The sequence below is a fragment of the Endobacterium panacihumi genome, assembly GCF_050847465.1.
Lineage (GTDB): Bacteria > Pseudomonadota > Alphaproteobacteria > Rhizobiales > Rhizobiaceae > Neorhizobium > Neorhizobium panacihumi.
Window position 1 is genome coordinate 1 of the sequence record NZ_JBOZRA010000004.1, and the last position, 56,469, is coordinate 56,469.

The 56,469-nt window shown below is 59.2% G+C and carries 54 protein-coding genes and 5 pseudogenes (1 of these 59 only partly in view); 18 read left to right on the forward strand and 41 right to left on the reverse strand.

Annotated features, from left to right (window positions below; translation table 11 throughout):
* A partial coding sequence (locus ACRQ1B_RS18150) for a 4Fe-4S dicluster domain-containing protein (protein ID WP_432295780.1) occupies nt 1-129 on the forward strand: 129 nt, incomplete at its 5' end.
* A gap of 253 nt (nt 130-382) precedes the next feature.
* Here ACRQ1B_RS18150 and ACRQ1B_RS18155 read toward each other — a convergent pair.
* Entirely contained in the window at nt 383-1,306 is a 924-nt protein-coding gene (locus ACRQ1B_RS18155; protein WP_432295313.1) for a hypothetical protein, read from the reverse strand.
* A 160-nt stretch (nt 1,307-1,466) separates the two neighbouring features.
* On the opposite strand from ACRQ1B_RS18155, the gene ACRQ1B_RS18160 reads away from it, so the two are divergent.
* Entirely contained in the window at nt 1,467-1,619 is a 153-nt protein-coding gene (locus tag ACRQ1B_RS18160; RefSeq protein ID WP_432295315.1) for a hypothetical protein, read from the forward strand.
* A 368-nt stretch (nt 1,620-1,987) separates the two neighbouring features.
* Here the strand turns inward: ACRQ1B_RS18160 and ACRQ1B_RS18165 are convergent, their stop codons facing one another.
* From ACRQ1B_RS18165 to ACRQ1B_RS18185, 5 genes are read right to left on the reverse strand one after another with little or no spacing between them, the layout of a single operon-like run.
* The gene (locus ACRQ1B_RS18165; protein ID WP_432295316.1) at nt 1,988-2,743 is read right to left on the reverse strand and encodes an ABC transporter ATP-binding protein; all 756 of its coding nucleotides are present in this window, start codon (nt 2,741-2,743) and stop codon (nt 1,988-1,990) included.
* Nucleotides 2,743-3,597: an ABC transporter ATP-binding protein gene (locus ACRQ1B_RS18170; protein ID WP_432295318.1), complete on the reverse strand. Its 855-nt coding sequence runs from the start codon at nt 3,595-3,597 to the stop codon at nt 2,743-2,745. Before ACRQ1B_RS18170 ends, ACRQ1B_RS18165 begins: the two co-directional genes overlap by 1 nt.
* A gap of 2 nt (nt 3,598-3,599) precedes the next feature.
* Nucleotides 3,600-4,490 (reverse strand): ABC transporter permease, encoded by an 891-nt coding sequence (locus ACRQ1B_RS18175; RefSeq protein ID WP_432295319.1) that lies wholly within the window; start codon nt 4,488-4,490, stop codon nt 3,600-3,602.
* A 1-nt stretch (nt 4,491) separates the two neighbouring features.
* Nucleotides 4,492-5,511, reverse strand: a complete 1,020-nt coding sequence (locus tag ACRQ1B_RS18180; protein WP_432295320.1) for an ABC transporter permease — start codon at nt 5,509-5,511, stop codon at nt 4,492-4,494.
* A gap of 14 nt (nt 5,512-5,525) precedes the next feature.
* Nucleotides 5,526-7,091, reverse strand: a complete 1,566-nt coding sequence (locus ACRQ1B_RS18185; protein WP_432295781.1) for an ABC transporter substrate-binding protein — start codon at nt 7,089-7,091, stop codon at nt 5,526-5,528.
* Between the two features lie 139 nt (nt 7,092-7,230).
* Here ACRQ1B_RS18185 and ACRQ1B_RS18190 point away from each other — a divergent pair, with 139 nt between their 5' ends.
* The 8 genes and pseudogenes from ACRQ1B_RS18190 to ACRQ1B_RS18225 form a co-directional block, all read left to right on the forward strand.
* A complete protein-coding gene (locus ACRQ1B_RS18190; RefSeq protein WP_432295321.1) occupies nt 7,231-8,019 on the forward strand; it encodes a FadR/GntR family transcriptional regulator in 789 nt (262 codons plus the stop codon).
* Between the two features lie 31 nt (nt 8,020-8,050).
* Nucleotides 8,051-9,013 (forward strand): mannonate dehydratase, encoded by a 963-nt coding sequence (locus tag ACRQ1B_RS18195; protein WP_432295322.1) that lies wholly within the window; start codon nt 8,051-8,053, stop codon nt 9,011-9,013.
* Between the two features lie 68 nt (nt 9,014-9,081).
* Entirely contained in the window at nt 9,082-10,419 is a 1,338-nt protein-coding gene (pglB, locus tag ACRQ1B_RS18200) for a polygalacturonase PglB (protein WP_432295323.1), read from the forward strand.
* A gap of 47 nt (nt 10,420-10,466) precedes the next feature.
* Nucleotides 10,467-11,882 (forward strand): glucuronate isomerase, encoded by a 1,416-nt coding sequence (uxaC, locus tag ACRQ1B_RS18205; RefSeq protein WP_432295324.1) that lies wholly within the window; start codon nt 10,467-10,469, stop codon nt 11,880-11,882.
* Nucleotides 11,879-13,327 (forward strand): mannitol dehydrogenase family protein, encoded by a 1,449-nt coding sequence (locus ACRQ1B_RS18210; protein WP_432295326.1) that lies wholly within the window; start codon nt 11,879-11,881, stop codon nt 13,325-13,327. The genes uxaC and ACRQ1B_RS18210 overlap by 4 nt, the downstream gene beginning before the upstream one ends.
* Before the next feature lie 80 nt (nt 13,328-13,407).
* A complete protein-coding gene (gene uxuA, locus ACRQ1B_RS18215) occupies nt 13,408-14,595 on the forward strand; it encodes a mannonate dehydratase (protein WP_432295328.1) in 1,188 nt (395 codons plus the stop codon).
* Between the two features lie 319 nt (nt 14,596-14,914).
* Nucleotides 14,915-15,031: pseudogene (locus tag ACRQ1B_RS18220) on the forward strand (efflux RND transporter periplasmic adaptor subunit); the annotation flags it as partial.
* A gap of 153 nt (nt 15,032-15,184) precedes the next feature.
* Nucleotides 15,185-16,404 (forward strand): annotated as a pseudogene (locus tag ACRQ1B_RS18225) (IS1182 family transposase); the annotation flags it as partial.
* A 197-nt stretch (nt 16,405-16,601) separates the two neighbouring features.
* Here the strand turns inward: ACRQ1B_RS18225 and ACRQ1B_RS18230 are convergent.
* Together ACRQ1B_RS18230 and nikR are read right to left on the reverse strand one after the other, a co-directional pair.
* A complete protein-coding gene (locus ACRQ1B_RS18230; protein ID WP_432295329.1) occupies nt 16,602-16,961 on the reverse strand; it encodes a hypothetical protein in 360 nt (119 codons plus the stop codon).
* Between the two features lie 256 nt (nt 16,962-17,217).
* Nucleotides 17,218-17,616 (reverse strand): nickel-responsive transcriptional regulator NikR, encoded by a 399-nt coding sequence (gene nikR, locus ACRQ1B_RS18235; protein WP_432295331.1) that lies wholly within the window; start codon nt 17,614-17,616, stop codon nt 17,218-17,220.
* 168 nt (nt 17,617-17,784) lie between these two features.
* Between nikR and nikA the strand changes: the two genes are divergently transcribed.
* From nikA to nikE, 5 genes are read left to right on the forward strand one after another with little or no spacing between them, the layout of a single operon-like run.
* The gene (gene nikA, locus ACRQ1B_RS18240) at nt 17,785-19,365 is read left to right on the forward strand and encodes a nickel ABC transporter substrate-binding protein (RefSeq protein WP_432295332.1); all 1,581 of its coding nucleotides are present in this window, start codon (nt 17,785-17,787) and stop codon (nt 19,363-19,365) included.
* Nucleotide 19,366: 1 nt separating this feature from the next.
* Nucleotides 19,367-20,311 (forward strand): nickel ABC transporter permease subunit NikB, encoded by a 945-nt coding sequence (gene nikB, locus ACRQ1B_RS18245; RefSeq protein ID WP_432295334.1) that lies wholly within the window; start codon nt 19,367-19,369, stop codon nt 20,309-20,311.
* A complete protein-coding gene (nikC, locus tag ACRQ1B_RS18250) occupies nt 20,308-21,180 on the forward strand; it encodes a nickel ABC transporter permease subunit NikC (protein ID WP_432295335.1) in 873 nt (290 codons plus the stop codon). Before nikB ends, nikC begins: the two co-directional genes overlap by 4 nt.
* Nucleotides 21,177-21,965, forward strand: a complete 789-nt coding sequence (gene nikD, locus ACRQ1B_RS18255; RefSeq protein WP_432295336.1) for a nickel import ATP-binding protein NikD — start codon at nt 21,177-21,179, stop codon at nt 21,963-21,965. Before nikC ends, nikD begins: the two co-directional genes overlap by 4 nt.
* The gene (nikE, locus tag ACRQ1B_RS18260) at nt 21,962-22,780 is read left to right on the forward strand and encodes a nickel import ATP-binding protein NikE (protein WP_432295338.1); all 819 of its coding nucleotides are present in this window, start codon (nt 21,962-21,964) and stop codon (nt 22,778-22,780) included. Before nikD ends, nikE begins: the two co-directional genes overlap by 4 nt.
* Before the next feature lie 210 nt (nt 22,781-22,990).
* Here nikE and hypE read toward each other — a convergent pair whose 3' ends face one another.
* The 25 genes from hypE to ACRQ1B_RS18390 all read right to left on the reverse strand — a co-directional run bounded on the left by hypE (nt 22,991) and on the right by ACRQ1B_RS18390 (nt 48,593).
* Nucleotides 22,991-24,052 carry a hydrogenase expression/formation protein HypE gene (hypE, locus tag ACRQ1B_RS18265; RefSeq protein WP_432295339.1) on the reverse strand — a complete coding sequence of 354 codons (1,062 nt, stop codon included), beginning with the start codon at nt 24,050-24,052 and terminating at the stop codon, nt 22,991-22,993.
* Nucleotides 24,049-25,176, reverse strand: a complete 1,128-nt coding sequence (gene hypD / locus ACRQ1B_RS18270; RefSeq protein WP_432295340.1) for a hydrogenase formation protein HypD — start codon at nt 25,174-25,176, stop codon at nt 24,049-24,051. Before hypD ends, hypE begins: the two co-directional genes overlap by 4 nt.
* Nucleotides 25,173-25,421, reverse strand: coding sequence for a HypC/HybG/HupF family hydrogenase formation chaperone (locus ACRQ1B_RS18275; protein ID WP_432295342.1), 249 nt, complete (start codon nt 25,419-25,421; stop codon nt 25,173-25,175). Before ACRQ1B_RS18275 ends, hypD begins: the two co-directional genes overlap by 4 nt.
* Nucleotides 25,422-25,440: 19 nt before the next feature.
* Nucleotides 25,441-26,343, reverse strand: a complete 903-nt coding sequence (hypB, locus tag ACRQ1B_RS18280; RefSeq protein ID WP_489753109.1) for a hydrogenase nickel incorporation protein HypB — start codon at nt 26,341-26,343, stop codon at nt 25,441-25,443.
* Nucleotides 26,344-26,489: 146 nt separating this feature from the next.
* Nucleotides 26,490-27,155, reverse strand: a complete 666-nt coding sequence (locus ACRQ1B_RS18290) for a Crp/Fnr family transcriptional regulator (RefSeq protein WP_432295344.1) — start codon at nt 27,153-27,155, stop codon at nt 26,490-26,492.
* Nucleotides 27,156-27,244: 89 nt separating this feature from the next.
* On the reverse strand, nt 27,245-27,487 hold the full coding sequence (locus ACRQ1B_RS18295) for a DUF8180 domain-containing protein (protein ID WP_432295345.1): 243 nt from the start codon (nt 27,485-27,487) through the stop codon (nt 27,245-27,247).
* Nucleotides 27,484-27,687 (reverse strand): CooT family nickel-binding protein, encoded by a 204-nt coding sequence (locus tag ACRQ1B_RS18300; protein WP_432295347.1) that lies wholly within the window; start codon nt 27,685-27,687, stop codon nt 27,484-27,486. Before ACRQ1B_RS18300 ends, ACRQ1B_RS18295 begins: the two co-directional genes overlap by 4 nt.
* Nucleotides 27,678-28,475 carry a carbon monoxide dehydrogenase accessory protein CooC gene (locus ACRQ1B_RS18305; protein ID WP_432295348.1) on the reverse strand — a complete coding sequence of 266 codons (798 nt, stop codon included), beginning with the start codon at nt 28,473-28,475 and terminating at the stop codon, nt 27,678-27,680. Before ACRQ1B_RS18305 ends, ACRQ1B_RS18300 begins: the two co-directional genes overlap by 10 nt.
* A complete protein-coding gene (gene cooS, locus ACRQ1B_RS18310; protein ID WP_432295350.1) occupies nt 28,472-30,472 on the reverse strand; it encodes an anaerobic carbon-monoxide dehydrogenase catalytic subunit in 2,001 nt (666 codons plus the stop codon). Before cooS ends, ACRQ1B_RS18305 begins: the two co-directional genes overlap by 4 nt.
* Nucleotides 30,473-30,488: 16 nt before the next feature.
* The gene (locus ACRQ1B_RS18315) at nt 30,489-31,070 is read right to left on the reverse strand and encodes a 4Fe-4S dicluster domain-containing protein (protein ID WP_432295352.1); all 582 of its coding nucleotides are present in this window, start codon (nt 31,068-31,070) and stop codon (nt 30,489-30,491) included.
* A 34-nt stretch (nt 31,071-31,104) separates the two neighbouring features.
* Complete coding sequence (locus ACRQ1B_RS18320; protein ID WP_432295354.1) at nt 31,105-31,455, reverse strand: hydrogenase maturation nickel metallochaperone HypA/HybF; 351 nt, start codon at nt 31,453-31,455, stop codon at nt 31,105-31,107.
* A gap of 175 nt (nt 31,456-31,630) precedes the next feature.
* The gene (locus tag ACRQ1B_RS18325; protein WP_432295356.1) at nt 31,631-32,716 is read right to left on the reverse strand and encodes a hydrogenase large subunit; all 1,086 of its coding nucleotides are present in this window, start codon (nt 32,714-32,716) and stop codon (nt 31,631-31,633) included.
* Nucleotides 32,713-33,231, reverse strand: a complete 519-nt coding sequence (locus tag ACRQ1B_RS18330) for an NADH-quinone oxidoreductase subunit C (RefSeq protein WP_432295358.1) — start codon at nt 33,229-33,231, stop codon at nt 32,713-32,715. Before ACRQ1B_RS18330 ends, ACRQ1B_RS18325 begins: the two co-directional genes overlap by 4 nt.
* The gene (locus tag ACRQ1B_RS18335; protein WP_432295359.1) at nt 33,228-33,728 is read right to left on the reverse strand and encodes a 4Fe-4S binding protein; all 501 of its coding nucleotides are present in this window, start codon (nt 33,726-33,728) and stop codon (nt 33,228-33,230) included. The genes ACRQ1B_RS18330 and ACRQ1B_RS18335 overlap by 4 nt, the downstream gene beginning before the upstream one ends.
* 9 nt (nt 33,729-33,737) lie before the next feature.
* Nucleotides 33,738-34,166: an NADH-quinone oxidoreductase subunit B family protein gene (locus ACRQ1B_RS18340; RefSeq protein WP_112456143.1), complete on the reverse strand. Its 429-nt coding sequence runs from the start codon at nt 34,164-34,166 to the stop codon at nt 33,738-33,740.
* A gap of 11 nt (nt 34,167-34,177) precedes the next feature.
* Nucleotides 34,178-35,137: a respiratory chain complex I subunit 1 family protein gene (locus ACRQ1B_RS18345; RefSeq protein WP_432295360.1), complete on the reverse strand. Its 960-nt coding sequence runs from the start codon at nt 35,135-35,137 to the stop codon at nt 34,178-34,180.
* Entirely contained in the window at nt 35,127-38,948 is a 3,822-nt protein-coding gene (locus tag ACRQ1B_RS18350) for a proton-conducting transporter transmembrane domain-containing protein (RefSeq protein ID WP_432295362.1), read from the reverse strand. The genes ACRQ1B_RS18345 and ACRQ1B_RS18350 overlap by 11 nt, the downstream gene beginning before the upstream one ends.
* A gap of 107 nt (nt 38,949-39,055) precedes the next feature.
* Nucleotides 39,056-41,425 (reverse strand): carbamoyltransferase HypF, encoded by a 2,370-nt coding sequence (gene hypF, locus ACRQ1B_RS18355; RefSeq protein ID WP_432295364.1) that lies wholly within the window; start codon nt 41,423-41,425, stop codon nt 39,056-39,058.
* Between the two features lie 399 nt (nt 41,426-41,824).
* A complete protein-coding gene (pqqE, locus tag ACRQ1B_RS18360) occupies nt 41,825-42,988 on the reverse strand; it encodes a pyrroloquinoline quinone biosynthesis protein PqqE (protein ID WP_432295365.1) in 1,164 nt (387 codons plus the stop codon).
* Nucleotides 42,985-43,284, reverse strand: a complete 300-nt coding sequence (gene pqqD / locus ACRQ1B_RS18365; RefSeq protein WP_432295367.1) for a pyrroloquinoline quinone biosynthesis peptide chaperone PqqD — start codon at nt 43,282-43,284, stop codon at nt 42,985-42,987. The genes pqqE and pqqD overlap by 4 nt, the downstream gene beginning before the upstream one ends.
* Entirely contained in the window at nt 43,281-44,072 is a 792-nt protein-coding gene (pqqC, locus tag ACRQ1B_RS18370) for a pyrroloquinoline-quinone synthase PqqC (protein ID WP_432295369.1), read from the reverse strand. Before pqqC ends, pqqD begins: the two co-directional genes overlap by 4 nt.
* Nucleotides 44,069-44,971 carry a pyrroloquinoline quinone biosynthesis protein PqqB gene (pqqB, locus tag ACRQ1B_RS18375; RefSeq protein ID WP_432295370.1) on the reverse strand — a complete coding sequence of 301 codons (903 nt, stop codon included), beginning with the start codon at nt 44,969-44,971 and terminating at the stop codon, nt 44,069-44,071. The genes pqqC and pqqB overlap by 4 nt, the downstream gene beginning before the upstream one ends.
* Nucleotides 44,968-45,624: a YceI family protein gene (locus ACRQ1B_RS18380; protein ID WP_432295372.1), complete on the reverse strand. Its 657-nt coding sequence runs from the start codon at nt 45,622-45,624 to the stop codon at nt 44,968-44,970. Before ACRQ1B_RS18380 ends, pqqB begins: the two co-directional genes overlap by 4 nt.
* 223 nt (nt 45,625-45,847) lie before the next feature.
* Nucleotides 45,848-45,943, reverse strand: coding sequence for a pyrroloquinoline quinone precursor peptide PqqA (gene pqqA, locus ACRQ1B_RS18385; RefSeq protein ID WP_432295783.1), 96 nt, complete (start codon nt 45,941-45,943; stop codon nt 45,848-45,850).
* Between the two features lie 196 nt (nt 45,944-46,139).
* Nucleotides 46,140-48,593 carry a membrane-bound PQQ-dependent dehydrogenase, glucose/quinate/shikimate family gene (locus tag ACRQ1B_RS18390; protein WP_432295373.1) on the reverse strand — a complete coding sequence of 818 codons (2,454 nt, stop codon included), beginning with the start codon at nt 48,591-48,593 and terminating at the stop codon, nt 46,140-46,142.
* 173 nt (nt 48,594-48,766) lie between these two features.
* Between ACRQ1B_RS18390 and ACRQ1B_RS18395 the strand changes: the two genes are divergently transcribed.
* Nucleotides 48,767-49,666, forward strand: a complete 900-nt coding sequence (locus ACRQ1B_RS18395; protein WP_432295374.1) for a LysR substrate-binding domain-containing protein — start codon at nt 48,767-48,769, stop codon at nt 49,664-49,666.
* 281 nt (nt 49,667-49,947) lie between these two features.
* On the opposite strand, the gene ACRQ1B_RS18400 is transcribed toward ACRQ1B_RS18395, so the two are convergent.
* Together ACRQ1B_RS18400 and ACRQ1B_RS18405 are read right to left on the reverse strand one after the other, a co-directional pair.
* The gene (locus ACRQ1B_RS18400) at nt 49,948-50,367 is read right to left on the reverse strand and encodes a cupin domain-containing protein (protein WP_432295375.1); all 420 of its coding nucleotides are present in this window, start codon (nt 50,365-50,367) and stop codon (nt 49,948-49,950) included.
* A gap of 10 nt (nt 50,368-50,377) precedes the next feature.
* On the reverse strand, nt 50,378-50,665 hold the full coding sequence (locus tag ACRQ1B_RS18405) for a putative quinol monooxygenase (RefSeq protein ID WP_432295376.1): 288 nt from the start codon (nt 50,663-50,665) through the stop codon (nt 50,378-50,380).
* A 109-nt stretch (nt 50,666-50,774) separates the two neighbouring features.
* Here ACRQ1B_RS18405 and ACRQ1B_RS18410 point away from each other — a divergent pair, with 109 nt between their 5' ends.
* A complete protein-coding gene (locus ACRQ1B_RS18410) occupies nt 50,775-51,629 on the forward strand; it encodes a LysR family transcriptional regulator (RefSeq protein WP_432295377.1) in 855 nt (284 codons plus the stop codon).
* 7 nt (nt 51,630-51,636) lie between these two features.
* On the opposite strand, the pseudogene ACRQ1B_RS18415 reads toward ACRQ1B_RS18410, so the two are convergent.
* The 5 genes and pseudogenes from ACRQ1B_RS18415 to ACRQ1B_RS18435 form a co-directional block, all read right to left on the reverse strand.
* Nucleotides 51,637-51,756, reverse strand: a pseudogene (locus tag ACRQ1B_RS18415) (DUF1427 family protein); the annotation flags it as partial.
* Nucleotides 51,757-51,803: 47 nt separating this feature from the next.
* Nucleotides 51,804-52,332 (reverse strand): annotated as a pseudogene (locus tag ACRQ1B_RS18420) (isochorismatase family protein).
* A 427-nt stretch (nt 52,333-52,759) separates the two neighbouring features.
* Nucleotides 52,760-53,275, reverse strand: coding sequence for a nuclear transport factor 2 family protein (locus tag ACRQ1B_RS18425; protein ID WP_432295378.1), 516 nt, complete (start codon nt 53,273-53,275; stop codon nt 52,760-52,762).
* Nucleotides 53,276-53,313: 38 nt separating this feature from the next.
* Nucleotides 53,314-54,795, reverse strand: a pseudogene (locus ACRQ1B_RS18430) (aldehyde dehydrogenase family protein).
* Between the two features lie 48 nt (nt 54,796-54,843).
* Nucleotides 54,844-55,101 (reverse strand): putative antibiotic biosynthesis monooxygenase, encoded by a 258-nt coding sequence (locus tag ACRQ1B_RS18435; protein ID WP_432295379.1) that lies wholly within the window; start codon nt 55,099-55,101, stop codon nt 54,844-54,846.
* A gap of 199 nt (nt 55,102-55,300) precedes the next feature.
* Between ACRQ1B_RS18435 and ACRQ1B_RS18440 the strand changes: the two genes are divergently transcribed.
* On the forward strand, nt 55,301-56,212 hold the full coding sequence (locus tag ACRQ1B_RS18440; protein WP_432295380.1) for a LysR family transcriptional regulator: 912 nt from the start codon (nt 55,301-55,303) through the stop codon (nt 56,210-56,212).
* Nucleotides 56,213-56,371: 159 nt separating this feature from the next.
* Here ACRQ1B_RS18440 and araH read toward each other — a convergent pair whose 3' ends face one another.
* A protein-coding gene (araH, locus tag ACRQ1B_RS18445; RefSeq protein ID WP_432295381.1) for an L-arabinose ABC transporter permease AraH crosses the window boundary here: on the reverse strand, nt 56,372-56,469 show its final stretch. It continues 856 nt past the right edge of the window; only the last 98 of its 954 coding nucleotides appear in the window; its start codon lies beyond the right edge, outside the window; it ends in the stop codon at nt 56,372-56,374.

The following is a 56,469-nucleotide window of genomic DNA, read 5'->3' on the forward strand; positions in this document are numbered from 1 at the left end:
AGCCCGGTCTACGTCATCAACGCGCAGAACTGTGTTCATTGCAAGACCTGCGACATCAAGGACCCCAACCAGAACATCAACTGGGTGCCGCCGCAGGGTGCGGAAGGCCCGGTGTATCAGAACATGTGACGACGCGGATTGATGGGCTCTTAGTAGTGATGGGATTGCGAGAGAAACAATGCTAGCTGACCTTGAACTTGCCAAACGTGCGTGCCAAGAGGAGCGTTTTATTGATCCGGTGACCCGAGCGATGGGGTTAGCTGTGACCCTCTGGGACTGGTTTCGGAACCGTTTCAAAAAAACATTTACACCAAACGTGTGAAATAGCAGGTCGCCGGTTCGAACACTTTCAAGACCTGCATTATTCCACACTTCGGGTCGTTCAGCTCCCAAACGACTGGCGACAGATTCTATTGTTGCTTTGGCAGGTATGCGTATGCTCCTTTGGCGATATGTCTTCTTCGCTAATACACGAGCTTGCCGCTGTCTGACCCAAAAAACCGCCATACTGGCGCCAAGTATGATCGCGCGAGAAGGGCGTCGCCGCGATCTGTTCAAGAGTACGGCGCGCGTGGACGGATCGCTCGTGAGCCAGTTCGGCGGGAGGGCCGGGTCGGGCGTCGGTCAATGCCTGTGAGACGGCAACGATAGCAGCGCCAAGACCAATCGCCAGACCCTGCGATGACATGGCATCGCGACTTAATTCCGCATCGCCGATCAGAATGGCGCAGGCGCCGGCTTCCGCCCATTGCAGCGAAGTCGGGCCGCTTCTGCCCTTGGTCATCAAGAGATCGCCGGCGGTGAGGTCGGATACAATCCATGGCGCGAAGCTGGCAATCCGGTCGCGCGCATCGTCCCAGTTGCTCTTATGGCCGTGGCCCACCACGCCAAGGCATATGCCGTTACGATTGGCGACTCGATAGACATAGCCATTCGGACCGGCAGCAAGTGCAAGACCCTCGCGCGCTGGACCGACCCCTGCGAAATGAAACGAGCGCGCGACGATGGGTTGGGTGGGCCGCCAGCGTTTCCGCGCGCTGATCGCGCGCCGGCCGGTTGCATCGAAGACAATCGCGTCGCTGGCAATCGCCTCGATGCTTGCGGCCGAAACAGCCTGCGGCTCGATCCGGATTCGGGCGCGCTCGGTCAGCTTCGCCAGCGCCGCTTCGAGGTTCGGTCGGCTGATGGCGGCGTAGGGCGCTGCGGGTAAGATGATCGGGTGATCCTCCTCCCGTTGTAGGCATTTCGACGCGAACAACCGTTCGACGCCAAGCAGGGCGGGTGCCACGCCGAACTCGACCAGCAAGGCAATGACCTGAGACGGCACGCATTAGATATGAGGGCGAAGGCCATGGTTGCGACGGCCATCATTGGCCGGAGGCATCTGATTGGTGAAGACGCTCACGTCTCGACCTAAGCGCATGGCGTGAAGTGCGGCCAGCAACCCGACTGGCCCGGCACCCAGGATGACCACCGGTTTTGCCCGAGACATACGAAAATCCTTGCGAGACTGCTCAGGGAGGATCGATCGGCTTGAAGCGATCGTCTGCCAGATCATCGAAGACCACGAGGAATCTTTTGGCCGCGACGGCGTGGGCGAGGGGATCGATCTGCCCTGAAGCTGACATTGATGCCTGATGGCACAGGCACCATTCGCGGCCTCATGCCTTCCGTATCCGTGGCCTGGGCGATAAAGGTCGATCACATGTGCATCACAAGCATGATGGCCACGAGAAGCCTGCGGTTCACGGATGTGAATGGCAGTCTTCAGGCTTGGGGCGGCGAAAAAGCCGATCTGGTTTTTAGCCAGTAAATCGCAAGATCCCAAAACAGTTCGCGGATAGCTCCCTTCATGCCGCGGCAAAGTGGGGCCGCCGGTCCAGATCGGCGGCCCCACTTTTCTTTGTCACATGTTGATCAGGCAGCAGCAAAACACAGTCGTCGCATGAGAAATAGAGGCTAGGTTCAGGGGACTCGAATAGGACCGTCAGGCTTGGGAACCGTAGCCGTAACTGCTGGCTGCCATCAGGACCTGCGCATAAGGTGAGTGGGCCTTCTGTGCTCCGATATCGGCAGGTGTCAGTTCATCGACGAACTGACCATTCTGCATGACGAATGCGCGGTCACACATATGGGCGACAACCGAAAGATCGTGGCTGACAAGTAGGAATGTCAGGTCTCTCTCCTCGCGCCGATCGGACAGCAAATTGAGCACTTCTGCCTGAACACTCACGTCCAGTGCGGAAGTCGGCTCATCGAGAAGCAGGATCGGCGGCTCGACGATCAGAGCACGGGCAATTGCCACGCGCTGGCGCTGGCCGCCCGACAGTTCGTGCGGATAACGATCGGCGAAGCTGGCCGGTAGGCCAACCTCTTCCAGTGCCCGCTCGATGCGCGCGCGATCATGCGCAAGCCCCATGCAGCGGGCAGGTTCGGACAGGGCCCGTCCGACGCTGTGCCGCGGATGAAGTGACCCGTAGGGATCCTGAAACACCATCTGCGCCAAGCGCAGGTCATCCATGGTCCGGCTCTGTCGAACACTGCGACCATCCATGCCGAGTGATCCTGTCCAGCCGTTTTCAAGTCCGACGATGCAGCGCAGCAGCGTTGATTTTCCGCAGCCGGATTCGCCGACAATGCCGACACTCTGTCCCCGCTCGACGGTGAACGATACACCGCGCACGACGTGGTTGGCGTCTTTTCCGCTGCCATAGGTTACGTTGAAATCCTTGACCTCGAGCATCAGTGTCCTCCCTGCAGGCTGGCAAAGGTTGCGCGGTCCGGCACTTTCAGCCTGCGAACCGGATTGAGCGGGTCGGGCATGGCTTCCACCAGACCGCGCGTATAGGGGTGCCTGGCATCCGAAAGGCGCGACAGTTCCTCGACGATGCGCCCGCGATACATGACGGCGATCTGGTCGCAGAAGGCCGAAACCATGCGGATATCGTGGCTGATGAGGATGAGGCTCGAACCGTTTTCTCGCACCAGTCCGTCGAGAAGTTCCAGCACTTCGCCCCGCACGCTGACATCGAGCGCGGAGGTCGGTTCATCGGCGATCACCAGCCCCGGCTTTGCCAGCAGCATGGTGGCGATCATGACGCGCTGGCCCATGCCGCCGGATATCTGGTGAGGGTAGCTTTTCATCACCCGGTCGACATTGCGGATCTTCACACGGTCGAGCATGTCGCGCGCCGCGGCCCAGGCGGCCGCGCCTTTGAGCCCTTCGTGCAGGATTGCCGTTTCCGACACCTGCTGGCCGATGGTGAGGACAGGATTGAGCGAATAGCGCGGGTCCTGCATGATCAGCGCGATATTGCTGCCCCTGAGGCTGCGCAGTTCCTTCTGCGAGGCGGACAAGAGGTCCGTCTGTCCGAAAAGCAGTGTGTCTGCGGTCACGCGGGCAGTCGGCGGCAGAAGGCGCATGATGGCCCTGCCGACGGTGCTTTTGCCGGAGCCGCTTTCACCCACCAGGCCGAGCTTGCCGCCCTTCAGCGAAAAGCTCACATCACTGACCGCTGCAATAGAGCCGGAACCATAACGGATCGAAAGGTTCTGGACTTCAAGGGAATTGAGCTTCGTGTTGGTCGCATTGGCCATTCTCATGCCCTCCCGTGGCGCGGATCGAGGATGTCGCGCAGCGTGTCACCCACGACGTTGAGCGAAAGGCTGGTCAGAAGAATTGCGAAACCGGGCATCATCGGAACCCACCAGAAGTCCAGAATGAACCGGCGACCGGCCGAGATCATGGCGCCCCATTCCGGAAGCGGCGGCTGCGCGCCAAGGCCCAGGAAGCCGAGGGAGGCGGCCGTGAGGGTGATCGTCGCCATGTTAAGCGTCAGGCGCACGACCACGGAGGGAATGCACATGGGGGCGATATAGTAGGACATCATCCGCAATGGGCTGGCACCATAAAGACGAGCTGCGGCGACATAATCCATGTTGCGTACGACCAGCGCTTCCGCGCGGGCAAGGCGGGCGATGGGCGGCCACGAGGTCAGCGAGATGGCGATGATCGCGGTGTTGAGGCCCGGGCCGATGGCTGCGGCAAAGGCGAGCGCCAGAATGAGCGAAGGGAAGGACAGGACGATATCCGTCGCACGCATGAGAATGGCGTCGATCCGCCCGCCGAAATAACCGGCGACAACGCCGATGACGAGGCCGACAGGACCGACGATCGCGGTGATGGAAAACACCGTGCGCAGGGTAATACGCGTGCCCCAGATGAGGCGGCTCAGGATATCGCGGCCGAACTCGTCGGTGCCTAGCCAGTGCACGGCGGATGGCGGTTTCAGCGACATCGCTAGGTTTTGCTGCACTGGTGAATAGGGGGCGAGCAGGGGAGCGAAAATCGCAACCAGCAGCAGCAGGCCGAGAATGATGAAGCCGAACAGTCCGAGCGGCTCATGTCCGAGCTTGCGGACAAATGTGCCGACGGAGGCAAACCGGCTGCGGGGAGCCGAGGTTTCGGTCAGGGAAGAAGCGGCGCCCATGTCAGCGTGCCTCCCGTGTTCTGGGATCAAGAAGGGTGTAGGCCATATCCGCCACGAAGTTCAAAATCATGAAAATGCATCCGATGATGATGGTGGAAGCCAGAACGGCATTCATGTCACCGATGGTCAGGGCCGAGGTCATGTATTGTCCGAGGCCTGGCCAGGAAAATACGATCTCGGTGACAACCGCTCCCTCGAGCAGGCCGCCATAGGAAATGGCGAGGATCGTCACGAGCTGTACGGCGATGTTCGGAAGAATGTGCTTGAACAGGATACGGCTGCCGCTGGCGCCCTTGGCGAGCGCGGCGATGACGTAGTCCTGACCCAGCTGCTCCAGCGTGAAGGAGCGCGTCATGCGGGTAATGTAGGCCATGGCCGCATAGGCAAGCATCGCGGCCGGCAGGGCCATGTGCGAGATGGCGTTCCAGAAGATGTCGCTGTTGCCCGCCAGAAGGCTGTCGATCAGGATCATGCCTGTTCGCGTTGGGATGAGGTCTTCGTAATAGACGTCGAGGCGACCCGGGCCACCGGCCCAGCCGAGGATCGCATAAAACAGCATCAGTCCCAGAATGCCGAACCAGAAGACCGGTATCGAATGGCCGACCAACGATACCAGACGCGCAAGCTGGTCGATCCAGGTGTCGCGCTTGAGTGCCGCGGCAAGGCCGAGCGGCACGCCCAGTATGAAGGACAGGATAATGGCGAGCGTCGCCAGTTCCAGTGTCGCCGGAAATGCCAAGGCAATGTCGTCGACGACGCGATTTCCGGTCAGGATCGCGATGCCGAGGTCACCCTGTGCAAGGCTGACGAGATAACGCCAGAACTGGATCAGCAGGGGCTGGTCGAGGCCGAGACGTTCCCGCATGGCCGCATAGGCTTCAGGGCTGGCCATTTCCCCGACGATGGCGCTGACCGGATCTGTCGGCAGTACACGTCCAATGATGAAGGTGACCGCGATCAGCACGAAGAGGCTCAAGATCAGTTGCCCGACCTTCCTGCCCAGCGAGAGAGCAATATCCACGTTCCAACTCCCAATCAGTCTTTTTTGCTAACGTTTTCGAGGCGCGTGGCGTTGAGCGGGTGGCCGACATATCCCTGCACGCGATCGCTAACGGCCACCGGTGTTCTGCGTTCGAACATCGGGAACACAGCCGGAGTCAGGGATGCAAAGGTCTCCTGCATCTCCACATACATTTTTGAGCGTGCGGCCGGGTCGGTCTCTCGCATGGCGGTTGCCGTCAATTTCGTGAGTTCGGGAATATCCCAGGCCGAGCGCCAGACGAAATTGCCTGCATTGTTTGCCTTGGCCGAATTGTCCGGATTGGACGAAAACTGCTCCATGGCACCCAGAACATTGGTCATGTAGGCGCTGGTCTGCGGGATCAGCAGGTCGAAATCCCGTGCGCGGTGCATGGAAACGATATCGGCACCGGAACCCTGGATGACCTCTGCCCTGATGCCGACTTCCGACAGGGATGCCTGCACGGCAGTTGCCAAGTCGACGCGTGGCGGCTGTGCGATCGTCTTGATCGTCAGCGGCTTATCTGGCGAATATCCGGCATCCGCAAGCATCTGCTTTGCGACGGCAGGATCATAAGCCCATTCCTTCGGATCCGGTATGGCATCCTGAAAGCTCACTGGCACGGGAATGTGCCGGGCAGGGCCGTATGGTCCCATGATGCTTTTTTCGATGGCTGCAAAATCGATCGCCTTGAAGATCGCCTCACGCACTTTCGGATTGTCGAGCGGCTTGCGGCTGGCATTCATCGCCAGAACGAAGAAACCTCCGGTCGGAACCTGCTGGATGCCAGCCGTCGGCGATGACATGAAATAGTTGACGTCATTGGCCGAGAGTGCAGCGGCGATATCGGCGTCGTTGCGATCGAGCATCAGGCGCTGGACCTGACTTTCCGCCACATGGCGCATGATGACGCGCTTGAGGGGAGGGGCGCCACCCCAGTAATTCGGACGCGACGACATGATGACCATCTCGTTCGGCGTCCAGCGATCCAGCTTGAAAGGCCCGGATCCGGCAGAACGTGTTCTCAGCCATCCATTGCCCCAGTCGCCGGCATCGACATGCTGCTCAACGATCTCGCGGTCGACGATGCTTGCAGAAACCTCGGCGAGACGAAAGAGGAGGAGATCGCCGGCCATCTCGCCGGTGAGGTCGAGACGGACCGTATGGTCGTCCTCGGCGTGAACCATGCTTTCGATGTTGTCTGCACTGTAGCCGGCGGTCGTGTATTTGTTGGCGACGGCATAATTCAGCTTCATCAACCGTGTCATCGACCAGACGACATCCTTGGCGGTGATACTACGACCCGATGCAAAAGAGATGTCTTTTCGCAGTTTGAAGATGATGGCCTTGTCGGTCACCTGCCAGCTTTCGGCCAGCTGCGGCACAAGCTTGCCATCCGCCGTTGCCGCCAGCAGGCGGTCATAGAGGTTGGCCATGATCTCGGTGCTGGTGGAATCGCTGTTTTGATGCGGATCAAGCGAAATCACCAGCGAAAGCGAGGTCGCGTAGACAAGCGTGTCTTTCGGTGTTTCCGCCTTGGCGTGATCGGCGGGTGCCCCGAAAAAGGCTGTGGACGTCATGAAAATCGCGGCGACGCAACGGACAAATGATGTCGTCAAGGTCTCCTCCCTATTGACTCTACTCATATGATGTCTTCATATCGAAATAGTACACAAAGTATGATGTGTCTACTTCAATTCCTCATTTCGAAAGCGGTTCATGTCGACCGACAACACAATTCACCAGTCAGCAAGTTTGCGCAGGAAGCCTCGTCTGGCTGACACTGTGAAGGCCGCGCTTGCGGCGGATATTCGCGATGGTGTCTTTCCTGTCGGGTCTAAATTGCCTGCGGAGCCGATGCTGATAGAGCGGTTCGGTGTCAGTCGTACTGTGATCCGCGAGGCTGTGGCGGAAATGAGGGCGTCCGGCCTGGTTCGTCCGGTGCATGGTGCAGGCGTTTTCGTCGAAGGCCGAAAGGGTCTCGACGCGGAGGCGGTGCTGACGGTCCATGACCTTCAATCCGTCCCGCAAGTCATCGAGATGCTGGAATATCGCGCCGGGCTTGAATGTCAGGCTGCGATGCTGGCGGCCGCACGCGCAACGCCGGCGGAAATTTTTGCGCTTCTCGAGGCTCATGAGCGCATTGAGGCCCTGGTTCGCGACAGGAGAATGTCATTCGAGGCGGATCGGGACTTTCATATGGTCATCGCAAGAGCCACCCATAACCAGCTTTTCCCAAGAGCATTGCAGGCTGTCGGGGCAACAGAAATTCCCTGGTCGCAACTGGCAAACCGGTCGCTTGAGCGGGATGAAAACAATTTCGAACTCGTCGTTGAGGAACACCGGGCGATTGTCGAGGCAATCGTGAAACATTCACCGGATATGGCGCGCAAGGCCATGCAATTGCATCTGGTCAATTCCCAGCGTCGCTACGAGGCATTTGCTAGGGCAGCGATCTCGGGCCTGGGTCTGGCACCCCTGGCTGCCGGGGATGGCGGCAGCAGATGACATTCTAAAACATCAAGAAGGAGGATCATTCATGTACTTGGGCACGCAACTCAGGGCGCGAACGGACGCGGACTACAGCGTCATGAAACAGCTGGGCGTCGATCACGTCAGTGCCGATCCGGATGGCCCATGGCGCTCCTGGGACAGGCCAACGCTCGAACGTTTCCGCGAAAAGCTCGAGAGTTTCGGGCTGACATGGGACATGCTGCTTCTGCCGATGTCATCCTCCGGCGTGCTCAAGACCGGATGCCCGGACATCGTAACGGCCGGTCCCGATCGTGACGAGCAGATCGACGCCATCTGCAGGCTGATCGAAAACTGCGCTGCCGCGGGCGTTCCGGCGGTTCGCTACAATTTCAATTACATCGGCATTCCACGCACGCCGATGGAGCCGGGTCGCGGCGGTTACATGGCCGAGGCCTTTCGCTGGGATCTGGTCGATCAGAACGAACCGGGGCCTGTCGGCAACCTGTCGGAGGAAACGATCTGGGAGCGCATCGATTATTTCCTTGCCCGCGTTGTGCCTGTTGCGGAATCCGCGAATGTGCGTCTTGCCTGCCATCCGCATGATCCGGCGACGCCGGCCGGCTACAAGGGCGTGACACGTGTGCTGGGGTCGGTCGAGGGCATGAAGCGTTTCGTCGGCATGCATGAAAGCCCGGTCCATGGGCTGAATTTCTGCATCGGTACACTTGCAGAAATGCTGGAGGACGTGTCCGAAGCACCTGCGGTCACGCGCTGGTTCGGCGAGCGCGGCAAGCTCATGAACATCCACTACCGCAACATCGTCGGAAAACGGTATGGTTTTCGCGAGAGCTTCCCGGATGACGGCGATGTCGACATGCCGGCAATCATCGATGCACTGCGTGACACCGGCTACAAATACATGGTCATGCCGGATCATGCGCCAACGCTTGCCGGTGATAACCAGCAGCAGGTGGCCTTCGCATTCTGCTACGGTTACATCGCCGCATTGCTGCAGACCCGCACTTAAATCCAGTTTCATTTGGCGGGGAGGGCAGACTGATGCCCGACCCGCACCAATCTTATCAAAGGTGTGCTATGTCTTCCCTGCGTGAACTGCGCATTGCCGCGCAATCTGCCCCCATTACCGATATTCTGCTTTCCGCTTTCTCCGCCGATAGCGAACCGCTGCATGTCGTTCTTGAGCCCGGCGTGCACCATTGCGGTGGCCTGCGCCTGCGTTCCTTGGTGACACTTGAAGTCTCTGAAGGTGCTGAACTGCATTTCCTCTCGGATTGGGCGGCTTATGCCGACACCACGGTTTCGATCGTGGCCGAGGAAAGCAACCGTGCAATGATCGTGGCCACAGGCCAGAACGATATTGCCGTGGTCGGCAAGGGCCGCATCGTCTGCAACGGCTCCACCGCCTTCTCAAATGGTGACGATGGTGAGATGGGTACGCTTGTGGCGGTGAAGGACCGGCCGCGGCTGATGGTCATCGATGGTTGCCGCAATGTCCGGGTTGCCGGGCTGGAAATCGACGATTCGCCAATGTGGACCCTGCATTTTGCAGATTGCGAGAATGTCGAGGTGACCGATGTTTCTGTCGACAACAACCGCCGTATGCCCAACACGGATGCGGTCGTCATCGACGGCAGCCGTCATGTCCGTCTGGAGCGTTGCACACTGCGTACTGCAGACGATGGGGTCGTTCTGAAGACCACGCGCCGTGATAACGGTGTTCTCACCGGCGCCTGCGACGATATCGTCGTCAAGGATTGCGTGGTCGAGAGCCATTCCTGCGCATTGAAGCTTGGAACGGAAAGTTTTGCGCCCTTCCGCAACATCACGTTCGAAAACATCAGGCTCGAAGGTTCCAACCGTGGTCTCGGCATCTTTTCGCGCGATGGCGGTATCGTCGAGAATGTCCGCTTCTCCAACATTACCCTCGACTGCCATGAAACGCCGGCAGGTTACTGGGGCTCAGGCGAGGCCGTCACCATCAACACGATCGATCGGCGTCCCGAAGAGGGTCCGGCGGGTTACGTGCGCGGCGTGCTGATCGAAAACGTCAAGGGTTCGATGGAAGGTGCGATCAACATCGTTGCCCAGCGCGAAGGCGACATTTCCGACATCACCCTGCGCGACATCGCTCTGGCACAGGTGCCCGGCGCGCTCGGTACCGGCCTCAACTACGACATTCGCCCCACGCCCGCGGATCGTTTCGAAAACTTTCCCGATGACCGTTCGGTCGGTCGCGTCAATGCCTGGCGCTTCGGTGAGGATGGCAAGATCATCGGCCTCATCGAATATCCGGGTGGCATGCCCGGTGTCTTTGCGAAGGGCGTAGGCGATCTGACGCTCGAACGGGTGGAGATCACCCGGCCTGACCCTCTTCCGACAAAGTGGAACGAGAACCTGGTGGTGCAGAACTGAGGTTCTTCGCCGATCTGATCGTCGGTTTTAAATGGTGAGGAGACATTATGAGCGTTGGCAACGGCTACCTTCATCCGGACAGATTGTTCCCCGTCGATACCTCGACCAGGACGATTGCACGCGATCTCTACGAAACGGTCCGTGATCTTCCAATCGTCAGTCCACACGGACATACGGAACCGTCTTGGTTCGCGGAGGACAAGCCGTTCGAGGATGCGGCCTCCCTGCTGGTGATCCCCGATCATTACGTTTTTCGCATGCTCCACAGCACGGGCACAAAACTGGATGATCTGGGTGTTCCGCGGCTCGATGGCGGGCCGGTGGCAAGCGGTCGCTCCATCTGGCGGGAACTGGCGGCGAAATACCATCTTTTCGATGGCACGCCGTCCAGTCTCTGGGTCGATCACGCCATGTCGGCGGTTCTCGGGTGTGACGAGCCGCTGACGCCGGAAAACGCCGACAGGCTTTACGACCGGATCAATGAACAGCTGGCAAAGCCAGAATTTCGTCCCCGCGCATTGCACCAGCGGTTTGGCATCGAAACGATCGCCACGACGGAAGGTGCGCTGGATGATCTCGTGCATCATCAGAAGCTGGCGGATGACGGCTGGATCGGCAAGGTGCGCACCACCTATCGTCCCGATAGCGTGACCGACCCCGATGCTGCGGGCTTTCGCGACAATCTGATCAGGCTTGGCGAGTTGACGGGATGTGATGTCACCCGTTGGGACGGCATGATCGACGCACATCGCGTCCGGCGCGCCTTTTTCCGGCAGTTCGGTGCCACGGCGACCGATCACGGCGTGCCGAGCGCCTTTACTGCCGATCTGATTGGGGTCGAAAGGCAGGCGCTGCTGGACAAGGCGTTGAAGGGCGCTCTTTCCCCTTCCGACGCTGAATTGTTCCGTGGCCAGATGCTGACGGAAATGGCAGGCCTGTCTGCGGAAGATGGCATGACGATGCAGATCCATGCCGGTGCGCGCCGCAACACCGACAGGACATTGTTCGAGACACGCGGTGCCAATATGGGCGCAGACATCCCCGGCCGAACCGACTGGGTCGGCGGGCTCTCGGCGCTCCTGTCGAAACACGGCCATGCGCCAGGCCTGCGCATTCTCCTCTTTACGCTCGACGAGACGACCTATTCCCGCGAGCTTGCGCCGATGGCCGGTCATTGGGAATGCCTGATGATCGGGCCGCCATGGTGGTTCCACGACAGTCCCAACGGTATCCGCCGTTATCTGAACACGGTCGTGGAAACGGCGGGTTTTGCCAATCTGGCGGGCTTTAACGACGACACCCGAGCCCTGTTGTCCATCCCGGCACGTCACGACGTCTGGCGTCGCGAGGTTTGCCGCTTCATCGCCGAACTCGTTGTCGAGCATCGCATCTCGAAGGCGCGGGGCGAGATTGTCGCTCACGCGCTGTCCTATGGAAATGCAAAACAGGCCTACAAGCTGTGACTGAACGACTGACGAAGATCGATGGCGTCCACGCGATGGTGGAGCGCCCGGGTTATGATCGCAACCGATTGAAGACCGGTATTCTTCATCTCGGGCCGGGCGCCTTCTTTCGCGCCCATGTGGCGGCCCTGACGGAGGCCGCCATCCCCTTGTCGGAAGGGGATTGGGGCATCGAAGTCGCAAGCCTGCGCACGGCGCAGGTTTGCGACGACCTCAATGCCCAGAACGGCCTTTATACCGTTTTGACCCGCGACAGCGTCGGCACGACCGCGCGGGTTGTCGGCGGCGTGACGGGTGCCCATGTGGCGCTCCGCGATCCCGAAATGCTGCTTCGGCGCCTTGAAGATCCGAATATCCGCATCGTCAGCCTGACGGTGACGGAAAAGGCCTATGGTCTGGATCCGGCCACGGGTGGGCTGGACGAGCGGAACGAAGCCATTGCCGCCGATCTGGTTCAAAGGCACGCTCCGACCAGCGTGATTGGCTATCTCGTGGAGGGCCTCGATCGCCGTCGCAAGCAAGGTGTGGCGCCCTTCACGCCGTTGAGTTGCGACAACTTGCCGAGCAATGGCGTGGTGCTGAAGCGACTGGTGCTCGATTTTGCAAAGCGGGTCGATCCCGAACTTGCGACATGGATCGGCGACAACGTGTCTTTCCCGTCCACGATGGTCGATCGTATCACGCCGGCCAGCACCGAAGAGACCTACAATGATGCAGCGCGCCTGACCGGTTATGCGGATCACGCAGCGGTCGAAACGGAACCTTTTGCGCAATGGGTGATCGAGGATCGTTTCCCCGGCGGCAGACCTGCCTGGGAAAACGTGCCGGGCGTCCTGATGGTCGCCGATGTCGCGCCTTATGAAAAGATGAAGTTGCGCATGCTGAACGGTACACATTCGCTGCTGGCCTATCTCGGTTACCTGCGCGGGCATGAGTTTATCCGCGACGTGATGGAGGATCCCGAACTGGTCCTGATCGCGCGGCGTCACCTGCGCGTGGCGGCGACGACACTTGATGAGCTGCCGGGTTTCGATCTCGCCGCTTATGCCAAACAGCTGATCGAACGGTTTTCCAACAAGGCCATAGCGCATCGAACCTACCAGATCGCCATGGACGGAAGCCAGAAGTTGCCGCAGCGCCTACTGGAGCCGGCGATGAGCGTGCTGGACCATGGCCGTCAGGGTGAAACCTATGCCATCGGTGTCGCCGCGTGGATGCGTTACGCGCTGGGAACCGACCAGAACGGCAGGGCCTACGATATACGCGACCCGCGTTCCGACGAGATTGCCAGACAGCTTGAAGGTGTGGAGTTTTGTGCTGAAGCGATCGCGGCTCGTCTGTTCGAATTGCCCGGCCTCTTCTCCCGTTCGCTGCGTGAAAACCTTCCCTGGCGTCGCCTTGTCTGTGCGCATCTCGAACGGATCATGCCGCATGTCGACCATTAATCCGGTTTGACCGCTGCCTTTCGGTCGCCGCTTGTTTGCGGCGGCAACAACCTGAAAATTTCGAAAGACGAGGATTTTAGATGAAACAGGGATGGCGCTGGTTCGGCCCGCAGGGAACTGTCACACTGGATGAGGTTCGCCAGACGGGCGCCACGCAGATTGTTTCTTCGCTGCACGAGGTCCCCATTGGCCGCGCGTGGACACAGGCGGAAGTGCGTGCACGAAAATCGCTGATCGAAGATGCACCGGCCAACCGTTCGCGTCTGACCTGGTCGGTTGTAGAAAGCATTCCCATCCCCGATGCCGTCAAACGATTGGGTAGACGCGCAAAGGCGGAAATCGACGCATGGATTGCCAGCCTTGAAGCCGTCGCGGCCTGCGACATCCCGATCATCTGTTACAATTTCATGCCGGTCGTGGATTGGACCCGCACCGATCTCGATTACGAGATTGACACAGGTGCAACCGCGATGCGCTTCGATCAAGACCGTTTTGCCGCCTTCGACCTGTTCATTCTCGAACGGAAGGGAGCCGAGAACGAGTATAGCGCTGAAGACAGGGCGCGCGCGGCCAGGCTTTACGGCGACATGAGTGAATCCGATATCGCGGCACTGACCCAAAATATTGCCTCGGCTCTGCCGGGCTCGACAACCGAACCACTGACCATTCCTGCATTCCGTGACCGGCTGGAGGCCTATGCGGGGATCGATGCAGCGATGCTTCGCCAGCATCTGATCGAATTCCTTGAAATGGTCTGCCCGGTGGCGGAGGCGCGTGGCGTCAAGCTCACCTTGCATCCGGATGATCCGCCGCGCTCGCTGTTTGGCCTTCCGCGTATTGCGTCCACAGCCGACGACTATGCGGCACTCTTCGATGCCGTTCCTTCCGTCGCCAATGGCATGTGTTATTGCACCGGCAGTCTTGGGGTTCGAGCCGAGAATGATCTGCCGGCCATCGCCCGCCGTTTTGCATCACGCATCCATTTTGCCCATCTGCGTGCCACCAGGCGCGAAGGTGACGGGCGCAGTTTCCATGAAAGTGCGCATCTCGAGGGAGATGTCGACATGGTGGCCGTGCTGAACGAACTCGTTGCCGCCGATCGTGGTCGTGCCGACATTGACCGCATCGTCTTCCGTTCCGACCACGGACACCGGATGCTGGATGACTTGGACAAGACGGTGACACCCGGATATCCGGCGATTGGACGTATGCGCGGGCTTGCCGAGTTGCGCGGAATTCTCCATGCGCTCGAGGCGCCACCGCAATAAAACCGGTTTGGATTTGAAACCATGCCAAGCCCCGTCATTCGGGCTTGGCATGGATGAACGTTGTTGATTGTTTTTGGCCTACTGGTCACTCCCGCGCGGAGCAGAAGCGGGTCGGATACTGGCCTCATCAGGCCATTGCCTGCTTCAATCCGTTCACCAGAACGTCGATATGGGTCGAGAGCACTTCATCGCTGTCAAGTGACGGCGGTCGTCGAAGATCAGGCGAAAAACGACCGTGCCCACAATGTGCGCCATAATCACCTTGGGGAGGTCGGTGGATTTTTGCCGAAAGATCCCGCTTGCAACGCCTTCGTCGATAATCATCACCACAGTCAATGCCGAGCTCGGAAAGGTTGCCCAGACAGCTGAAGCCGTGTTCACGCTGGCCCATGACGGGCCGCGTGATGCCGTCTTTCATGTCTATGCGGCGCTTTTCCCAGCGGCCGGGGTCAATATGACAATGTGAAGGTCAGGTCGCTCGCCGCCAGGCATTCGCGCGTGACGTCATCGGCCACATGGAGGATGCGGAAGCGTCTGCCGCAGTCGAATTGATCGTGGACGAAATCCAGCGACCAGCGAGCATTCGCCTTTGCTACGACGAGGATCAAGTCGAAGGCTGGAACGTGAAGCCGGGCGTAGTGTTGAAGTGATGTGGCTGACCGGGCGGCTCGTTCCTGATCACAAAACCATAGCCGATTTCCGCAAAGACAATGGACCAGCAATCCGGAAAGCCTGCGCCAGATTTGTCGAACTGTGCCGCCAGATCGGTGTGTTGGGCGGCGGTAATGACGCGATTGACGGGCGCAAGTTCAAAGCCGTCAACAATCGGGATCGCAACTTCACCTCCAGCAAGATCGAATTGCGGATCAGCCACCTCGAAGCGAGCGCGCCGCGATATTTAGAGGAAATGGGCAGAGCTGATGCCCTGGAGCAATCCGAGGTAACGCTGCGCAAAGTCACCCGGCTGCAGGAGAAGCTCGTTCGTGTTCACCAAGAAGTCAGACGCCTCGAAGGTATCGCGGAAACGCTGAAGGATAAGCCAGCCGGCCAGATTTCGCTGACTGATCCAGACGCCCGATCCATGGCGACATATGGCAAAGGCACGGGCCTGGTGGGCTATAACGTGCAGACGGCGGTCGACGTCGAGACGCATCTTATCGTCACGCATGTAGTCACCAATATCGGCAACGATCGATCACAACTGACCCCTATGGCCAAGGCGGCAATGGAAGCACTGAAGGTCGATACGCTCGATGCCATCGCCGACCGCGGCTATTTCAACGGAGTTGAACTGCTGAGCTGTCATGAGGCCGGGATAACGGCAACAGTCCCGAGGCCTGAGACATCGAACAACCGTAAGAAGGGCATGTTCGTGAAGGCTGATTTCGTCTACGACGGCAGCGCCGATACATATGTTTGCCCTGCCGGGAAAGCGCTGGCATACAGATATACCACCGAGGAAAAGGGCCTGATGCTTCGGCGCTACTGGCGCACGGATTGTCCGTCATGCCCCCTCAAGACACGATGCACGACAGGAAAGGAACGGCGGATCACACGCTGGGAGCATGAGCATCTGATTGACGCTATGTATTCCTGAATGGAAGACAATCCGAGTCTCATGCGCACCCGGAGATGCACGGTCGAGCATCCATTCGGAACCATCAAAGCATGGATGCGCGCAACTCATTTCCAGATGCGCAGACTGAAAAACGTCAGGACGGAAATGGCGCTGCACGTGCTGCCTACAACATCAAACGGATGATCAACATGATTGGAGTAAGAGCGCTCATCAGAGCCATGGCCGCTTGAGGTAGGTGCTGAACCGCCATTTGGGGCCCGAAAGCCGCCAAACTAAACCATCACCACCATCTCCAACGCCTTCCAGCATCCGATAGGCGCAAAATCCAGCCAATTTCCGCTAGACCAAACTCGATGACGAAATACCATGGGATGCGACGGTGCTTTCACACAGCCTCGGCCCGAAGCCGCCATTCGTTGAAAAGCGCTCAAGCCAGCTTTTGGAGGAAGGTACGCATATATCTTTTGAAGGGCGGATTGAGTCCATATCGAGAATTCGCCGCGATGCCATCGGGATCGCTCTGAACGCCATCTCGATATCGGAGATACGATTCGTCGTTGGGAAAGGTGAAGCGAGCAATCGCAATTAATTCGGCTTCCTCATCTCCTTGGCCTGGGAAGCTGATAGTGGCTCCTGCAGGGGCTTGACGGGAAACCAGATATCCGTGGTGGAGGCCGCCGTGTCGCTCGATGAGCGCGATCCAGGTCCGCGCGTAAGCGGCAAACTCCTCCAAGCTGTTTTTATCGATGTGATAGCGGACTTCGCATGTCAACTCAGCTTCTGGCATTTGTTTTCCTCAGTAGCTTATCCATTTCGAAGGCAGCAATCTCACATACCTTGCTGTTGGCATGACCGCTTCTGGCGCGAAGCGGAGATGGCAGGTGACACTAAGCCGCCCTCTGCTGGCCTTGAGGCGGCTATGCAGTGTGCGTCCAAGTGTCCGAACGCTGCAGTCCTATTCGTTCAATGATATAGCTTGGCTATCCCGAGAGACGCCGGTCCGCTTCCCATCAAGAGCCTGTAGCTGTCCGGTAGTCGCCTGATCAAACAGGCAGAACTGCCAGCATTCCATGGGTAACGTGCCGTTCGGCCTTCACATGATCGGCAAAATGTCGGACCTCGTCAGTCCTTCCCCTGAGGATGCTGACTTCCAGGCATCGGTCATGATCCAGATGCACATGCATGCTGGCGACCGAAATGTCGTGGTGATGGTGATGGCTGGTGGTGAGCTTTCTGGCAAGATCGCGGGCGTTGTGGTCATAGGTGTAACTCAGCACACCAACGCAATTGTCCAGATGTCCGTCTTCCATCGAGGCCTGCTGAAGTCCTGCTCGGGCAAGGTCGCGCAGGGCCTCAGAACGGTTCTGATAACCCCTGACCGCGATCATCCGGTCCAGTTCTGCCATGAGGTCGTCGTCGATTGTGATGGTGATCCTCTGCATCGATATCTCCTTCCGGGCACAAAACTGTCCAAGCAAGCCTGTTCTGGCTTTCGAAGAAGACTTTGTCCAGACGACTGCGGCAATTCGCGTATGTTGCGGTCGCGACAGGGATAGTATGAGATATTTTGGGAAACATCATACTTTCACTTTTTCACCAAAGGCTCTTTTATGTCGAAGATCAGGTTTCGCAGGCTGGCGCTCGCGTTCGCACTTGCTTCTGCTGCTTTTGCCTCCAGCGCCCAAGCCGACCCAAGCCTGAACTTCTCCTGGCCGATGAATGTCGGGCCGCTCAATCCGCATCTCTATTCGCCGAACCAGATGTTCGCCCAGAACATGGTCTATGAGCCGCTGGTCCGCTACAGCGCCGACGGCACGGTCGGGCCGTGGCTGGCGCAGTCGTGGGAGGCCTCTGCTGACGGCAAGATCTACACCTTCAAGCTCCGCGAGGATGTAAAATTTTCCAACGGCGAGCTTTTTGACGCAGCTGCAGTCAAGGCGAATATCGATGCCGTCCTGAAAAACCGTGTCCGCCATAGCTGGCTGGAACTTGCCAATCAGATCGTCTCTGCCGATGTCGCTGGTCCGCTCATCGTACGGATCACATTGAAGGATGCCTATTACCCGCTGTTGCAGGAACTGGCTCTGCCGCGGCCGTTCCGTTTTGTCGCGCCATCGCAGTTCAGGAACGGTGGCACGATTGAAGGGATAGCCGCGCCAATCGGTACGGGTCCCTGGATGCTGACCGAGACGAAGCTTGGGGAGCGCGACGTCTTCACCCGCAATGACGGTTACTGGGGTGCAAAGCCCGCCTACGAACAGGTCATTGTCGAGGTGATCCCAGATCCGAACACACGGGCGATTGCCTTTGAGACCGGCGAGGTCGATCTGATCTACGGCACGGATGGCCCGATTTCTCCCGACACCTACAAGCGCTTCAAGCAGATGGGCATTTATACGGCCGAGCTTTCCGTCCCAGTGGAAACGCGTGTGCTGGCGATCAATACCAATCTCGGCGCAACGAAAGATTTGGCTGTCCGCAAGGCGATTAATCACGCCGTTGACAAGGATACGATGATTGCCACCGTGCTCTACGGCACGCAGAAGCGCGCCGATACTCTGTTCGCCGATAACGTGCCCTATGCCGATATCGGCTTGAAACCCTACACATTCGACCGGGCACTGGCCGCCCGGATTCTGGACGAGGCGGGTTGGACAGCCAAGGCGAGCGGCGGCGTTCGCGAGAAGAATGGTGAAACGCTGAGTGTTGAACTTTGCTTCATCGGCACCGATGCGATCAGCAAGTCCATGGCCGAGATCGTGCAGGCTGACCTGCGCAAGGTCGGGATCGACGTGAAGCTGACCGGTGAGGAAGAGAGCAGCGTTCTTGCGCGTCAGCATGATGGCCGTTTCGGCATGATCTTCAACCGCACCTGGGGGGCGCCCTACGACCCGCATGCTTTTGTCAGTTCGATGCGTGTGCCTTCCCACGCAGATTACCAGGCGCAGCTCGGGCTGGCCGACAAGGCCGAGATCGATGCCAAGATCGGACAGGTTCTGGTCTCCACCGACGAGACCGCTCGGCAAAACCTTTACAAGGATATCCTGACCCGTCTTCACGAGGAAGCCGTCTACCTGCCACTGACCTATGTGACAGCCATTGCCGTGGCCAAGCCCGAGGTCGGGAAGATCACCTTTGGCGCAATGTCGAGCGAGATCCCGTTCGAGAAATTGGCACCGGGGGCGAACTGAGGTGCTTTCCTTTATTATCCGCCGCATAATTCTGCTTATCCCGATGTTGTTTGGGGCATCGCTGGTCATCTTCCTGCTGCTGCGGCTTGGCCCTAGCGACCCGGCCATGGATTATCTGCGCCTGTCGAAGGTGCCGCCCACCGCGCAGGCACTGGAAGATGCTCGCCAGATGCTCGGCTTGGACAGGCCGATCGCCACGCAATATTTCGACTGGCTCGGAAAGGCGCTGAGCGGTGATTTCGGCATATCGTTTGCGACCCAGCGGCCCGTTCTGCCGGATCTGCTCTATTTCCTGCCCGCAACACTTCAGCTTGCGGGTGTCGCGCTCGTCCTGACGCTCGGCCTGTCCATCCCGCTTGGCATGTGGGCTGCCCGCCACCGGGAAGGCTGGCAGGATCAGGTGGTCCGGATCGTCGCCTTTCTCGGCGTGTCCATGCCGAACTTCTGGCTCGGCTTCCTGCTGGTTCTGGTCTTTTCCATTCATTTAGGCTGGCTGCCGCCGATGGGGCGTGGTGGTGTCGCCCATCTCGTCATGCCGGCGATCGCCATCGCTTTCATGTCGCTGTCCATCAATGCCCGCCTCTTGCGCGCCAGCATGCTGGAAGTGTCGGGACAACGGCATGTGCGTTATGCGCGCCTGCGCGGCCTGCCAGAGCGCACCGTCGAGCGTTCCCATGTGCTGCGAAACGCCTGGCTGCCGATCATCACGGCAACCGGCATGCATATCGGCGAACTGATCGGTGGCACGCTGGTGATCGAAAGCATTTTTGGCTGGCCGGGTGTCGGTCGCTATGCTGTGTCGGCGATCATGAACCGTGACTATCCTGTCATCCAATGCTTCACCCTGGCCATGGTGACGATTTTCGTCATCTGCAATCTGATCGTCGACATCGTTTATGCCTGGGCCGACCCGCGCATTCGCCTGTCTGCGGAGGGTGCGGAATGATGGATACGATTTCACCCGGTTCAGTTCAACAGGCGGGCATTTTTCAACTTCCGCGCCGATGGTCGGTGCGTCTGGCTTGCCTGATCGTTCTGCTGCTGCTGATCGCGGCAGTCGCCGGCTCATGGATTGCCCCCTATCACCCGGACGAGGTCGAACTGGTGCGACGGCTTCAGCCGCCAAGCTTTTCGCATTGGCTGGGCACTGATCATCTGGGCCGCGACATCCTCTCGCGGCTGATCGCCGGCGTTGAGGTCTCGCTCGGCTCCGTTGCGATCGCGCTGGCTCTTATTCTGGCTTTGGGCATCGTGATCGGCGGTGCAGCCGGCTTTGTCAGCGGCCGGGCAGATCAGATTATCATGCGTGTCACCGATGTCTTTCTGACGTTCCCGACGCTGGTGCTGGCGCTGTTCATGGTCGGCATGCTCGGGACCGGTCTCGTCAACGTCATTCTTGCCATCGCCTTGTCACACTGGGCCTGGTACGCCCGCATCGTGCGCGGCATCGTCATGTCGCTCAGACACAGGGAGTTCCTGCTGGCCGCCCGCATGAGCGGTGCGGGACCGATCCGCACTTTCGTGGAACATCTCCTGCCTGCAACCTTCTCGCAGCTCGTGGTTCTGGCCACGCTCGATATCGGCCATATCATGCTGCATGTGTCAGGCCTGTCCTTCCTCGGGCTGGGCGTCGCGCCGCCGACCGCCGAATGGGGCGTGATGATCAGCGATGCGCGCCAGTTCGTCTGGACGGCTCCGATGCTGATCCTGTGGCCGGGGCTGGCGCTGTTTTTGAGCGTCATGGCCTTCAATATTCTCGGCGATGCCCTGCGCGACAGGCTCGACCCGCATCTCAAGGCGGAGCACAGCCATTGACCAGCAAGACCCTCTCCATCGAAGGACTGACCGCGACCAGCGTGATCGACGGTCAGCGTCAAATCCTCGTCGATGATCTTTCTCTCACGGTTCAGCAGGGGCGTATCATGGCTCTGGTCGGGGCAAGCGGTTCCGGCAAATCCATGACCTGTTCGGCGGCCCTCGGCGTGCTCCCGCCCGGAGTAGCGAAGACGCACGGGCAAGTGACCATCGATGGCGTTGCATACGATGCCGCCACTCTGCGGGGGCGGCATGTGGCAACGATCATGCAGAACCCCAGAAGCGCGTTCAATCCCGTCCGGACGATGCGGGATCACGCCGATGAAACGTTGCGGGCTCTCGGAATTCCGGGTTCCGGCGCGGGAGATCGGATCGAGGACTGCATGCGCGCCGCAGGGCTGGAGGATGTGAAGGCCATTCTCGGCCTGCATGCCTTCGAGATGAGCGGTGGCATGCTGCAAAGGATGATGATCGCGCTGGCGCTTCTGAGCGAAGCACCATTCCTGTTCGCGGATGAACCGACAACCGATCTCGATCTCGTCGTGCAGCTTCGCGTTCTGGAACTGCTGGAAAAACTGGTCGAGGACCGTGGTCTCGGCGTCCTTCTGGTCACGCACGATATGGGCGTGGTGGCGAGGCTGGCGGACGATGTCGCGGTTCTCGATCACGGTCGCCTCGTCGAACAGGCTCCGGTGACGGATATTTTTCACAAGCCAGGGCACGCGATCACCCGGACATTGGTCAGCGCGCATCTGTCGCTCTACGGAATGGAGCTCAGCGCATGACCCTGCTCAGCGCCCGTCATCTCGGTAAAATCTACAGAACCCATTCGCTTGTCGGCGCCAGTGCTGCCAAGACGGTGCTGCAGGATATCTCGCTTAGCATCGGGGAGGGCGAAACGGTGGCGCTGCTGGGGCGAAGCGGCTGCGGCAAGAGCACGCTTGCGCGGTTGCTGGTCGGGCTGGAACGGCCGAGCTCGGGAGAGGTCCTGTTCCACGGCAAGCCGGTATCCGAACTTGACCGCGCAGAAACGAAGATTTTCCGACGCGAAGTCCAGCTCGTGTTTCAGGACTCTCCGAGCGCCGTCAATGCGCGCTTCACCATGCGTGAGATCATTGCCGAGCCGCTACGGCATTTGACCTCGATGGATGAGGTTGAGAGAGAGGGCCGCGTTCAGGAACTGTTGCGCCTTGTCGATCTGCCATCGGACATTGCCGGCCGCCTTCCTGCGCAGGTCAGCGGCGGACAGTTGCAGCGGGTCTGCATCGCCCGCGCGCTCGCCGTCGATCCGAAACTGATCATCCTGGATGAGGCTGTTTCCAACCTCGACATTCATCTGCAGGCTTCCGCTCTTGCTCTTCTGGCACGGCTTCAGCGGGAAAACGGCATTGCCTATCTCTTCGTGACCCATGATCTGAGATTGGTCAAACGTTTTGCAGCACGTTGCCTCGTCATGGATGAAAGCCGTATCGTGGAGGAGATCGCATCGGCTCATTTCGATGAGGCGAGACACCCGGCTTCACGACTTCTGCAGGGAGCAGTTCTGCCGCCTTTGCCGAGCGTTTCGGGAAAGCGATATCCGCTTCCGCCGGTGGCCTGAGCTTTACAGATTTGAGCTGACCTGTGACGCCGATCATGCCATCGACCGCTCAAGTTTTTCTGCGGCTTGGCATCACATTGGCTGCCGAGTATCCTCAAGCAATCTGCGGTCAACGCCAACAACGGCCGGATCAACTGATCTGGGACTCAAAGGGCGTGGGGGTTTTGAGCGTATCTCTTTCATCCGCGCCACAGGTCTAACTCCCCTGGATCAGCAGATCCTTGGAAGCTGTTCGCCATGGAACCATTCGACAACGCGCTGGCTGCCAAATGACGTTCTGAGCCAGACGAGCCGGCGAGGGTCCGGTTGCGCATGGCCGATGATCACGGCATTCTCGCCGAACGGCTGACGGCGCATGGCAGCGACCAGCGCCTCGGCCTTGTCCGCGGGGCAAAACGCGATAAGCTTTCCCTCGTTTGCCACACCGAGCGGGTCGATGCCTAGCAATTCGCAGGCGCCGCGTACCGCCGGCCTGATCGGCACGGCGTCCTCATCGACGATCATGCCGAGGCCCGACTGATGCGCCAATTCGTTGAGTGTGGCGGCAAGACCACCGCGGGTCGGGTCACGCAGGCAATGGATGTCGGGTTCGGCTTCGATCATCGCGCTGATCAGTCCGTGGAGCGGCGCACTGTCGCTTTCAATCGTGGTCTCGAACTCGAGATTTTCGCGTTTCGACAGGAGGGCGATACCGTGGTCGCCGATCGTACCCGAAACGATGATCGCATCGCCGGGCCTGATCCGCTCGCCCGAGATGTGCAGCCCGTCTTGCAGCGAGCCGACGCCGGTGGTGGTGATGAAGATACCATCTGCCTTGCCGCGTTCCACCACCTTGGTATCGCCGGTAACGATCAGGACGTCCGCTTGTTTCGCTGCCGCCGCCATGCTTTCGACGACCTGCTTGAGCTCCGCCAGTGGAAGGCCTTCCTCGAGAATGAAGCTTGCCGATAAATAGAGGGGTCGCGCACCGCTCATGGCGACGTCGTTGACCGTGCCATGCACCGCCAGTGACCCGATATCGCCGCCGGGAAAAAAGATCGGGGAGACGACATACCCATCCGTCGACATGACCAGCCGTCCCCCGGTCGGTGGCATCACTGCCATGTCATTGCCCTTCGCGAGATAGGGATTGTCGAACGCGCCGGCAAACAGCTCGGCGATGAGCTGCGCCATGGCCCGCCCGCCGCCGCCATGTGTGAGATCGACGCGCCCTGCGACCAGATCCAGCGGCCGCGGAAACAGATGTCGGTTTCGGTGAACATTCATATTCATGCAACGGCCTTTCTGCCTTCATTCGTCGTCCGGTGGCGGCCATAAAGCCAATGGGCGGCACACCCGCCTTCGCTCGACACCATGCAGGACCCGATCGGGTTGTCGGGCGTGCAGCTACGGCCGAACAGCGGACATTCCTCCGGTCGCTTGATGCCGCGTACGACCTCGGCGCAGGCACAGGATTTCGGGTCGGGGATGGTGCGATAGGGCAGCGCGAAACGCCGCTCGGCGTCGAACTTGGCATAGGCATGGGCAAGTCTGAGCGCACTATCGGGCAATGTTCCGAGCCCCCGCCATTCGAAACTGTCGCGCAGCGTCATCGTCTCGGCAATCGCTTGCTGCGCTTTCGGGTTTCCGATGGCTGGCAGTGCTCGTACATAAGCGTTTTCGACGCGAGGCTTACCCTCGTTGACCTGCCGCACCAACATTAAAATGGCCTGCAACAGATCGAGTGGCTCGAAGCCGGCGACCACGACCGGCATGCCGCGATCGGAGAATTCCCGGTAGGGATCGATGCCGATCACAGCCGATACATGCCCAGGCCCGATTACGCCTTCGAGCGGCAGGCTGCCGCCCTGAAGTACTGCCCGCATCGCCGATGGTGTGAGTACATGATTGCAGAATATGCTGAAATTCGTGAGGCCTTCGGCCATTGCCATCTTCAATGCCATGGCGGTGGGTGGGGTCGTCGTTTCGAAGCCTATCGCGAAGAAGACGACCTCGCGGCCAGGATTGTCCCGCGCGATCTTTAGCGCATCGAGCGTCGACCAGACCATGCGGATATCGCCGCCGGCGGCTTTGGCCTTGAGCAGGCTCATGCGATGCGAACCGGGAACCCGCATCATGTCGCCATAGGTGCAGAGAATGACGCCATGATCACGGGCAAGCTCGATACCGCTGTCGATCCGGCCGACAGGAAGGACGCAGACCGGGCAACCCGGCCCGTGAATGAGGCGGATCGCTTCCGGCAGCATCGTCTCAAGCCCGTATCGGGCAATGGTATGGGTGTGTCCGCCGCAGAATTCCATAAAGCTGTAGCGGCGGCCAGGCTGGCATTCGGCGGCGATGGTCGTCGCGATCCGGCGTGCGAGGCTTCCGTCGCGAAACTCCGAGGCGAATTTCATCCGGGAAGATCCTCCGGTTCGAGCTCCGCCAGTTCGCCCATCTCCCTCAAGAGCGCCAGTGTCTCTGCCGCTTCTTGAGGATCAATGCGGCTCAGAGCAAATCCGACATGCAAGAGAACGTAGTCTCCAACTTCGACACTATCGACCAGCGCCAGGCTGACCACCTTGATGATGCCGTCGATCCGGACACGACCCATAGAACCGGGCAGAAGCTCCGTCACCTCCGCTGGTATCGCAAGACACATGATGAGCTGTCCTTCTCGATCACGAACCGAGGCGCGAACTGATCGCCTGTTGTTTCTCGGTAATCCACTGCAGCCATGTGTCAAAGCCCTCGCCGGTCGTGGCGGACAGCTGCAGGGCGGCAAGATCGGGGTTGATGCGGCGCGCCATCTCCAGGCAGCGTTCGATATTGAAACTCACATAAGGCGCAAGGTCGATCTTGTTGATGATCAACAGATCCGCGACCGCGAACATGTCGGGATATTTGAGCGGTTTGTCCTCGCCCTCCGTGACCGAAAGGACGACGACCTTGGCGGCCTCTCCCAGATCGAAAGCTGCCGGGCAGACGAGGTTTCCGACATTTTCGATGAACAGGACAGTCCCCGGCGCCGGAGACAGTTGCCGATAGGCGTCGGCTACCATCGCCGCATCGAGATGGCAGCCCTTGCCGGTATTGATCTGGATCGCCGGTGCGCCGGTGGCGCGAATGCGATCCGCATCGAAACTCGTCTGCTGGTCACCTTCGATGACGACTGCTGGCAATCTGTCGGCAATCGCCCTGATCGTCTCACAGAGCAATGTGGTTTTACCGGAACCGGGGCTGGACAGAAGGTTCAGGGCAAGAACACCTGCACGGGAAAATTCCACGCGGTTTTGCTGAGCCAGGCCGTCATTATGCGACAGGACCGCCTTCTCCAGCCGGATAACCTGATGCTGATCCAACCCGGATACGGACACACCGGCAACGCCGTTGCCGTAATGCATGTCGTCATGGGCATGATGGTGGTGGCCATTGTGCCCATGCCCGTGCTTATGCCCATGAGCGTGGCCGTGCGCTATGCCCGCTGCATGCAGAGCGGCATGCTCGGTGTCGGTCAGATGGGGATGATCGTGCGAAGGATGGCCTTCGACACGCGCTTCGCCGCAGCCGCAAATGGAACACATCGTCAAAAATCCTCTTCACGTTGCCGGCGCTCCCGGTTGTCCTGGGCGCTGCCGGATATTGTCAAACCAGACTGATCGCCACGCCAATGCCGGCTACAATCCGGATACCGCCCGTCATACGACCAACGGTGCGGCTTCCGACACGCTCACCGTGCCGACAGTCTGCCCGTCGCCGCTGCCGCTTTCAGGCGATCCTTGTCGGGTATGGTGTAATCCGTCCGGCCATGGCGCTCGAGATGGCCGTCCTTGATCAGGCTGTTCATCGCCGTTGATGTCGCCTGTCGTGATGATCCGATCAGGTTGGCGATTTCTTCGACGGTGAGATCGACCGAAAGCTTGACGGCAAAATGCGCGTCCTCGTTTTCCGCGGTCGCCCGATCCAGGAAGAACCAGGCGACGCGCTGCTTGATATCGAGAAACATCAGTTCTTCGATGTTTCTCATGCAGGAGATGATCGCGCGGCCAAGGATGGAAATAAGGCCATGCGACAGGGCAGGGGTCTTTTCCATCTTGGCTGCGAACGTCCTCATGTCGGTCACGCGCAGCTCGCTCTGTTCAACCGCTTCGATCAGACAGCCGGAATGGCGACAGAAGATGTCACCTGCGACGAGATAGAACAGGGTGATCTCACGGTCTTCACCGACCATGTAGACACGCAGCTTGCCATTCATCACGACGAAGATGCCGTTCTCGTCATTCTCGCCGAAACAAATCATGCTCCCCTTGCCGTGAGACCGTGCCTGAAACCCGTTGAAGAAGCCTTCGCCGGCCGGACCGGTTAAAACATGGGCTATACTGAATCGCGCCGTCATATCCGCCTCCCGAACTCCGGCTTCAGCAGCCGGCAAGAATCCCTGCGGCGGAAGCGTAGCCTTCGGCGCGTCCTGCGCCTTGATGAAAGTCAGTGGGCATGATGTGTGTGACCTGTGTCTGAACTGCTCCCAAGCGCATCGAGAACCGCCCGGAGCGACCGGCGTGCCGTTTCCATATCGTCGATGGCTCGTTCGATAAGCTGAGTGAGGAGGGCATCATCAGTGAGTGAGGGCTTTAGTGCGCCGATCTCAGCGAGATGGTCTTCTGCATGGTCTGCAAAATGGGCCACATAGGTGCGTAGCCGGATTTTTGCCTGGTCTTCTGGTTTCATAGGGAATGATCCTCCTCGAACAGAATGGTCACGCCTTTGCGCGTGTCGATATGCCGGATGGAAACACCGCTGAAGCGGTGTTCCTCGCCGAACAGGGTGGAGACTTGCACGTATCCGTCAGCCAGGCTGACGGCGGTGACGTCGTCGATGGCCACTGGCGGCGATGGAGTGCGACTGATGGTGACGGTTGCTAGGCACATTGCTGATCTCCTTTCGCAGACAGGCGTTCAAGCAGCGCCTGCATCAGGCCTTTCGCCCGGTCTTTGCCCTTGGGGTCACTGTCGTAGAAGGACCGGCCTGCCTGATCAGCGGTCTGGACCAAGGCATCGAAGGGCATTTTCGCGAGCAGATCGCATTCGTCCGCACGGCTTGCGATGAAGGCATGGTCTCGATCGGATGCGATCTTGTTGGCGACGTAGCAGACCTGTTTGATCCCCAGCTCGCCGGCGAACTGCTCGATCTGTCTCGCGGTCTGGAAACTGCGCGCACCTGGTTCGACGACGATGATCAGCAGGTCCACCGCCTCCACGGTCCCGCGGCCGAAATGTTCGATGCCGGCTTCCATGTCGATCAACACACATTCCTTCCTGCGGGTCAGGATATGGCGTAGCAGAGTACGGACGAGGGCATGTTCGGGACAGACGCAACCGGTTCCCGCGTGGTTTACTGTTCCCATCAGCAGCATCTTCACGCCGGCATGTTCGACGCTGAAACCATCGGGGATGTCATCGACTTTCGGATTGAGGATGAAATGCGAGCCGGGCCCGTCCGTGGCTCCGGTTCGCTCGCGCGCCAGATCGACCATTTTCGAGATCGGCTTCAGATCCGCAAGCTTGTCGGCCGGCACACCAATCGCGGACGCCAGATTGGCGTCGGGATCGGCATCGATGGCAAGCACCTTCCAGCCATCGTCGGCAAGTGCGCGGGCCAGCAAACCCACGATCGTGGATTTGCCGACACCACCCTTGCCCGTTACGGCGATTTTCATGACACCCGCTCCGGCAGAAGCGGCATCTGCCGCGATCCGGGCTTCGTCCGCGCAGAGAGAGCCGGTGCGCTATAGGTCTTGAGACCCAGGCCGCTGCGGCGCTGCTGGATCGCGTCGAACAGCTTGTCGGCTGCGAGCGCCGGATTGGTCTCGACGATGAAATATCCGCCAAGAAGATCCCGTGCCGTGTCGGTAACGAGGCCTGTCACGACATCCGAGCCGACAATCGGCGGAACCGTGCCGAGATGCGTGGGAAGGCCGATCGTGACGGCCCAGCTGCCAATAACCACCGCTTTCTCTGTCATCGCTTCCGGGGCGCTGGCGACAAGCGGCAGATCGGAGAGATCGACGCCGAGCTTGTTGGCCAGTGCTGTGCCGAGTGCGACGCCGCGGCTGTTGTCGACGCAGGATCCCATATGCAGAACCAGCGGCAAGGGCCCGTTCATTCCGGCGGACTCGCCGATTGCAGTCAGCGCGCTCTTCAAGCCTTCGCCGGCATAGAGACGCGTGGCCTCCCGGGTCATCAGGCCCGCCTTGGCATAGGCACCGGCAGCACAGCCTGTCGCGAGAACCAACACGTTGCGAGCAGCAAGCGATAAAGCGATATCGAGGTAAGCACTGTCCTGCTGCGTCTTGGTGTTGTTGCAGCCGGCAAACAGGACGACGCCCTGAATATTGCCGTTGACGATGTTGTCGACCAGCGGCTGAAGCGGATCGTCGGCATTGATATTGGAAAGCGCTGCCGTAATCGCTTCGACACTGAAGCCGACGATGGCTTCCTGCTTGAAATTGGGAATATGTACCCGTTTCGGATCACGCTGTCTGAAGGCATCGATGGCGACGCGCAGGATCGATGCCGCATTCTCCGAAGCCTTCGTATCGTCGAACTCCATATGCGTCGCGCCGGCGATCTTGTTCTGTTTGTCGGTGGTGATGATCTTCGTATGGAAGCATTCGGCCACCCGTGGCAGCGACGGCATGATGCACTGGACGTCGAGAACCATGGCATCCAGCGCGCCGGTCAGGATCGGCAATTCCTGAGAAAGGTAGTTGGTGGCGAGCGGAATCCCATGGCGCACCATGATCTCGTTGCCGGTGCAGCAGATGCCGATGACGTTGATACCTTCCTTGGCGCCGGCCGCGATAGCCTCGGCGTTGAGGTCGGCGGCGACGTCGCAGATGATGTCCGACAGCAGCGGATTGTGACCGTTGACGGCGATATTGACGGCATTCTTTTTCAGGACCCCCATATTGGATGTCGTCTTGACCGGCGATGGCGTGCCGAACAGCGTGTCGGAGAGTTCCGTCGCCAGCATCTCGCCATTGAGGTCGGCAAGCGCCACGCGCAGGCCGCCGAGGATCAGGTTGGTTGGATCGGCGTCGCAACCAAGGTGCGTTCGCGACATGGACTGGGCAACGGAAGCATCGATATTGTGCGGTAGAAGCTCCAGCTCGCCGAGCTTCTTCAGGCGTGGTGCCGGAAGTGATGCATTCAGCCAGTTACAAGGCTGGTCATAATCCTGGTTCTGGAAGTCGTTGAGGGTGATATCGGCAAGTTCCCTCACTATCGCCATCAACTCGCGACCGTCGGTCTTCACGCCCAGCCGCTTGGCAACGACCATCAGCTTTTCCTGATCGCGGATCGAATAGTCCTTCAAATGGCCCTTGCTTAAGTGCAGCATGGCAAGCGCGATATGACGACCGTGCTCGGAATGGGCGGCCGCGCCCGATGCCATCATGCGTACCATGTGGCGGGCGACGATCGTGTCACGATCCGCACCGCAGACACCGAATTGCGGGCCTTTGCCGAACGGGTCGATCCGGCATGGTCCCTTCAGACAGATGCGGCAACAAAGGCCAGTGGTTCCGAAACCGCATTGCGGCTGCTGCGCAGCGTAGCGGCTCCAGGCGGTATCGATGCTTTGGGCTTCGGCAATCGCCAGCATTTCGGTGGCAGCGGGATCGCACGAGCAGCTGGAGCAGTCTAGACAGGCCATGAATGAGCCTCCTCGATTAGAGCGAAATACGGATTGAACGATGGGACTGGGCGATCTCGCGGGCGCGGGCGAGCCGCAACGCATCGCGATAGGCGTTGACGTCGACCATCTTGATCGCCTTGGTCGGGCAGGATTCGACGCAGGCCGGATCAGCTTTGCCGGTGCTTGCGCGCCACTCGACGCAGAGGTCGCATTTTTTCGCAACGCCGCGATTGGTGATCGACGAGGCCTTGTGCCTCTCCTCGGAGCGCACGGTAATCGACCCGAACGGGCAGACCATGACGCACAGCTTGCAACCGATGCATTGCTGTTCGACGATCTGTATCTGCCCCTTGGCCTGATGACAGGCACCGGTCGGACAGACCAGCGTGCAGGGAGCATCCTCGCACTGGCGACATTGCATCGGCATCGTCGCGCCATCCACTGAAACGACCTGATTGCGGGCATGCAGCGGCAGATGTGCCGCAACCGCGCTTACGATGTCGTGGCCTTCACCGCCATGGGCCACCGCGCAGGCCAATTCGCACGAGTGGCAGCCCAGACAGCGGTCCGGCTCCGCGTAGATGATGACGTTTTCCTTGACTTGCGTTTGCTGCATCTTCCGTTCTCCAGGTCCACTTCGCCAATGGCCGCTATGCGTCACAGGCGCAGACGACGATTTCATCGACAGTCATTCCTTGCGAAGGCTGGATCCTCACGTCATTGCCGTGGCAGGACCCGCATCGAAAGCGCGCGTCTGCGACGAGAATGCTGTCGCATTTCCGGCAAAAGACGCGCACCGGCAGTTGGTTGATCCTGAGACGGGCGCCGGCCATGATCGTGTCTTCAGCAAGCAGGCTGAACGAAGATTCCAGAACCGCGGGCTCGATGCCCTGCAGGCCGCCAATTGTCATCGCGATCTCGGTGACCCTACCGCCACCACGGCGCTGGGCTTCCTCGCTCACGACCTTCATCAGGGCGCAGGTTATGGTGATCTCGTGCATTCTGCCACGCTCCAGCCTCTCTCCTGAAAACCGGGTTACGCCTGTCCGGGAGAAGGTTCTGTCAACCAGACGACAAACCCGGAAGCGAAGCGGTTTCTGCGTCAAAACGCGCATGGCGTGCGCATTTTTCGATGCGCACGCCATGCAAAAAGACGACTTCGTGAACGAACAGGACTTATCGCTCGGTGCAGGAAATGCAGGGGTCGATACTGTTGACGATCAATGGAATGTCGGAAATGCGTCCCCCGACCATCATCACCTCAAGCGCATCCCAGTTCATGTAGGTCGGCACGCGCCACTTCACCCGCGCTGGAATGTCGGTGCCATCGGTCTTCAGGTAATAGATCAGTTCGCCACGCGGCGCCTCGACCTTGGTGATGGCTTCGCCCGCCGGTATGAACGGCAAGGGACCGGCCGTCAGCGGACCTTCGGGCAGTTCGCGCAGGCAAAGACGCATCAGTCGGATGGCCTCGACCACTTCCTTCAGCCGCACCATGGCGCGCGACCAGACATCGCCATCCGGGTAGGTGATGACCTCGACATCGAGGCGATCATAGACCGCGTAGGGGGCGGCGGTGCGCACGTCATAGGCATAGCCCGATCCCCGCGCGACCGGTCCCATCAGCCCGTAATCGATGCACTGGTCGCGGTTGATCAGACCGACGCCACGGGTTCGCGACAGGATCGATGAATTGGTCTCGTAAAGAGGAATGATCTCCTTGACGAGGATCGGTTCCAGCTTGTTAAGCTGGGTGATCACATAGGCGATGCGATCTTCGGCGATATCGAACTTGACGCCACCGATGACATTGGCGGCCAGATCCATGCGGTTGCCGAACACCGTCTCCTTGGTGTCCTGCATGATCTCCCGCGCTTCCATGACATGCATGAAAAGCGACTCGAAGCCGACGATATGGGCCAGAATCGCCACATTGAACATGTTGGACGCAGCGCGCTTGATTTCGTCGGCGATCACCCTGAGATATTGCGCCCGTTCCGGCACCTCGATGCCGGCGATCTTTTCCAACCCCATGCAATAGGCCTGCGGATGGCTGTTGGAGCAGAGCGAGCAGACCCGCTCGATCAGGGCAAGGTTCTGATAGATGTTACGCTTTGCCGTGAGGTATTCGATGCCGCGATGGACATGGCCGGCGGTGATCTCGATGCCCGCGACCTCTTCGCCTTCCACGTCGATGCGAAAATACATCGGCTCTTCGAGCGAGACGTGAAGCGGGCCGACAGGCATATCAAAGGATTTCATCTCGACTTCTCCCGATCGACGATCAGTTTCTCGAACAGCATGTTCGTGCTTGCTGCATTGGACAGGACGGAGAGCGGGATAAGCCGCTGCATCACCCGCCGATCGACGGTTTCGTCGAGGAATAGCCGCCGACTGTTGGCGCGGCCGCTCACATGCAGATCGTAAAGTTCCATGAACTCGCGTTCGTGCCAGTCGGCATTGCGAAACAGCGGTACGATGGTTTCCACGGTACCGCCCGGTTTCACTTCGACCTTCAATGTGACCGTGCTTCCATCTATGTCGAAGTGATAGGCGATCGTATTGATACTCTCGGGCTGATCCGACAGAGCGGTGATCATGCTCAACCGCGCGCCGATTGCCTTGAGGGCTCGAGCCGCGGCAACCAGATCCGTGCTGTTTTGCAGCGAGATCCAGGCAGTGACCCTGCCATGCCTGTCTTCGTCGAAGGAAAATTCTCCCGGGATCGTCCGGGCAACAGATGCCACCAGGTCAATGATGTCAGAGGCTTCGTTCATAGCGCTTCTCCACTATAGCTGGCCTTACGCCGGCAATCCGGGCACATATTCATCAGTCGCTGAGACCGCGGGTTGGTGCCCTTGAAGGCAAGTTGATGCAGCATCGGCCCGCCCGGCTGTAGCCGCTCGCCGCAGGAGGTGCAGTGCCGGTAGGGGACGACCGCATGATCGACCTGCTCGTATTTTTCTTCCTGCAGATGCGACAGGTGCCAGTCATTGCTGAGCTTGATCGCCTTGGTCGGGCAATAGTGGGCGCAAAGGCCGCAGGAAATGCAGGTGTTGTGCCAGATGAGGAAATGCAGCCCGTCTTCCTTTTCGGAGAAACGGATGGCGCCTCCGGCACAGACATGCTCGCACATATTGCAGCCGACGCAGTTCGTTTCATCGAACGTCACCTTGCCGCGATAGGCATCGGGCGTCGCCGCCTCGCCAAAGGGAAAGGCCTCGGTTGCCGGTCCCTTGCGCAGATTGTCGAAGAGGATTTTCAGGAATGCCATGACTGTCTCCTATGCCCGCTTCGCCCAGATCTCGATCGCCTTGGCGATGCCCTCGATGATCGCCTGAGGACGCGGCGGACAGCCGGGCACGTTGACATCCACCGGCAGGTAGCGGTCGATCGGTCCTTCGATGGCATAGCTTTCGCGAAACACGCCGCCGGAGATTGGACAGATGCCGACCGCGACCGTTACCTTGGGATCGGGGATTTCGTCATAGACGCGCAGGACCTTGTCCTTGACGCGCGCCGTCAGTGGCCCGGTGATCAGCACGATGTCTGCATGTTTGGGGCTGCCGCAATACTGGCAGCCGAGACGTTCCACGTCGTAGCGCGGAATGCAGGCCGTGGTGGCAAGCTCGACATCGCATCCGTTGCAGGAACCTGCATTGATCCGGTAGAGCCAGGGTGATTTTCGGGCGGCTTTGGAAAAGAAGTCCATTGGGCGATTTCCTAGAAGCGAGCGATGACGAGAGCGAGCCCGGCAAAGCCGAGCAGTTCAGGCCATTTGAGATAGAAGAGCACGGCCTGATCGATGCGCATGCGGCCGACTGCGGCCTTCAGCACCGACACGGCGAGAACAAGTACGAGGCACTTGGCGAGAAAGATGAACAACCCTGCGAGGCCGGCGGGTCCGTTGGGGAAAAACAGTGCGATGCCAAGCCCGAGCACGACGACGGACTTGGTGACCGACATCAGCTTCATGAGCCCGAGCGGCGGGCCGGAATATTCCACCAATGGCCCTTCCAGCACTTCCGATTCCGCCTCCGGGATATCGAAGGGCGCGATACCGAGATTGGCCGGAATGAAGCAGAGATAGGTGAGAAACGCCGGCCACATCCACGGATCGAACAGGAAGGCACCGTGTTCCTGCTGGTAGTGGACGATCTCGGTCAGGCTGAGCAGGATCGGCTGGTCGGTCATGGCACCGGCATGCAGCGCTACAGCCACCAGCGACAGAAGGATCGGTCCCTCATATGCCAGCACGATTGCCATCTCGCGGGAAAAGCCGATTGCGCCATAGGGAGAACCGGATGCCGATCCGGCGAGCATCAGCGACACGGCGGGGATCGAGATAAGATAAAAGAGCACAACGAGATTGCCGAGACCGGTGCTTGGCTCGTAGAAGCCGGGGATAGGGATCATCGATGCGGCAACCGCCATGCTGGCAAGACCGGCGACCGGCACAGCCAGAAACACGAAGGCATTGGCGGTATCTGGAACGAGGGTCCGCTTCCGCATCAGCTTGATCAGGTCGTAGAAGGGCTGGATGAGAGGCGGCCCGACGCGACGCTGCAGACGGGCGATCGCCCGTCGCTCGACACCTTTCAGCGCAAGCCCCAGCGCCATGGCGAACAGGCCCCCCGGAAAGACCAGCACAGTCAGCAGGGTCCGAAGTGTATCAGTGGTCATGGGCATGGCTTTCGGTTTGCGGGTGCTGGATCGACGGCTTGTCGCGCAAGGCCAACCGGATCAGACGTTCAGGCGTTTCGTAAAGGGCGGATGCCGGCAGATGCATGCGGGAATTCGGGATCATTACGCCACCGCCCGTATGGACATAGCTCGTCACATGCCGGCTGCCGGACAGCCGATAATAGAGCCAGCCGATCAGGCCCGTCGCGACGAGCGCGACCATCATGACGAGCGGATCGTAGGAAGACACGCCCGGCAGGCCACGCAGCCAGCTTGCTTGCACCGGCTCGAGGCCAAGGCCTGTTTGCAGGTGGGCGATAGGCACCAGAAGCAGGCCTGGGAAGAGGCCGACCACAATGCTTGCCCCGACCAGAAGCAACATCGGTGCCAGCATCACCATCGGAGCTTCCGCCATCTTCGAGGCTCTTTCGGAAAGCTGGCCCATGAAGGCGGTGTGGGCGAATTTCAGGATGGCCGCGAGCGTGAACAGGCTCGACATGAGGGCGGACAGTCCCAGCATGTAATGCCCGCCCTCGAATGCCGCCTCGTAGATCAGGAGTTTCGAGCCGAAACCGTTGAGCGGCGGGATGCCGGCAAGCGACAGGCCGGCAAACAGGAAGACGGCGAAGGTCACCGGCATTTTCCGGCCAAGGCCGCCGAGTTCGTCGAGGCTGTTGATATGCGCCTGGGCGAGAATGCAGCCGGCGACGAGGAAAAGGGCATTCTTCAACAGCATGTGGTTGACAGCATGCATCAGGCCGCTGGCGATGCCCAGCGACGAACCAAGCGACAGCGCCAGCAGGATATAGCCAAGCTGGCTGACGGTGCTGTAGATCAGAAGTCGCTTGATGCCGCTCTGCACGACGGCCATGGCGCCGGCATAGAGCACGGTAATTGCGGCGATGACCTGTGTTGCCTGCATCAGGTTCGGCATCCAGCTTGCCGTCTCCGCCATGCGGATGAAGGCGGCACCACCGCCGAGCGCGACGAAGAATTTCAACACGCCGTATGGGCCGACCTTCAGAAGCACCGCCGAGATATAGCCGCTGACCGGGGTCGGGGCGGGGACGGTGTGCATCTGGTAGTCGATCCGGAACGGCAATTGCGCCGCTTTCATCAGAAAACCGATCAGGATCAGCGCCGTCGGAACGATCAGATCGACGGGCGGCACCGCCGAGACGGCTGTAGCGAGGTCGGCAATCTGGAACGTGCCGGCCAAGGCTGCCAGCATGGTGACCCCGAGAAACAGGATACTGGCGCCGGCGACGTTGAAGACGAAATATTTGGTGCCTTCGCGCAGCGCATCCTCTGTTTCGTCATGGCTGATCACGAGGAACAGTGTCCAGCTGCTCATCAATTCCCAGAAGGCGAAGAAGGAGAACAGATTGCCGCTTGCCGTAACGCCGAGCAGGCCGGCGATCATGGCGATGAAATAGAAGTAGAACCGGTTCTGCGACCGGCCATGCGCCATGTAACCGATCGAATAGCAGAGGTTTATCGCGCCCATGGCAACGATGGCGACCGCGTACCAGAAGGAGAGCGCGTCGTAGCGGCTTGCCTGCCAGAGAACGGCGGCAAGGGCCGCTATCATGACGACGATTGACAGGGTACCGGCACGCACCGCATGGCCGCGGCCGAAAAGATAGACCGTGATTGCGCCGATGGCGGCGACAGCCGCGGCCAACGACCATTGCATGGTGACCGGCGGCAAGGCCGCGGGAACGAGATCACTGGAAGCGGCAAGCCGATCGATCGCCGGCGTGACAAGCTGCAGCAGCGCATCGGGATAGAGGCCGTTGACAACAGTGAGTGTCGCAAGAGCCCCGACCACGCAGCGCATTGCAAGCGGTGCCTCCGAAATTTCAGGCCCGTTATAAGGTTCGAAGAATATCACGCGCAGGATGCGGGCATAATAGATGGCGCCGATCACACCGCCGATCAGCATCACGACGGCAACCGGATAAAGCCCGGCCTCGACGCTGGCATAGATCATCATGAACTTGCTGACGAAACCGCTGAACGGCGGCACGCTCATGATCGAAAGCAAGCCGATGCCCATGCAAAACGCGGTGAACGGTATTTTGCGGCCGATGCCCTTTAGCGCGTTCAGGCTCTGGGCATGGCCGGCAGCACGCATGATGAAAGCGCCTGCGCAGAAGAACAGCATGGTCTTCATGATCGCGTGATTGGCGATATGGGTAAGTGCACCCGCAAGAGCGAGATAAGTGCCGACGCCGATGATCATGGTGATCTCGCCGATCTGGGCGAGCGTCGAGTAGGCGAGCATTCGCTTCAGGTCGGTCTGGCGGTAGGCCTGGATCTCGCCGATCAGGAATGTGATGGCGCCGAGCAGGATCAGAACCAGGCCAGGGCCCGTTACGCCGCCAATCAGATCCTGATGCAGAATGGCCGCGCCGCCAAAGGCGACGAACAGGATCTTGATGATGCCGAGAATGCCGGCCTTGGTGAGGATGCCTGACATCGGCCCGGAGATGGAGGACGGCGCCACCGGATGTGCTTCAGGCAGCCAGCTATGCAGCGGAAAGAGCCCGGCCTTCGACCCGAGGCCGATCAGGAAAAGGACTGCGATCAGGCCGCTCATGACTGGCGTCAGTTGCGGCATGCGTTCGGCGATTTCTGCAAGCTCGAACGTGCCGAGCTGGGCATGAAGTATGAGAATGCCCAGATGCATGACATAAGCGCCGGACGCGCAGATGAGGAAATATGTCTTGCCGGCCTTGAGCGCCTTTTCAGTCTGCTCATGGATGACGAGCAGGTAGGAGCTCCAGGTCATCAACTCCCAGAAGAGATAGAAATTGCCGAGATGATCGGAGGTCGCCACGCCGATCAGCGAGCCGATCATGATGAAAAGAAAGAAATAGTAACGGTTGGCCGCATGCGAATGCGCCATGTAGCGGACCGAATAGACCGTGGCGGCAAGTCCGATACCCGCGAAAATAAGGGCGAAATAATCACCGACATCACCCAGCCTCAACGATGTTGCCATTAAAACCAGCGTCGCAAGGGCAATCGTGACGGCTCCCACACTTCGCAGATTCGGTGAGAAACGGCCCAGGACAAAGAGCAGGAAGCCGCCGAGATAAGGCAGGAGGACTTGAGCGCTCCAGCCGGTCTCGAATTCGGGTAGCTGCGAGAGATCGGCCATGCCTGCCGCATGGGCTGCCGCATCGAGAAACGGTTCCGGAAACAAGCTGAGCCCGATCGTGATCACGGCCAGCACTGCCATCGGAATATCGGCTGCGGTCAGTTTGAAGAACGAGATCGGCCTGTCCTGCAGGATGCCGTGGCTCTGGCGCTGAAGACAGATCGCCTGGACCACACGGATGAAATAGACCGCGCTGATCATGCTGGCGATGGTGCCGCCAAGCGCCAGCACCCACGCGCCGTTTTCGATATCGGCATAGAGGATGACGAATTTCGAGAAAGCCCCCTTGAACGGCGACAGACCCATGACCGAAAACATGCCGAAACCGAACATCAGCGAGGCGAAAGGAAAGCGCTCGGAACTGCCGACAAGATCGTCGAGCTTCGACGAGCCGGTGCGCCGGATCAGATGCGCGGCGGCAGTGATCACCAGAAGACGCATGACGACCTGATAACCGAGATGCATCAGTGCGCCGGTATCGCCGATCAGTGTTCCCGCACCGATCCCCATCAGCACATAGCCGATTTCGGCGAGACAGGAGGCGGCAAGCATCCGCCTTATGTCCCGGATCATAAGCAATGCAGCGATTTCACTCGCCAGAGTGAGAAAAAGGCCGATCCAGCCTATGATTGAAATATTGTCCATGAACCGCAACCGTCGTTCGTACCTGCCCTCCCGGGCGATCGGACTACGGATAGGGCGGTTGATGCGGAAATTCCGTCAGCCAGCGGACAATTCAGCGGTCCATAGGGTCACTGCGACAATGCCGCAGCACGACGGAAAGCCCTTGCATTGGCGACGGCCACCTGGCCGAGAGAGATGCCGCCGTCATTGGGCGGAACTGCGCTCTGGTGGTGGACTGCGTAGCCCAGAGACTGCAGGCGGGCAAAGGTATTGACGAGCAGAAACTCGTTCAGGAATACGCCGCCGCTCAACACCACCTGCCGTGTGCCAAAGCGTTCAGACAGACGCTCGCAGACATCGCTGACGATCATGACGAGCGTCGAGTGAAAACGGCGGCTGATCTGGGCTGTCGGCACATTCTTTGCCACGTCGTCGACAAGGCACCGGACGATGGGACGAAAATCGATCTCCAATCGTCCCCCTTCGTTGACCTGGATGGCGTAGTCGAATGGTTCAGCCATCCTGTGATCACGGTCGAGGGTCGCCTCGAGGTCGATCGGGCCATGCCCCTCATATTCGGCAATGTGGCAGAGCCCCAGCAAGGAGGCGACGCCATCGAACAACCTGCCCATGCTGGTATGCGGCATTGCGTTGATGCGTCTTGAAAACATCGTCTCGAAAATGCGCTTCTGCTGTGTCTCGAGAAAGCGCAGTGGCGGCAGGATCGGTGGGAGTGCCTCAAGTGTGCCGAATGTCTCCAGCAACAATGCGATTGCGGTTCTGACAGGCTCATGGATGGCCTGATCGCCTCCCAGCAAAAGGGATGGCCGCAGATGGGCGGCGCGTTCGAAAGTCTCGTAATCACCGAGGAGAAATTCTCCGCCCCAGATCGTGCCGTCCGTTCCATAACCGATGCCGTCGAAAATCACCCCGATCGTCTGACCGGTCAGTCCGTTTTCCGCCATGCAGGAGGCCATGTGAGCATGGTGGTGCTGAACGAGTTCGACCGAAAGTGCGGTTTGCGCCAATGCCTCTTGCGTTGCGCGGAACTGGGGATGCAGGTCACAGGCGATCACCTGTGGCCGGATACCGTTGAGACGCGCAAGCTCACCGGCAATTGTCTGATGGGCCGCAAACGTGTCTTCGTTCTTGATGTCTCCAATATGCTGGCTGAGGAAAACCTCATTGCCGCGCGAAACTGCAACCGTTGTCTTCAGTTCTGCCCCGCAGGCGAGAACGGATGCGCCAGGTTTTCCCGGCAGATGAATCGGGTTTGGCGCAAATCCCCGCGAGCGCCGCAGAAAGGTAATGCCTGATCGCCGCGGCTCGTTCATTGGCGATACCCGCATGACGCTATCGTCTACGCGGGTGTGAATGTCGCGATCATGCAGCAGGATATAATCTGCGATACGCGTGAGGTCGCGCAGCGCGTCTTCATTGCTGCGGCAGATAGGTTGGCCGGAGACATTGCCGCTGGTCATAACGATGGCCGGCAAGTCAGGCTCTTCAAGAAGCAGGTAATGCAGAGGAGCCGAAGGCAGCATGAAGCCGAGCATCGGGCTCCTTGGCGCGACAGCCTTGGCGATGGCACCATCGGGAAAGCGCGAGAGCAGCACAATCGGGCGGGCGGGCGAGATCAGAACATCTGCCTCATCCGATGAAACATGTGCGTAGCGCCTGACGACGTCGATCGTGGGTGCCATGAGTGCAAAGGGTTTGGCGTCGCGTTTTTTTCTTCTCCTCAGTTCACTGACTGCTCGTTCATCGAAGGGTGTGACGGCGAGGTGAAAGCCTCCAACACTCTTGATTGCAACGATCTTGCCTTCACGCAGGGCCGACCTGACAAAAGCTGGAATATCGTCGGTTGTGACATCCGCGCCGGTATTGTCGACAAGCTGAAGGCGCGGGCCGCAGATAGGACAGGCATTGGGCTGGGCATGAAAACGGCGGTCACCAGGATCCTCGTATTCACCGAGACATGCCGGGCACATGGCGAAGCTTTTCATGGTTGTCGTTGCACGATCATAAGGCATTCGTTCGATGATCGAGTAGCGTGGACCGCAATTGGTGCAGTTGATGAAAGGGTACCGATAGCGGCGATCGGCCGGATCGTGCATTTCACTCAGGCAGTCGTCACAGACGAAAGTGTCGGCAGGGATCCACGCGCTTGCCCTTGTCGCGGCTGTGCCGCTGGCAACGATCCTGAAGCTCTCGATTATCGAAGACTGTTGTCTGGGCGAGACCTCCAATGAGGCGATCTTCGCAAGAGGAGGGTGTTTCTCACGCAATGCATCGACAAAAGCCACCAGCTGCCGCTGGGATGCTTGTGCAACGATCACCACACCTCTGCCATCGTTGAGGACCGTTCCGCGAACACCCAATTGGTTCGCGAACCGGTAGACGAAGGGTCTGAAACCAACGCCCTGCACCGCGCCCGATACGACGATATCGACGGTGGTCAATCCGACAGAGCAGGCTTCCGGTTTTTGGCTGTCCATGTGGCAATCCAAGCCAAAGGCAATTCATTTAGCCGCCCGCGAGTATCCAAGCTCTTCAATCCAGCACGGCTGCCAAAGCAATTATCCTACCTACGCTCATCGATTATTGAGTTGGCGCAAAGGTTGGAACACATTCCAAAGCTTCATTTCATCATGAAGGCACTCTTCGCACATTATCGGTCGGTCAGGCTCCACGTCGGCTGAGTGCTCGTTAGCCATCAACAGATTGGCAAATCAGAACGCATGGAGAGGCCCGACACGATCCATTCCTTGCAGTATCGCTTTCTAATAGGACGGGGAAATTCTACTCTACACGCCATGCCATTCTGGAGCGGCGGGTCGAAGGTTCGAACCCGTTCAAGACCCGGGAAACGTACTCATTTAGTTACCCGTTTCACATCAGCCTCTTCCGCGGTAGACGAAGAGTGGCGGCTCGGTGAGGCTATCAGCCTCCACCTGCTCGGTCAGAGCCGAGCGAAGCGGCGAACGGATACAGACCGGATCGGTGGCGGACGCATCGCCCGCCAGCGCCATTGCCTGGCAGCGGCATCCGCCGAAATCGATCGCCTTGCGATCGCAGGTCCGGCAGAGTTCCGGCATCCAGCTGTCGCCGCGATAGGCGTTGAAGGCCTCGCCGTGATACCAGATGTCGTCGAGGCTTTTGTCGCGTACGGTATCGAAGGTGAGATGCGGCATGGTCTCGGCGGCGTGGCATGGCAGAACTTTGCCCGAGGGCGTGACGTTGAGGCCGGTGCGCGCCCAGCCGCCCATGCAAGCCTTGGGATAGGAGGCGTGGTGATCGGCGCCAACATAGTCGATGACGATAACGCCTTCGAGGCGCTTGCGTGCCTCTTCGACAAAAACGTTCGCCTTCAGGAACTGCTCTTTTGTCGGCATAAGCGCTCCGCGGTTTTTGTCCGCCCAGCCGTGATACTGCACGGTGGCGATTTCGATGCGGCGTGCGCCAAGCTTGACGGCAAGGTCCAGCATGCCGCCCATCTGGTCCATGTTCTGCTTATGGCAAACGGCGTTGACGGTGAGCGGGATACCGGCGGCGTGGGTCCATTCGGCAACCGCGATCTTGCGGTCATAACCGCCCTTGTAACCACCCACGCGATCGGCAAGCTCGGGTGTCGCGCCCTGAATGGACAGTTGCAGATGATCGAGGCCAGCTTCGGAAAGTTCCGCGATCCGCTTGTGTGTCAACCCGATGCCGGAAGTGATGAGATTGGTGTACAGACCCGCCGCAGCGGCAGCCGCTGTCAGTTCCACGAGATCCCGGCGAGCGGCGGGTTCGCCACCGGACAGATGCAGATGCAGCACGCCCATTGCCGCCGCCTGTTGAAAGGCGGTGATCCATTCGGCTGTCGACAGTTCACTCTTGACGCCCTCAAGCTCAAGCGGATTGGAGCAATAGGGACACGCGAGAGGACAACGGTGCGTCAGTTCCGCCAACATGGCAATCGGTGCCGGAATGCGGATTCGGTTGACGACGCCGTCGGCGCCAGTCCATTCGCTTGTCGGAGCGGCGCTGCCGGATTTGACGCTCACATGCTCGTTCATGATTTCAACTCCAGCATCCGACGCTTGGAAAATTCATAGACGAAAGCGATCACGTCGGCCAGAACCTGATCCTTCGGCGCTTGGAACGTATCTGCGAACTGCGTGGCGATCGCATCAAGGTTACGGACACCGTCGAGTGCGTGAACGATCATCACCGCCATCTCATCGAGCGCCAGCGCCCGTTCGGGCGCCAGAAGCACGGTATGGCCGCGGACGGCATCTTCCCGCAGCCGCACACCGCGCGCCAGTTTTGCAACGGTCTCGCCCGTCACTGTCACGCCAACCACGTCGCTCATCGGGTCTCTCCCTCGACCTCTGCCTTCAGGGCAGGCTGGTCGAGATCACCGATCACGCCTTCCCGGCCATCCCAGCCACCTGGCGGTACCAGAGCGGGAGAGACATAGGCGTGATGCAGGGCGTCGAGCTGCGCCCAAAGGACGTCGGTCTTGAAGGTGAGGGCGGCGGCAGCGGCATCCTGCTTTTCCAGCGTGTCGGCGTGGTCGAGCACGTAGTTCAGACCGAAGGCTACATCGACCGGAGCCTCATCGAGGCGCTTGCGGAAATAGGACAGTGCCTCGTCATTGGCGAAGGCATAATGTTCGATCAGTCCGGCAATACGGTTCTGGTGGATTGCAGGCGCGAAAAGCTCGGTCAGCGAGGCGGCAACAGCGTCCAGCATCGGCATGTCGCGCACGAAACGCACATAGGCGTCGCAGGCAAAGCGGGTGCCCGCAAGTACGCCCCGGTTGGAGGCGACATAATCCGGATCGAGGCCCACGGCTTCGGCGAGCTTCAGCCAACGGCGAATGCCGCCGCCTTCGGTCAGACCGCCATCGTGATCCTCGATGCGCTTGCGCCAGGCGCGGCGGATGGTGGCATCCTCGCAGCGCGACATGAACGCGGCATCCTTCACCGGAATGCGGCTCTGGTAATAGAAGCGGTTGATCACCCAGGCGCGCACCTGCGTGATGTTGCAATAACCACTATGCAGCATGCCGTGAAACGGATGCTTGTCATGGTAACGCGCCACGCCGATGGCGCGCAGCTGCGCTTCAAAATCGGTTCTGTTTTTAGCTTCAGTCAAAGGGAAATCTCCATGCCGTCGTGACCGACGGCTATTCCAGCCGCTTCGACGGCTGCCCGTTCCGGCCCATTGCGCCAGATCGGATTGGTGTTGTTGATGTGAACATAAACGGGGCGGGCAATGTCGAGCCCGCGCAGGCGCTCGAGACTGCCACCGTCACCGGAAATGGCCATATGACCCATACGCTGGCCGGTCTTGACGCCGGTACCAACCTTGATCATCTCGTCATCGGTGAAGACGGTGCCATCGAAAAAGACGAGATCGGCGCCCCTGATACGGTCGGCCAGCCAGTCCGGCAGGGTCGCGCAGCCGGGAATGTAATAGGCGCGTTTCGCGCCGATGCGAAACTCGACGCCGACGGTCTGTTCCCCTTCGAGGCCAAGCTCGGGCTCGCCCTCCTCAAGGAACAGCGCGACCTTGCCCGGCACCGCGAAGATGCTTGTTTCGAGACCTTTAAGGGGAAAGAACGGATCGTCGAGACGGATCGTGCAGCGGCTGACATGGGCCGGGTCAAGAACACGGAAGACCGGATTGTCGTTGAGCACCCGGCCGACAGCGGAGGTGAAATAAAGCGCGAAAGGCTGCTTTTCGCGGACCGTCAGAAGCCCGCCGATATGATCGACATCGGCATTGGTGATGACAATGCTGTCGATGGGGCTATGGCGCAGCATTTTTGGGTGCAGGGCCGGTGTCGACTGGATCTGCTGGCCGATATCGGGTGATGAGTTGAAGATCGCCCACCGCTCGCCATCGACGCTGACGGCAAGAGAGGACTGTGTCTGCGATCCAAGGCCGGAGGAAGGATCGCGCGCGGCGGCGCAATTGCCGCAGTTGCAATTCCATTGCGGCAGACCGCCGCCGGCGGCAGCACCCAGTACGATGAAGCGGAGGCTGGTCATTGACCCGGCTTTTCTTTTGACGAATGATCCGCGGCCTCGGCAGGCTGCAGTTCGGCCTCGATGATCACGATCACATCTTCGCCAGCGGATTTGACCTTCGGCGCGAGGCCCCAATCGGCGCGTTTGAAGATCAGATCTGCGGAGAAGCCGATCTTGGCCTTATCGACGGCAGGCTGGCGAGCCATGGAGCCGTTGAAGGTGACATTCAATGTGGCTGGGTGGGTCTCGCCGCGCAGTTTCAGATCGCCGTTGACGATACCGTGACGCGCGTCAGTGACGGTGATTTTCTTCGAAACGAAGCTGATTGGCTTGCCGGCGAGAAAGCGCTCTTCGGTGCCGATTTCCTTATCGAAATTCTCACGCTCCGGGAAAGGGAAATTTGTCTGTACGGACAAAGGATCGATGGTCGCCGTCACCGATGACATTTCGGGATGCTCGGCGTTCCAGATCAGCTCTGCGGTCATGCGGGTAAAGCGGGCCGTGTAACTGGAGAGGCCGAGATGGCTGATCTTCCAGATGACGCTCGAATGGGCGGGATCCGACATGTAGGTGCCCGACGGCGCGGCCTCGGCGGCCTGTTCAGCGGCGTCGGCGATGCCGGAAAAAAGGGCGGCGGCGGTAACAAGCGACAGGCAGAGCCGGTTCAGTGACATTGTATGGTGGCTTTCGATTGATGTTGCGCGCAGTCGCGCTTTGGCGTGCCTGACCGATTGCGGCGCCAGTGGGTGCAGGAGCGGGCTATGCCTGCCGGCTTTTGAACCGGCAGGCTTCGCTGCACGATATCCTGCGGGATGGACACGCAGAATGCCGGGGCAGATGTTGGCTGAAGCGGTGCTCCGAAGGGTTGGCGCAGAGCTTCAATCCTTGGGACGTACCTTAAAACAGTACTGGCTCGTTGCCGTCAGCGGGAGCGTAACGGTTGATTTCCATGCCGCAGCTGACTTCGGTGAATTTTGGTGCAGACCATTTCATCCTGGTATTCCTTTCGGGTTTTTCTTCAGGTTCCGCCACCCTTCCGGGTAACGGCAGGTTTGGCCACAGCGAGACGATCATCGTGCGCCGCAGCCTTTCGCTGGCCTCCACCGGCATGGATGCCGGCCATCGAGGCAGCGTCGAACAAGGTCCGCCCGACGGAGGTCAGGCGGGCGGACCCAAGCGGGATTGCCGGTTACTTCGGCAGGGCAAAGGCGACGGTTTCGTCCCCATAAGTCGTACCAAGCGCGCCATGGCCGCCGGCGGTAATGACGACATACTGACGGCCGTCTTCACCGATATAGGTCATCGGGCTGGCCTGGCCGCCTGCGGGCAGGCTGTGACGCCAGACTTCCTTGCCGGTGCGGGCATCGAAGGCGCGAACATAGTTGTCCGTGGTGGCGCCGACGAAGACCAGACCACCTGCCGTCACCATCGAGCCGCCGAGATTCGGCGTGCCGGTCGGCAGCGGAAGGTTCTGCGTCAGACCGAAGGCGTTGTTCTTGCGGGCATTGCCCAGCGTCTTGCGCCAAAGGATTTTCTTGGTGTTCAGGTCAATGGCGACCATCTGACCCCACGGCGGCGGTACGCAAGGCACCATGAACGGGCTGAGCCATGCGCGCAGCGTTGCTAGGTAAGGCGTATTTTCCTGGATGCGCACGTCGAGCTTGGAGGCATTTTCGCCACCGTTGCTCTTATGCTTCAGGAGTTCCTGGGCGTAAGGCGTGGTACGGTCGACCAGCTGGAAGTAGAACGGCATGTTCATCGTATTGACGTACATGATCTTGTTCACGGGATCGACCGAAGCACCGCCCCAGTCCGTCACGCCATCGAAAGCGGGATTGCCGATCGAATAGGTCGGGCCGATCGGGGTGAAGATGCCTTCGTTGCGGGCGCGGGCAAAGTCGATGCGGCAGGCAAGCTGGTCGATCGGCGTTGCGCCCCACATGTCTTGCTCAGTCAGCTTGTCCGGGACCAGCGACGGCATGCCGACAGGAACCGGCTGGGTCGGGGAAACCGGAACGTTCGGTGCTGCGCCGACCGTGGTGAAGGGCATTTCCTTGGTTTCGACCAGAGGTTCACCCGTTGCACGGTTGAACATGAAGATCTCGCCCATCTTGGTCGTCTGAATAAGCGCGGGTGTGCCGTCCGGCATGTCGAACAGCGAGGGGCCGACCGGTACGTCAAAGTCCCACATGTCGTTATGCACGAGTTGGTAGTGCCAGCGCATCTTGCCGGTCGTAATGTCGAGCGCGACGAGCGAGGTTCCGAACTTGTTGTCGAAAGGACGACGGAAGGCGGTGTAATAGTCAGGTGCCGCGTTGCCGGTACCCAGATAGACCAAGTTCAGCTTGGGGTCGCCGGTGATGGTGCCCCAGACGTTCGGTGTGCCCTTGGTGTAGATCTCACCTTCCGGCAGGCGGCCGGGAAGAGCATCTTCCGAACGGCCGACGTCCCAGGCCCAGACCTGATGACCATCGAGCGGATCATAGGCGCGCACGACACCCGACGGTTCGTCGGTCGACATGTTGTCGATGACGCGGCTGCCGACGACAAGACGATCGTTCATGACAAGCGGGGTAGAGGTCGAAACCTGCCAGCCGCCGGCCCAGGCCTTGTCGTTGTTGTCCTTGCCGGTCTGGTCCTTCAGGTCAATGAAGCCCTTTTCTCCGAAACCTTCGCAAATTTTGCCATTTTCGGCGTCGAGGGCGTAGATGCGGCCATCCATGGTAGGAGCGAAGACACGGGTCTTGCAGGTCTCGGCCTGCGGAGCCTCATAGTAGCTGACGCCACGGCAAACGATGTAAGGGTTGTTGCGCGGAAGCTTCGGATCGAATGTCCATTTCGTGGCGCCGGTGGTGGCGTCGGTGGCGATGATCCAGGAATGCGGCGTGCAGCTATAAAGCGTGTTGCCAGCCTTGATCGGGGTGGACTCCGAGTGGTACTCGCGGCCGCGGCGATTGACCTCGACGTCGTCCGGCATATCGCCGGAATGCGAGCTCCAAGCAACCTGAAGCTTGTCTACATTGTCCGGCGTGATCTGGGCCAGATCGGCAAAGCGAGACTGGCCGGCATCATTACCGTAATGTTTCCATTCAGTCGGCGCCATCGGTGCGGTGTGCGCCTCGATCTTGGTGCTCTCGCCCGTGACCGGACCATAGGCCGAATAAAGAATGGCGGCGCCGAGAAAGACTGCGACAACGCCGGTCACAACCTGGAAACCACGCCACAAGCGCGGAACCGCGACCTTTACATTCTTGCCGATGCCCGGCAGCAGGAATGCGGCAAGCAGCACGCTCGGCGCCACTAGGCGCACTTCCAGCTTCCACGGGTCAAGCCCCGATTCCACAAAGCTCCAAACCAGGGTCATAAGCCAGGCGACGCCGTAGATGACGAAGCCGGATTTGCTGCCGCGCGCCACCTGAATGCCGCTGGCGGCCATGAGAAGGCCGGCGGCAGCGTAATAGTAGGTGCCGCCCAGCGACACCAGCAAGCCGCCCTTTGCGGCGAAATACAATCCCAGGAGCAGCAGGACCGCTCCGTATATGATTTGCGCTATCCTAGCGCCTCGATCGGATATCAAGATTGCCTCACGGAAGAAGAGGCCAGGCCAATGGTTTGGCTCGGCATGTTGAAGAGGCCTGCGCAAAATTGACGCATGCCATGTGACGGTGCGTTTTGCGCCTTTACAAATTTCTCGACAAGCGGCCGCTTGCGCAGATGAAAACTTATCCGTACGGGTGAAATTTATTCACTTCGCGGCCGCAGCATGAGGTGTTGTGCCCGGCCCATTTCCTCTTAAACAGCTTGTCGGATCGTGAAATGACGAAGCGTATTCCCATCAGCACTTTGCCTGCTTTCGAGGCTGCGGCGCGGCATCTTTCGTTCAAACTTGCCGCCAGCGACCTCAATCTGTCTCCGAGCGCCATCAGTCATGCGATCACAAAACTGGAGCGGGATATAGGCACATTGCTGTTCGATCGCAGCCATGGCGATCTGCAGCTCACGGCAGATGGAACAATGTTTCTACAGCCGGTGAATGAGGCCCTGTCCCTGCTGCGCGGTGCGATGGAGATGCTATCTTCCCGGCAGTCGCTGATTTTGCGCCTTCATTCGTCGCCCAGTTTTGCGACACAGTGGCTTGCGCCGCGTCTCAACGAGTTTCTAGGGGCCAACCCGGCATTCGAAGTTACCGTTTCGGCGGATCACAATCCTGTTCACTTCGCCAAGGATGAATTCGATGTCGACATCACGTATGGTTTCAGCGAGCACGAAGGCCTTTTGGTTCATTCACTTGGTCACGCGGCAATCGAACCGATGTGCTCGCCGGAAATGGCAGCCCGGCTCAAGACGATTGATGATTTGAATGGCGTTCCGCTGATCCGCAGTATGATCAAGACGGTGAGTTGGTCGGATTGGTTTCACGCGAATGGAGCGTCTCTGCTTAGAAAGCCGTCGATCCGTTTCGATCGTAGCTTCATGGCCGTCGCCGCAGCTGCAGATGGGATGGGCGTGTGCCTTGAGTCCGTGAAGCTGGCAGAACGGGAATTATCCAGCGGTCGGCTAGTTTTGCCTTTCGCGGGGCGCAGCGTAACATTGACTGAGGCCAATCACTTTCTGGTCTATCCGCAACGGAATGCGGCGCGTCCGGTCGTCTGTGCGTTCCGCGACTGGTTACTAGCGGCGCTGGTGCAGTCACCTGCTTTGGACGACGGAACGTAATGAAGGGTAAACCGCGAGGCCTGAATGCGCCTGCTGCGGGGTCTCCTATGACAGGTGACCCGTCCAACGCATGGCGCGACAGCCGGACCACGGACATGCCATTGACCTGCCAGTGCCAATCCCTTTGGTTGAGCCGGTCAGAATTAGAGTTTTGCCTGTCAGGCCGATCTGCATCGTCTCCCTCCATCGAATACGTCTCGGGGACGAATCTGTCGGGTGAGATGCGAGTAGGATACTTCACGAGGGGTCGCCGGCAAGATGCCGGAGACAACAGTGGCGCGTTAGAGATAGTCTGAGAGCGGCGACACGAACTTTCGATCTCCGGGGCTCAGGGCAACGAATGTCACATCGTCGGGCGCTCGGCGTGGCGTATCGAAAGACATGAAGATCGCTGGTTCCTTGCGGACCTCCAGAATGGCATGAACGGTATCACGCGTGAAGGTGACAAGCTGACCCGGCCTGAGAACCTGCGGCTCGTTGTCACCGATCTGGAAGAGCAGCTCTCCGGAATAAAGATAGAGATGTTCGTCGCAGTTACGGTGGAAATGCGCGGGCAGGGGATGGAAGATCTTGAAAACCCTGGCGCTCGCTTGCGGTGCATCGCTCAAATAGGTGTCGACCAGCATCGTCTCGGCCGTGTCGGGAAACTTGGCCGCAATGGCCGCGATGTCGTGATAGTGGGATTGGGCCTGATCTGGCATGCCTGCTTCCTCATTCATAGACTTTGACGGTGTGGAGCTTTAGCGGCTCTGCCAGCAGCGCCTTGTGCTGCTCGACCAGCGTTTGGAGGTGCGGTGTCGCGAAATGCGCGTCCAGCGCCGCCTGATCCGCCCAGGTCTCGCGCAGGAAGAACGTACCGGGGCTATTGACATCTTCGTGGAGCACAAACTGGTGGCAGCCGTGTTCCGCCAGCGTCGGCTTCAGGACGGCGACCGTCGCCGCGCGCAGTGCATCTTCTTTTCCCGGCAGTGCTGTGAATACGGCGATGACTTCAAGCATGGTGATTTCCTTCCGTTGAGTTTTGCCTCACCCACACTTAGGTCTCGCCAGCTATTCCGAAAAATGAAAAGATCGGAAACTAGCTTTCGCAAAATCGGAATGGATAGATATGGAAATTCCTCAACTGCGGGCCTTCCGCGCCGTCGCTCAGACCGGCTCCGTTAGCGCCGCCGCCAAGGTCCTGAACAAGGTGCCATCAGGGATCACGGTCAGGATCAAGCAGCTTGAGGACGATTTGGGCCGGGAGCTATTTTTGCGCGACCGCCAAAGGATGTCACTCTCGCCGGCAGGGCGGCAATTGGTCGAACATGCTCAGCGCATCCTCGACCTTGCCGATGGCACCCGCGCCTTGATGCGTGACGAGGAGATCAGCGGCCCGCTGGTCATCGGAGCGCTCGACGTCGTCCTTGTCGATTATATGCCGGCACTGATCGGTAGGCTCCGACAGCGACATCGCGGCATCACGCTGGAGATACGCCATCAGGCATCAGAGGATCTGGTCGCGCACGTCGCCGATGGCAGTCTCGATATCGCGTTGACCGAAGGCCCGATCGTCACGAAGTCGCTCCAGAGCCGGGTCGCCTTCGTCGATGAAATGCTACTCGTGACGGAAATCGGGCATCCCGATGTCGCCAGCCCGGCAGAACTCAATTGCATCGAGCTATATGGGTTTCGGCATGACTGCTCGTTCCGCTTTCGAATGGACCGCTGGCTGGCCGCCGGAGGCCGGGCGCATATGCCGGTCCTCGAGATCGAGTCCTACCATACGATGTTGGCTTGTGTGAGTGCCGGCATGGGAGCGGCCTGGATGCTGCGCTCGGTGTTCAAAACACTTCCAGGCCATAATCAGGTCAAGGCGCATTCGCTTGGTGAAGTCGGCCGAACCGAGATCCACTTCATCTGGCGCGATGGGCACCTATCCAGGAACGCCAGCCTGTTGATGGATGTCGCGGAAGCAATCTAGATTCTTTGCCCACCAAGGCGATAACCGGCGGCGCAGGCGAACGGCCATTGAGCATGCTGTAGACGAGACCGACCAGAAGGCCCGCGCCAAGCGACAGGAAATAGAGTTTACGGGAGACCTCCTTGATCGGCGGAAACCGCTCAAACAAAGGCTATCGGAGCGGTTCGATCAGGCCTACATTGCCGCAGCAGGATTATGGCCGATGCGCTTGCCGTGCTCGGCGCCGCTGTGGACATGCGTAACGGCGTAGTCAATGCCCATGCCGTAGGCACTGGAATATTCCTTCACCAGAGAGTGACGGCGTCAAAGGTTTCCTTGCGAGCCCAGTCGCGCTGCCATTCGAGCAGGACCTGTTGCCACGTCAAGGGCACGATGCCGGCCTGCACCATGCGGTCCATCGTGTATTTGTGAGTGTCGAGCAAGGTGTCGCCCGAAGCGTCCGCAACCATGTAGATTTCGTAATCAGGCGCATCATGAAGCGCCGAAAGTGCAAACGTGGTGTTGCAGACTTCGGTCCATAGGCCCGAAACGACGATCTTCCTGCGGCCGTTCGCGGCGTTTTTCGCCGCCTTGGCGAGGCCAACGACGTTGTTCTTCAACGTCTGCCGATCGATTGATTGCACCCCGAAAGCCATCTGTGGCTGCTGATCGATGAAATGAGTTGTGAATTTGATGGTATCAGGACCTGTAGGAAATTTGTCATCTGCATATCCTCGTAATCGGGCTTGGCGCCGGGCGGCGCTCGGATGAATTGATCACTGGAAGCGATGTAGCTCGGCCATCGACTGTATCCTTAAACAGCCTTCAACAGGCGCGATTGTCATTTTTGGCGCTTTTTTGTCAGCTTGTGACTGTAACATCATGACGCCCCCCCGGGTGGGATGGTTCGCTGACAGGTCATACGTGTGCTTTTCCGCCGGCATTTCTATCACTGTTGAAAATGCCGGCAGCCTAACCGCGGAAAGACGCATCATGACAACTTGAGATGGCTTGCAATGCGCCGGCGTATTCAAGTTCGGTAGCCGTTTTCGAGATCACCAAAGGGTTTTGCCCAACTGATCAGAAGTTGGACAACCATCGTCGGGTCTCCAGGACGAACTGGGTTTTCCCGACAAATCTTGGCCAGGAACTTAGACGCTAATTTCCGATCGGTCCGGATTTGCCTTGATGAGATAGTGGCCGCTTTCTCTGAAACTGCGGACGGTGGCAAAGGTATCCTCCATGAACTGCACGTACGACAACTTGCCATTTTCGCCGCGTGCCAGAACTGCGAAGGGTGATGTCACTGTCTTACCCAGCAAGTTCGATGTGTAGGTGAACGTGCCGAAGATTGCTGCGCCGTTCTTGTTTTCAAAGCTGTCTTGAATTTCGAAATTGTCCGTCGTCCAATACCGGCCGACATCGATAAAGGTTTGAACCAGTCCTTCGGTGCCCTTGTTCGTTCCCGCCCAAGGCATGATCTGATGCAGTTCCGGGTGCTCATAGTTGAGCGACACATATATGAAGTCGTCAGTCGTGAATTGTTTGACGAAATCCAGATCGGTCGGGTTCGACAAGATCGACTGCAGTACCGCCAAGGGCGAGGCCGTGGATGCGGGCTCGGCTTTTGACGACTTCTCGATAAGGGTGCGCGCATTGTTAGACATGGTGTTTCCTCCTTTGGGTAAATAACGGGATTGAAGTGTCAGCGTTGTTCCAAGCCCGGCTTCAGCGCGATGTGCTTGTGTTCGATAAAATCGTCCAGCGCCGCCAAGCCATTCAGACGACCAAGACCGGACTGCTTGAAGCCGCCTTCTTCCGTACCGTCGTAGACTTTCGCCCAGTCGTTGATCCAGACCGAGCCCGCTTCGAGAGCTTGGGCGACGCGCAACGATCTATCCACATCGCGAGTCCAGATGCTGGCCGCCAGTCCGTACTCGTTGTCGTTGGCGAGTCCGATCGCATCCGCCTCATCAGAAAAGCGCTGGATCGTCAGCACCGGCCCGAAAGTTTCCTCCCTTACAATCGCAAGACTATTGTCGAACACCTCCAGAAAGGCTGGGCGGAAGAAGGCGCCGCTTGCAAGCGAACCGTCTTTGATGGGGCAGCCGCGCACCACCACTTTCGCACCAGCAGCAATGGCGGTCTGGACAACGCCGTCAACCCGCTCCACGTTGGCCCGATCGATCAACGGCCCCATGTCGCTGGAGGGGTCTGCGGCAGGGCCAACTTTGACGTCACGTAGTCGCTCAGCCAAGCTGTCGCGAACGGCCTCGTAATTCCCATCCTGCACGAGCAAGCGAGATCCCGTCATGCAGAACTGGCCGCCGAAAACTGTCAGCGCTTTTTCCAAAACCGGTAAGGCAGCATCAAGGTCTGCGTCGTCAAAGATGATCATCGGCGTCTTTCCGCCAAGCTCCATTCCGAAGCGCTTGAGGTACCTCGCGCCAGTGCTGCTGATCGCGCGGCCGGTACGAGTGGAACCGGTAAAACTGACGACCGGCACCTCCGGCGCATCCACGAGATACGCAGAGCCTTCCGGGCCGCTTTCAAAGAAAAGATTGATTACGCCGTTTGGCAGGTCTTCCGCTTCGGCCATGATCTCTGCCATGACGCTCGCCGTTTGAGCCACTTATCCTGGGAGCTTGATGACCGTGGTGCAACCGGCGGCCAGCGCTGGCGCAAGAGATCGGATAGTCAGAATGACCGGAGAGTTCCAAGGCGCGATGACCGCGGCGACTCCCATCGGTTGGCGAAGGATCAAGGAGATGCTGCCGGGCTTCGGTGTCATTGCCCTGCCACCTTCGACCAGAGCGGTCGCGGCCGAGTAGCGAAGTTTGCTCGGTACCATGTCCAATTCGAACGCGGCTTCTGCGCTCACCTTGCCGTTCTCCAACGACAGGATATCAAGCAATCTGTCTCGGTTGCGCTCAAAGGCGCACGCCAGTTGATTGAGCACGCGAGCACGCAACTCGTGATCATGGGCCCACATAGTTTCACGAAAGGCTTTGGAGGCTGCTGCCACCGCCAATTTCGCTGCCTCCCGCCCACTATCGGGATAGTGGCCTATAATGTCGTATGTTGCTGGGTCGATTGACTCCTTCGATTCGCCGTCTTGACACTGAGAGCCGCCGATCCAATTGAACGCTTCGCGCTTCTTTACGCTGCTGTCTAGCACCATTGTCATAGCTCTTAATCCTTCGATTTTCGGTCGATCGTCCAAACGAGGACGAGATCATGGCGGTATTCTCATTCGCCGCTGCAAAATCTCCTTTTTGATTTTTCCCATCACCGTCCGGACCGCTGGCTCGCTGATATTGGTGACAATCGGGACAATCATGAGCGTTGCACCCAAAACACGCAGTGGCAGCGGCCAACCCTGCATGCAGTCGCCCGCAAGTGAGATGACCAAAAGGACACTGGAATAAACGGCGAGCCACACCGTCATGGTTTTTTTCAAGCGTCCGAATATCGCCTGCCGCAGCCGTGCCATCGCCCGACTGTCCCGCTATCCAACGCACTGGGCGACCAGCGATGGACGGAAATCGGAGTGCGTGTGAGACATGGGTAACCTCTCCCCAAGACTTAGCTGAACGATTAGCTGGCAATCGGCGTCAGCGGGTTCTCGATCTACTCTGCAAGATCGCAGCAGTTGACGGAATAGGGATATCCGTCGCATCATACCGGACACAATGTCGGCAATCCTCTCAATAGAATCCCTCAGCGGCCTCGTCGCATTTTCTGTCGCCGTGGAGACCGGCAGCTTTGCGGCTGCGGGCAGAAAGCTTGGGCTATCCGCATCGGCCGTGGCCAAAGCAGTGGAGCGGCTGGAAACTCGTCTAGGGCTAAGATTGCTGAACCGTACGACCCGTTCGCTGGCTGTAACCGGCGAAGGCGACGTCCTGTACCGATACGTGGCGCGCGTTCTGAAAGATCTACAAGATGCGGAGAATGAGCTTCATTTGCTCCAGGTGGCCCCGCGAGGCCGTATCAAGGTGAGCGTGCCGACAGTCATTGGGCGCAAGATCATCATGCCAGCGCTTCGTGATTTTCAGATGAGATTCCCTGATGTAACGGCGGATATCAGCCTTGACGACGTGAAAGTCGATATTATTGAGGGCGGATACGACGTGGTACTCCGGCTTGGCGAACTGGACGATTCGACGCTGCGGGCGCGAAGGATCGGGCCACATACGTTCATCACATGCGCCTCACCATGTTATTTGGCTCGCCATGGGATACCGAATAAGCCCGCGGATCTACACAAGCATCATTGCATATTTTATCGGTTTCCCACGACCGGTCGACCGGAGGTCTGGGCGTTCAAGGATTTACAACAGTCGAAACTCATTCAGCCTGCGACCATATTGAACGATGGCGAGGCACTTGCATCAGCGGCGCTTGGTGGTTTGGGTATAATTCAGGTGCCAAGCTACCTCGTGCGAGACGATATCGCGGCCGGCCGACTGCAAATAGTCCTAGCGGATTTTACAGACGAGCGCGGCAGCGTTTCGCTTCTTTGGCCTCCAATGTCGGCGCGGGTTCCCAGAGTTCGCGCCTTCATCGACTTCATGGCCAAGCGCGTCTTTGAAGAGTTGTATTGAGCGGTTACGAATAGGAATACGTCGAACGACATTTCGCTCGCCAACCTGGGTAGTCATCCGATTGATACCCGGATTGTTCACGAGAATCTCGCGCATAAACAACGTGTCGCTCGTTCACATTCCGTCAAGAGCTATGAACGAGGCACAGGCAGCACGCGCTCACCCTCTCCCACGACCGGCGGCAGTGGAACGCATGTTGTCCAAAAGGACCGCAATCAGCAGGATGAAGCCACGCACGACATACTGATAAAACGCCT

Excerpts from the sequence above, each read along its gene's own strand:
- ACRQ1B_RS18160 (WP_432295315.1), top strand. The coding sequence starts at position 1,467 with ATGACCACCGGTTTTGCCCGAGACATACGAAAATCCTTGCGAGACTGC.
- ACRQ1B_RS18165 (WP_432295316.1), bottom strand. The coding sequence starts at position 2,743 with ATGCTCGAGGTCAAGGATTTCAACGTAACCTATGGCAGCGGAAAAGAC.
- ACRQ1B_RS18170 (WP_432295318.1), bottom strand. The coding sequence starts at position 3,597 with ATGGCCAATGCGACCAACACGAAGCTCAATTCCCTTGAAGTCCAGAAC.
- ACRQ1B_RS18175 (WP_432295319.1), bottom strand. The coding sequence starts at position 4,490 with ATGGGCGCCGCTTCTTCCCTGACCGAAACCTCGGCTCCCCGCAGCCGG.
- ACRQ1B_RS18185 (WP_432295781.1), bottom strand. The coding sequence starts at position 7,091 with ATGACGTCCACAGCCTTTTTCGGGGCACCCGCCGATCACGCCAAGGCG.
- ACRQ1B_RS18190 (WP_432295321.1), top strand. The coding sequence starts at position 7,231 with ATGTCGACCGACAACACAATTCACCAGTCAGCAAGTTTGCGCAGGAAG.
- ACRQ1B_RS18195 (WP_432295322.1), top strand. The coding sequence starts at position 8,051 with ATGTACTTGGGCACGCAACTCAGGGCGCGAACGGACGCGGACTACAGC.
- pglB (WP_432295323.1), top strand. The coding sequence starts at position 9,082 with ATGTCTTCCCTGCGTGAACTGCGCATTGCCGCGCAATCTGCCCCCATT.
- uxaC (WP_432295324.1), top strand. The coding sequence starts at position 10,467 with ATGAGCGTTGGCAACGGCTACCTTCATCCGGACAGATTGTTCCCCGTC.
- uxuA (WP_432295328.1), top strand. The coding sequence starts at position 13,408 with ATGAAACAGGGATGGCGCTGGTTCGGCCCGCAGGGAACTGTCACACTG.
- ACRQ1B_RS18230 (WP_432295329.1), bottom strand. The coding sequence starts at position 16,961 with ATGCCAGAAGCTGAGTTGACATGCGAAGTCCGCTATCACATCGATAAA.
- nikR (WP_432295331.1), bottom strand. The coding sequence starts at position 17,616 with ATGCAGAGGATCACCATCACAATCGACGACGACCTCATGGCAGAACTG.
- nikA (WP_432295332.1), top strand. The coding sequence starts at position 17,785 with ATGTCGAAGATCAGGTTTCGCAGGCTGGCGCTCGCGTTCGCACTTGCT.
- nikC (WP_432295335.1), top strand. The coding sequence starts at position 20,308 with ATGATGGATACGATTTCACCCGGTTCAGTTCAACAGGCGGGCATTTTT.
- nikE (WP_432295338.1), top strand. The coding sequence starts at position 21,962 with ATGACCCTGCTCAGCGCCCGTCATCTCGGTAAAATCTACAGAACCCAT.
- hypE (WP_432295339.1), bottom strand. The coding sequence starts at position 24,052 with ATGAATATGAATGTTCACCGAAACCGACATCTGTTTCCGCGGCCGCTG.
- hypD (WP_432295340.1), bottom strand. The coding sequence starts at position 25,176 with ATGAAATTCGCCTCGGAGTTTCGCGACGGAAGCCTCGCACGCCGGATC.
- ACRQ1B_RS18275 (WP_432295342.1), bottom strand. The coding sequence starts at position 25,421 with ATGTGTCTTGCGATACCAGCGGAGGTGACGGAGCTTCTGCCCGGTTCT.
- hypB (WP_489753109.1), bottom strand. The coding sequence starts at position 26,343 with ATGTGTTCCATTTGCGGCTGCGGCGAAGCGCGTGTCGAAGGCCATCCT.
- ACRQ1B_RS18290 (WP_432295344.1), bottom strand. The coding sequence starts at position 27,155 with ATGACGGCGCGATTCAGTATAGCCCATGTTTTAACCGGTCCGGCCGGC.
- ACRQ1B_RS18295 (WP_432295345.1), bottom strand. The coding sequence starts at position 27,487 with ATGAAACCAGAAGACCAGGCAAAAATCCGGCTACGCACCTATGTGGCC.
- ACRQ1B_RS18300 (WP_432295347.1), bottom strand. The coding sequence starts at position 27,687 with ATGTGCCTAGCAACCGTCACCATCAGTCGCACTCCATCGCCGCCAGTG.
- ACRQ1B_RS18305 (WP_432295348.1), bottom strand. The coding sequence starts at position 28,475 with ATGAAAATCGCCGTAACGGGCAAGGGTGGTGTCGGCAAATCCACGATC.
- cooS (WP_432295350.1), bottom strand. The coding sequence starts at position 30,472 with ATGGCCTGTCTAGACTGCTCCAGCTGCTCGTGCGATCCCGCTGCCACC.
- ACRQ1B_RS18315 (WP_432295352.1), bottom strand. The coding sequence starts at position 31,070 with ATGCAGCAAACGCAAGTCAAGGAAAACGTCATCATCTACGCGGAGCCG.
- ACRQ1B_RS18320 (WP_432295354.1), bottom strand. The coding sequence starts at position 31,455 with ATGCACGAGATCACCATAACCTGCGCCCTGATGAAGGTCGTGAGCGAG.
- ACRQ1B_RS18325 (WP_432295356.1), bottom strand. The coding sequence starts at position 32,716 with ATGAAATCCTTTGATATGCCTGTCGGCCCGCTTCACGTCTCGCTCGAA.
- ACRQ1B_RS18330 (WP_432295358.1), bottom strand. The coding sequence starts at position 33,231 with ATGAACGAAGCCTCTGACATCATTGACCTGGTGGCATCTGTTGCCCGG.
- ACRQ1B_RS18335 (WP_432295359.1), bottom strand. The coding sequence starts at position 33,728 with ATGGCATTCCTGAAAATCCTCTTCGACAATCTGCGCAAGGGACCGGCA.
- ACRQ1B_RS18340 (WP_112456143.1), bottom strand. The coding sequence starts at position 34,166 with ATGGACTTCTTTTCCAAAGCCGCCCGAAAATCACCCTGGCTCTACCGG.
- ACRQ1B_RS18345 (WP_432295360.1), bottom strand. The coding sequence starts at position 35,137 with ATGACCACTGATACACTTCGGACCCTGCTGACTGTGCTGGTCTTTCCG.
- ACRQ1B_RS18350 (WP_432295362.1), bottom strand. The coding sequence starts at position 38,948 with ATGGACAATATTTCAATCATAGGCTGGATCGGCCTTTTTCTCACTCTG.
- hypF (WP_432295364.1), bottom strand. The coding sequence starts at position 41,425 with ATGGACAGCCAAAAACCGGAAGCCTGCTCTGTCGGATTGACCACCGTC.
- pqqE (WP_432295365.1), bottom strand. The coding sequence starts at position 42,988 with ATGAACGAGCATGTGAGCGTCAAATCCGGCAGCGCCGCTCCGACAAGC.
- pqqD (WP_432295367.1), bottom strand. The coding sequence starts at position 43,284 with ATGAGCGACGTGGTTGGCGTGACAGTGACGGGCGAGACCGTTGCAAAA.
- pqqB (WP_432295370.1), bottom strand. The coding sequence starts at position 44,971 with ATGACCAGCCTCCGCTTCATCGTACTGGGTGCTGCCGCCGGCGGCGGT.
- ACRQ1B_RS18380 (WP_432295372.1), bottom strand. The coding sequence starts at position 45,624 with ATGTCACTGAACCGGCTCTGCCTGTCGCTTGTTACCGCCGCCGCCCTT.
- pqqA (WP_432295783.1), bottom strand. The coding sequence starts at position 45,943 with ATGAAATGGTCTGCACCAAAATTCACCGAAGTCAGCTGCGGCATGGAA.
- ACRQ1B_RS18395 (WP_432295374.1), top strand. The coding sequence starts at position 48,767 with ATGACGAAGCGTATTCCCATCAGCACTTTGCCTGCTTTCGAGGCTGCG.
- ACRQ1B_RS18400 (WP_432295375.1), bottom strand. The coding sequence starts at position 50,367 with ATGCCAGATCAGGCCCAATCCCACTATCACGACATCGCGGCCATTGCG.
- ACRQ1B_RS18405 (WP_432295376.1), bottom strand. The coding sequence starts at position 50,665 with ATGCTTGAAGTCATCGCCGTATTCACAGCACTGCCGGGAAAAGAAGAT.
- ACRQ1B_RS18410 (WP_432295377.1), top strand. The coding sequence starts at position 50,775 with ATGGAAATTCCTCAACTGCGGGCCTTCCGCGCCGTCGCTCAGACCGGC.
- ACRQ1B_RS18425 (WP_432295378.1), bottom strand. The coding sequence starts at position 53,275 with ATGTCTAACAATGCGCGCACCCTTATCGAGAAGTCGTCAAAAGCCGAG.
- ACRQ1B_RS18435 (WP_432295379.1), bottom strand. The coding sequence starts at position 55,101 with ATGGCACGGCTGCGGCAGGCGATATTCGGACGCTTGAAAAAAACCATG.
- ACRQ1B_RS18440 (WP_432295380.1), top strand. The coding sequence starts at position 55,301 with ATGTCGGCAATCCTCTCAATAGAATCCCTCAGCGGCCTCGTCGCATTT.